Genomic DNA, 49,244 nt, shown 5'->3' with positions numbered 1-49,244 from the left:
TTCTTTCGTTGTGGTCTGCTCGCACACCCACCCGCCTCCGGCCGCTCCGGCGGGTTGGCGCGCTCCGCCGCCCGCCTGCCCCCCCCTCCCCGGCCCCGACCCCCCCCCGCGCGCCCCGCCCCCCCCCCGCCCCCCCCGCCGCCCCCCCGCCCCGGCCGGGGGGGGGGGGGGGGGGCGGGGGGCGGGGGGGGGGGGGGGGGGGGGGGGGGGGGGGGGGGGGGGGGGGGGGGGGGGCTTCTCGGGCGGCTGGGCTTGCAGATCGCACTCCGCTGACTAGGTCTGTCAGCATGACTGATTGGATGGACAACCCCTGGTTCCTCGGGATTTGGGTCGCCCTGGCCTTGCCCAGCCTCGCTCTTGTCGCCTGGGATCTGCACCGAAACAACGCGCACCTGATATCTCTGATGAAGGTGGTCTGGCTGCTGACCGTCGCCTATTCCGGCCCGATCGGCCTGTTGATCTACTGGCGTACCGGCCGCAAGGAGATCCCGGACGATTCCATCTGGCGACGATCCTTCCGCTCGGTGGCACATTGCTATTCCGGCTGCGGGCTGGGCGAGATCGTCGGCGTCACCATCGCCGTGGGGATCTTCGCGATGGGCAACACCGGCACGGCGCTGCTGACCTTCACGCTGGCCTACATGACCGGGTTCGGCCTGACGCTGGGGCCGCTGATGTAGGATGGCGTGCCGTACCGCACCGCGCTGCGCGAGACGTTCATCGCCGAGACGCCGTCGATCTTCGTGATGGAGGTGGTGGCGATCGGCGCCGACCTGCTGCTTGCCGGCGATGCCACCATGGGCGACGTGCGGTTCTGGAGTTCGATCGTCGTGTCCCTGACCCTGGGCCTTCTGGCCGCCTACCCGGTCAACTGGCTGTTGATCCGCAACGGGATCAAGGAAGGCATGATGGATCCGCGCCACACGATGTAGGGCCTTGGACTGGCAAGAAAAAAGGCGCCCCGACGGGGCCCCTTCTCCTGTGTGGCAATCCGAAGGCCGATCAGGCTTGGCCGACCTTGGCGACCTCGGCCGCGAAGTCTTCCTTCTCGACGGCGATGCCTTCGCCGACCTCGAGCCGGGCGAAGCCGGTGATGGTCACGCCGGCCTCTTCGGCGGCCTTGCCGACGGTCAGGTCGGGGTTCACCACGAAGGCCTGGTTCAGCAGAGTCACTTCGGCCATGTATTTCTTCATCCGGCCGACGATCATCTTCTCGATCACGGCGTCGGGCTTGCCGCTTTCGCGGGCGATGTCCATCTGGACCTGCCGCTCCTTCTCGACGAGCGCCGGGTCGAGATCGTCCTCGGAAAGCGACGCCGGGTTCACGGCGGCGATGTGCATGGCGACCTGGCGGCCGAAGGCTGCGTCATCCCCCGACAGCGCGACGAGCACGCCGATCTTGCCCATGCCGTCCGCGGCGGCGTTGTGAACGTAGGTCACGACCGTGTCGCCCGACAGCGTGGCCATGCGGCGCACGGACATGTTCTCGCCGATGGTGGCGACTTTTTCTGTCACGACGTCCTTGACCGGCTTGCCGCCGACCTCTGCCGCCAGCAGCGCGTCCAGATCGTCGACCTTCAGGGCCGCGCTGGCGATGGAGCCGACCATCGCCTGGAAATCGGCGTTCTTGGCGACGAAATCGGTCTCGGAGTTGACCTCGACGGCCACGCCCTTGCCGCCCTCGACGGCAACGGCGACGAGGCCCTCGGCCGCGGTCCGGCCGGATTTCTTGGCGGCCTTCGCGAGGCCCTTGGTGCGCAGCCAGTCAACGGCGGCATCCATGTCACCGTCATTCTCGGTCAGCGCCTTCTTGGCGTCCATCATGCCCGCGCCGGTGCTTTCGCGGAGCTCTTTTACCATCGCAGCGGTAATCGCCATCGTTCTTCTCCTTGGAATGGGATACCGGGCGGGGCCAGCCCCACCCGGTGAAAGTCTCGTGACAGCCGTCAGGCCGGGCGTCAGGCGCTTTCCGACGCGTCGGCCGCGGCTTTCTGCTCGGCGGCCGCTTCGACCTTTTCCTCGGCCAGCTGCTCTTCGGCCAGGGCTTCCATCGCGCCGAGATCGACGCCGGCGGCGCCCATCTGTGCGCTCATTCCCTCGAGGGCGGCACGGCTGGCCAGATCGCAATAGAGCGAGATGGCGCGGGCCGCGTCGTCGTTGCCGGGGATGACGTAATCGACGCCGGCGGGCGAGCAGTTGGTGTCGACCACGGCCACGACCGGGATGCCCAGCTTGCGGGCTTCGGCGATGGCGAGGTCTTCCTTGTTTACGTCGATGACGAACAGCAGGTCCGGCACGCCGCCCATTTCGCGGATGCCGCCGAGGGACGCGGTCAGCTTGGTCTGCTCGCGCTCCATGCCAAGACGCTCTTTCTTGGTCAGGCCTTCAAAGCCGTGATCGGCGGCCTCGTCGATGGCGCGCAGGCGGCTGATCGACTGCGACACGGTCTGCCAGTTGGTCAGCGTGCCCCCCAGCCAGCGGTGGTTCATGTAATACTGGGCGCAGCGCTCTGCCGCGTCGGCGACGGGCTTCTGCGCCTGGCGCTTGGTGCCGACGAACAGCACGCGGCCGCCACGGGCGACGGTGTCGCGGATCGCCTGCAGCGCCTGGTCCAGCAGCGGGACCGTCTGCGTCAGGTCCATGATGTGGATGCCGTTGCGGGCGCCGTAGATGTAGGGGGCCATCTTCGGGTTCCAGCGCTGGGTCTGGTGACCGAAGTGAACGCCAGCTTCAAGCAGCTGACGCATGGTGAACTCTGGAAGAGCCATGTCGCTATCCTTTTCCGGTTTCATGCCTCGGCGGAGGATCAGCCTGTTGGCCAACCGGTGGACCCGTGGGGATGTCTCCCCCACACGCCCGCCCCCGCCTGCGGGATTAAGTGCGCGGGCATTACGCCAGCAGGCCGGGGATTGCAAGCAGAGTCAGCCAGTGGGGTCTCGGGTGCAGGTTGCCCCGGCGACGGCACACAAGACACGGCCTCAGAGATAGTCCGTCACGTCAGAGTCCCTGACCCAGTGAAAGAAATCATCAATATCCCCGTAGTCGCGAAGGCGATAGGGTTCGTCCCACTCCACGTCATGAAGGATGATCTGGTTCCTGGCGGAGTCTTTGAATCCGATGTAGATGTCCGCCATCTCGCGGCTTTCGTCGACATCCATCCACACCGTGACGATATCTTCAAGAATCTCTTTGCGCACGTCATCGTCACTCTCGTCGGGGTCGCGCTGTTCTTCGGCGCGGCTCGTGCGTTTGCCACCCAATCTGATTTCATAGTTTCCAGTGAAGTAGATCTCGTCAGCGCGAAGATCGACCCCGTAAAGATGGACAGTTTCCCTGTCGACCGTTTCCCGTTCTATGATCACCTCTTCGCGCGTACCAGGCCCCCCCAGGTAGAGCCTGTCTGCTACGCCGCCGCCGCCGTAATAGGTGTTGTTGCCATCCCCGCCGTAAAGCCTGTCATTTCCGGATCCGCCATAGAGCGTGTCGGCATGATTGCCGCCGTAGATCGTGTCGTTGCCTGATCCGCCAAAAAGGGTGTCGGCGCCGTCGTCTCCGCTGATCGAGTCGTCGCCCTCTTCGCCCTCGATCTTGTCCCTGCCCGTCCAGCCCCGCAGCTTGTCGTTGCCCGCGCCGCCAAAGAGAAAATCGTCGCCGGTGCTGCCCGAAAACGAGTCGTTGCCCGCGCCGCCGTAGATCGTGTCGACCCCCGCGAGGCCGAGGCCCGTGTCATCGCCGTTGCCGCCAAAGATCGTGTCGTTGCCCGACCCGCCCAGGAACCGGTCATTCCCGTCGTCGCCGATCATCGTGTTGTTGCCGTTCTTGGCGAGGATGTAGTCGTTCCCGGTCCAGCCGCGCAGTTCGTCGTCGCCCGTATAACCCCCGATCCGGTCGTCTCCGCCGCCGCCATAGACGGAATCGTCGCCGTTGCCGCCGTTCAGGTCGTCATTGCCGCCGAGGCCAAAGACCGTGTCGTTGTGGTTGCCGCCATAGGCGTTGTCTTTGCCGGACCCGCCAAGCAGGTGATCGTTGCCGTCATCGCCCCTCAGCGTGTTGGTGCCGTTCTTGACAAGGATCCGGTCGTCGCCCGTCCAGCCGCGCAGATTGTCGTTGCCGGTATAGCCGGTGACTCGGTCGTTGCCCGCACCGCCAGAGGCACTGTCGTTGCCTGATCCGCCCTCGACCGTGTCGTTGCCGTCTCCGCCAAGCAGCGAGTCGTGGCCCGGTCCGCCATAGATCTTGTCGTTGCCCTTCCAGCCGACGATCTGATCGTTGCCCTCATCCCCTTTGCCGTTGTCGTCACCCCAGCCCAGAAAATCTTGTCGTTGCCCTTCCAGCCACGGGCCGTGTCGTTGCCGCTACCGGTCCAGATCGTGTCGTTGCCATCCCCTCCGGATGCGCTGTCGTTGCCCTTGCCCAACGTCATCCGATCGTGGTCCGACCCGCCATACATGGTGTCGGGGCCGGGGGTTCCGGACATGTGATCGTTTCCATCGCCGCCATAGGCGACGATGTTGTTGGACCAGGTGACGCCCCGGATCGGCCGATCGGTGTGCGAGATGTGAAGAAGGAATTCTTCGTCGCCGTCGAACCATCCATTGTTGCCGATGACCACATAGTAGGTGCCGGTCGCGGGCGCCGTATAGCTGAGGAAGGAATCCGTGACGCCGGTCCCGGGCCAGTCCGGCTCGCTTGGATCGCCGGACGTCCCATCGTCGTTGTAGGCAACCCTGGTTGCGAAGGACGGGTCATAGATCATGAGCTCGGTGTCGAGCCCGGCCTTGTTGTCGCTCAGCGAGTCGGTATCGAGGGTGATCGTCTCGCCGGCCTTGATGTGGATCTTGTAGTACATGAACCCGGCCTGGGCGGGCTGAAAGAGGAAGCTCAGGTGCGGCACCGACGTCGCCTTCAGGATGTTGTCGGAGTCCTGCAGCAACCAGGCATTGACGTTGTCAATGTCGACCGAGGTTCCGGGCGATGCCCCCGGCGTCACTTTCCAGAGCGTGGGCGCGTTCCAGACCCTGTCATTGCCGCCACCGCCATAGATCGTAAAATCGCCGGGTCCGTTGACCAGAAAGAAATCGTCCTGCGACGTTCCTGATGCCGACCTTGTTTTCACGACCTGGATGGGCATTTCGTTCCCCTCAAGCGCCTCGACGCGACCAGAGAGAGCACCGCTGGCTTCGTAGCCGGTCCCCAAATATCACCCGCCAGGATTTCCCCAATCCTGCCGTTCAAGATGGTCTTTCCGCACCGCCGAGCGGGCGCTCGATCGCAGCTCGCAGCACCGTGCCGGTCAGCCGGGTCGCACATCACGGGCGGACAGGGAACGGCCCCGGCAGCCCGTGATGTACAAGTGGCGGCCCGAAGGCCGCCGCCGTGTCGGCAGGCTAGAAGATGTTCGCGTCGTTGATCTCCCGCACGGTCAGATCCTCAAGAAGCAAGGTATATCCGTCCTTGCTGAGTTCGACGCCATCCGACGTATCCCTGATCGCGATATTCGTGACGTTGGAGATGCCGGTGACCCTGAGTTCATCGTGGGTCCCCCGCGGTCCGGAGACGTTGAAATCGGTGACCGTGTCGTAATCGCCCCTGCGGAAGTTGAGCACGAAGGTGTCGGCATCCCCGCCGCCGGTATAGGTGTCGTTCCCGAAGCCCCCGGTCAGCCTGTCAATGCCATTGCCGCCGTACATGGAATCGTTGCCGTCGTCGCCACGCAGCCCATCGTTGCCGTTGCCGCCGTAAAGCTCGTCGTTCCCCTTCCAGCCGCGGATGTCGTCATCGCCGGTGTAGCCGTCGACGTAATCGTTGTCGTTGCCGCCGGACATGGTGTCGTTGCCATTGCCGCCGTACATGACATCGTCGCCGTTGTTGCCGAACATGTCGTCGTCCCAGTTGCCGCCCCACATCTCGTCGACCTGGGATCCTCCGTACATGAGGTCTTTGCCATCCTCGCCATACATGGAGTTGTGGCCGTTCTTGGCACGGATCAGGTCGTCGCCCTTCCAGCCATAGAGGATATCGTCCCCGGTCCAGCCGCCGATCGTGTCGTTGCCGGTCGCGCCGGAAATACTGTCGTTGCCCGACCCGCCCTCCAGCCAGTCGTCGCCGCCAAGGCCCTTGATGGTGTCGTTGTGCGCGTTGCCCTGGACCGTGTCCTCGCCCGAGCCGCCGAGGATGGAATCGTTGCCCTCGTCGCCCAGCATCGTGTTGTCGCCGTTCTTGACCAGCAGGTCGTCGTCACCCTTCCAGCCGCGCAGCCAGTCGTCGCCGGTGTAGCCGGTCACCCGGTCGTCGCCGCCCGACCCGGTGACGCTGTCGTTGCCCGCGCCGCCCTCCACGGTGTCGTTGCCGGTGCTGCCGTTGATGCTGTCGTTTCCGGAATTGCCCTGCAGGATGTCGTTGCCGGAGCTGGCCAACAGCGAGTCGTTGCCGTCATTGCCCTTGGCGGTGTTGTTGCCGCCGGACATGTAGATGTAATCGTTGCCCTTCCAGCCGATCATGTCGTCGTCGCCCGACCCGCCCTTCAGCGTGTCGTTGCCGGTGCCGCCCGAGGCGCTGTCGTTGCCGGAACCGCCTTCGATGTAATCGTTGTCGCTGCCGCCAAAGAGCGTGTCGTTGCCGGAACCGCCTTCGATGTAATCGTTGTCGCTGCCGCCAAAGAGCGTGTCATTGCCGCCGTGGCCATACATCGTGTCGTTGCCGTCACCGCCATAGATCAGGTCGTTGTTCGTCCTGATCCCGTCGTTGTTGCTTCCGCCCCTGCCGTTCACGGCCTGACCGGTCAACGAGAAATGCATCAGGTAGGATTCACCGCCGTCAAAGCGGCTGAGGTCATTCTCGGAGATCCGCACGTAGTAGGAGCCATCCGACCCGAAGGTATGTGAGAAAAAGGAATCCTTGTTCTCGCCATCAACAAGGACCGAGCCGCGCGGATCGATCGGGTCGGCGATCGTTTGGGCCCGGATCAGGTCGTTTTCGCTTTGACCGTTGTACAGCCAGATCTTGGAATCGAACGCCGAGTTGTTGCCGTCACGCATGAAGTTGTCGGCGTAGTCGACATCCACGGTCAGGGTCTGGCCGGCGTCTACGTCGAACCGGAAATAGTGATCGTTGTACTGGCCGCTGACGCTCTCGACCCGCACCGTTGTATGGGGGATCGTCGTCGAGTTCTCGATGTCGGGGTTCTCGTGCAGGGTCCAGACGGTTCTCGTCGGAATGTTGGACGTGTTGGAAAATTTGTCCGCGCTTGCGTCGAGCGCCGGCGTCGAGTCGCCGTAGATCACGTCGTCGCCGTCACGGCCGTACATCGTCGAGAATCCGGTCCTCGTGCCGACCAGATCATCGTTCTCGTTGTCGGTCTTGTCCTCGATCCCGGGGTACCGGATGTCCCAGATGATGTCGTTGCCGGAAGAGCCCGCAAAAGTCGAGCTTGCGTTCTTATAGTAATAGGGCATCTGGAAGGTTCCTTGAAATACGGCGGCAGGATGGAAGAAACCGGGGCGGAACATCAGCCTGTTCCCGCACCGAAATTCGAGTCCGATGATCATTAACCTTTTCCGGCAAAAACACAATCTTTTTACGTAGAGTAACGTCGTATTTTGATCCAACCGAACCGGCGGAACTGGACCCGAAGTCGGTTTTTTTGCCGCAACGCCCCCTTTGGCAGCCTGTCGACCCCCACGGCGGACCCATGCACAGGGCAGACATCGCCAGCCCAATGTGTTATGGATGAAGCCCAGTTGCCCGCCCGGCACGTCAGCACAAGGCGGGGCACGTCTGCTATTTATCAAGGACGCGGAGTATACCGATGCCGTATTTTGAAAGCGACAGCCCAACCCAGTTCGGATCTGCCGGCAACGATATTCTTTGGGATTACAATTCGTTGTCAATGACGACCATTTTCGCCGGCTCCGGCGACGATGTCGTCTACGGGGACCAGACCAACAGGTTGGTCAAGTTCGGCACAAGCACTTTCTTGGCTCGGTCCCTCAACGGCGACATTTTATGGTCGACGTTGGAAAACCCCGACATCGAAAACTCGACGACGGTTCCGCATGCGGAGCTGAGGCCAAACAATATTCCGGGTTCGCAGAAACTCTATTACCAGATCCCGCTCGAGGCCGGGGATACGATCACCGTCGATGTCGATTATGGCGACGACCACCAGCCGATCGACACCGATGTCGCGCTGCGCATCCTTTCGCCCGCCGGCATCTCGGTGGCGCAGAACAACACCAACCCAGACACCGACCCTCGCGGGTCGGTCAACACGGCCGGCGGCTTCCTCGGTCAGACAGACCCGTACCTCAGCTTTACCGCCACTGTCGCCGGCACCCATTACATCAAGATTTCGGAGAGTTTCAAAACCTTCGAGGGTGGAGAAAGATTTGTCGCCTACGTCAGCATGCCGGGGCGCGACGCTTCTAACGAAACCTACGTCAACAACGATGTGATCTACGGCGGCGACGGAGATGACACGCTCTATGGCCAGGCCTTCAATGACACGATCTATGGCGGGTCCGAGGTCGATTACATCGACGGCGGATCGGGCAACGACAGCGCCTCGGGCGGGTCGGGCAACGACAGCGTGCTGGGCGGGTCGGGCGACGATTCCCTGCGCGGCTGGACCGGCGACGATGTGATCCTGACCGGCACCGGGAACGATTATGCCGCGGGCGACAACGGCAACGACACCCTCTATGGCCATAACCAGAGCGATACGCTGTTCGGCAACGCGGGCGACGATTCCATCAACGGCTATTCCGGCAACGACACGGTCGAGGGCGGCTCGGGCAACGACAACGTGACCGGCGGCAACGGGGACGACCGGGTGACCGGCTACACCGGCGACGACTATCTGCGCGGCTGGAAGGGCGACGACGAGATGATCGCCAAGAACGGCACCAACACCTTTCTGGGCGACGACGGCAACGATTATGTCTTCGCCGGGTCGCAGACCGACATCATCTATGGCGGCAATGACGACGACCTGCTTTTCGGCAATGTCGGAAATGACACGGTCGAGGGCGGCAACGGCAACGACACCGTCTATGGCAATCTGGGCGATGACCGGGTGACCGGCTACACCGGCGACGACTACCTGCGCGGCTGGAAGGGCGACGACGACCTGCTGGTCAAGAACGGCAACAACACGATGCTGGGCGATTTCGGCGAGGATTCGATCCGCGGCGGGTCGGGCAACGACACGATCTATGGCGGCGACGACAACGACAGCATCCTGGCTCTTGGCGGCAACGACGTGATCTACGGCGGCGATGGCGTGGACAGCATCTCGGGCAGCAACGGCTTCGACACGATCTACGGCGGCGACGGCGACGACGAGATCCGGGGCTGGACCGAAGGCGACAAGATCTACGGCGACGATGGCGTCGACAGCATCATTGGCGAACAGGGCCGCGACAGCCTGTTTGGCGGTGACGGCAATGACCGCCTCGCCGGCGGCGATGACGACGACAGGCTCTATGGCGGCAAGGACGACGACAAGCTCTATGGCGGCGACGAGGCGGACAGGCTTTACGGTCAGAGCGGAAACGATTCCCTTTACGGCGGCGACGGGAATGACACGCTCAACGGCGGTGTCGGCGAGGATACGTTCATATTCGAGGATCTGACCGCCGGCGAGCGCGATACCATCCAGGGGTTCTCGTCCGTCGATGACGTGATCCGCATGGACATCGACCTGTCCGATGGCGATGTGGCCGTCGATATCCGGAACGTGGGCAACGGCGCACTGCTTACGGTGCTGGGGCATGAGGTCCTGTTGCAGGACCTGACCAGCAACCAGATTGATCTGGATGCGGATGTGAAGTTGTTCTGACCCCCCTCCCCGGCCGCCGATCACATTCGGCGGCCGGGGCTTTGGCCATGTGGCCTTTGACCCCGTCAGGTCAGGTCTGGTCTGGTCCAAGGACGGGTCAGAGGAACACCCGCTCCACCACCCACCAGGAGCCGACCAGCGCGATCAGCACCGAGGCTGGCATCGCCAGCCCAATGTGTTATGGATGAAGCCCAGTTGCCCGCCCGGCACGTCAGCACAAGGCGGGGCACGTCTGCTATTTATCAAGGACGCGGAGTATACCGATGCCGTATTTTGAAAGCGCCAGCCCAACCCAGTTCGGATCTGCCGGCAACGATATTCTTTTCGATTACAATTCGTTGTCAATGACGACCATTTTCGCCGGCTCCGGCGACGATGTCGTCTACGGGGACCAGACCAACAGGTTGGTCAAGTTCGGCACAAACACTTTCTCGGCTCGGTCCCTCAACTACGACATTTTATGGTCGACGTTGGAAAACCCCGACATCGAAAACTCGACGACGGTTCCGCATGCGGAGCTGAGGCCAAACAATATTCCGGGTCCGAGTTTGAAGAAACTCTATTACAAGATCGCGCTCGAGGCCGGGGATACGATCACCGTCGATGTCGATTATGGCGACGACCACCAGCCGATCGACACCGATGTCGCGCTGCGCATCCTTTCGCCCGCCGGCATCTCGGTGGCGCAGAACAACACCAACCCAGACACCGACCCTCGCGGGTCGGTCAACACGGCCGGCGGCTTCCTCGGTCAGACAGACCCGTACCTCAGCTTTACCGCCACTGTCGCCGGCACCCATTACATCAAGATTTCGGAGAGTTTCAAAACCTTCGAGGGTGGAGAAAGATTTGTCGCCTACGTCAGCATGCCGGGGCGCGACGCTTCTAACGAAACCTACGTCAACAACGATGTGATCTACGGCGGCGACGGAGATGACACGCTCTATGGCCAGGCCTTCAATGACACGATCTATGGCGGGTCCGAGGTCGATTACATCGACGGCGGATCGGGCAACGACAGCGCCTCGGGCGGGTCGGGCAACGACAGCGTGCTGGGCGGGTCGGGCGACGATTCCCTGCGCGGCTGGACCGGCGACGATGTGATCCTGACCGGCACCGGGAACGATTATGCCGCGGGCGACAACGGCAACGACACCCTCTATGGCCATAACCAGAGCGATACGCTGTTCGGCAACGCGGGCGACGATTCCATCAACGGCTATTCCGGCAACGACACGGTCGAGGGCGGCTCGGGCAACGACAACGTGACCGGCGGCAACGGGGACGACCGGGTGACCGGCTACACCGGCGACGACTATCTGCGCGGCTGGAAGGGCGACGACGAGATGATCGCCAAGAACGGCACCAACACCTTTCTGGGCGACGACGGCAACGATTATGTCTTCGCCGGGTCGCAGACCGACATCATCTATGGCGGCAATGACGACGACCTGCTTTTCGGCAATGTCGGAAATGACACGGTCGAGGGCGGCAACGGCAACGACACCGTCTATGGCAATCTGGGCGATGACCGGGTGACCGGCTACACCGGCGACGACTACCTGCGCGGCTGGAAGGGCGACGACGACCTGCTGGTCAAGAACGGCAACAACACGATGCTGGGCGATTTCGGCGAGGATTCGATCCGCGGCGGGGCGGGCAACGACACGATCTATGGCGGCGACGCCAACGACAGGATCCTGGCCCTTGGCGGCAACGACGGGATCTACGGCGGCGATGGCGTGGACAGCATCTCGGGCAGCAACGGCTTCGACACGATCTACGGCGGCGACGGCGACGACGAGATCCGGGGCTGGACCGAAGGCGACAAGATCTACGGCGACGATGGCGTCGACAGCATCATTGGCGAACAGGGCCGCGACAGCCTGTTTGGCGGTGACGGCAATGACCGCCTCGCCGGCGGCGATGACGACGACAGGCTCTATGGCGGCAAGGACGACGACAAGCTCTATGGCGGCGACGAGGCGGACAGGCTTTACGGTCAGAGCGGAAACGATTCCCTTTACGGCGGCGACGGGAATGACACGCTCAACGGCGGTGTCGGCGAGGATACGTTCATATTCGAGGATCTGACCGCCGGCGAGCGCGATACCATCCAGGGGTTCTCGTCCGTCGATGACTTGATCCGCATGGACATCGACCTGTCCGATGGCGATGTGGCCGTCGATATCCGGAACGTGGGCAACGGCGCACTGCTTACGGTGCTGGGGCATGAGGTCCTGTTGCAGGACCTGACCAGCAACCAGATTGATCTGGATGCGGATGTGAAGTTGTTCTGACCCCCCTCCCCGGCCGCCGATCACATTCGGCGGCCGGGGCTTTGGCCATGTGGCCTTTGACCCCGTCAGGTCAGGTCTGGTCTGGTCCAAGGACGGGTCAGAGGAACACCCGCTCCACCACCCACCAGGAGCCGACCAGCGCGATCAGCACCGAGGCTGGCATCGCCACGATGCGGGGATATGTATCCTGGCCCTCGGCATTGACCGCCGCGGCGGAGAACCCCAGCATGATCGCACCGGCCACCAGCAGCGGCGCCAGCCCCTCGATCAGGTCGGGGCCAAGCTGCGACACCGGGATGGCCAGCGCCGGGACGGCGATCACCGCCAGCCCGAGATAGATCGCGCCCATCCCCTTGTCCGCCGAGCCCCGCGCACTGGAGCGCATGGCCGCGACGACGATCAGGAAGGCCACCGAGATCACCATGAGCTGGCCGATCTCCACCCCGATGTTGAAGCCGATGAGCGCCGGGATGAAGGCGTTGTCGGGCAGGCCGAATTCGGCCAGCACGCTGGCAAAGCCCAGCCCGTGCAGCAGGCCGAAACAGAAGATCACCGCCGGACGCCAGGGCGACAGCGCCCCGGACCGCCAGATGTTCTCGACCGCGACATAGACGATCGAGGCGGCGATCAGCGGCTCGACGATATAGCCCGGCACGTTGACGAGCCCCAGCGCGGCGAGCGCGAGGCTGATGGTATGGGCCAGCGTGAAGGCCGAAACCTGCCACAGCAGCGGCGCCAGGCGCGGCGCGAGGAAGAACAGCCCCAGAACGAAGAGGATATGGTCGAGGCCAAGCGGCACGATATGGTCGATGCCGACGGGGATGTAGCCGAAGAACGTCTCCCACGGGGTGGCCTGGTTGCCGCCGCCGAGGGCGATGGGCTCGGAAATGGCACCGTTGTCCAGATAGCCGTCATAGGGCGCCTCGACCCCCTGCTGGCGCAGGACGAGCACGCCGAGGTGGGCGTCCCAGCCCATCTCGACGGTCTGCGCCCCCTCGGGCAGGTAGGAGGTGAAGACGAAGGTCGAGGTCCGGATCACGTCCACGTCGCCCGTCTCGGGCACCGAGACCGACTGCAGCGAGACATCCGTGTCGCCGCCGTCCACGCGCAGCGTGATCTGCTCTTTCATCTGCGGCCAGAAGCTGCGGAACCGTTCCTCCAGCGCGGCGGGCCCCAGGGCCCGGAGCTGGTCGTAGGTCTCGGCATTCTCGGCGGCGTTGGTGTCCTCGAGACCTTCCAGGTCGATGCCCGCAACGAAGCTTTCGATATTGGCCTCGATGGTGAAGGTCAGCTGACCGTCGGTCTGCTCCATGTCTCCGATCGAGGGCAGCACCTCGTGCGCCGCGGCCGGGGTCACGATCGCGAGCATCAGCGCCAGTGCGGTTGACAGCACCGCTGCGAGGCGCACCTTTGCCGTGGAAAAGAAGGAAAGTCTCATGCGCATCCTCACCGCTTGTCTTGCTTTGATCGGAACCCTGGCCAGCCCGGTCATGGCCCATGAATTCTGGTTGGAACCGTCGGACTACACGGTCGAACCGGACGGTAGGTTGCAGGCCGAACTTGTCAACGGTCAGTTTTTCGAGGGCACGATGTTCGCCTACCTGCCCCAGCGCTTCGTCCGTTTCGACGCCTATGCCGATGGCGATAGCGCGCCAGTCGAGGGCCGGATCGGCAACCGGCCCGCGCTGGATATCGATCCGCTGGCCGAGGGGCTGAACGTGGTGGTCTACGAATCCACGGTTTCGGTAGTGCGCTACGACGATTTCGAGGCTTTCCTGCGGTTCGCCGAGCACAAGGCCTTTGACGATGTCGAGGCCCGGCACCGGGAGGCTGGGTATCCGACCGATGCCTTTGGCGAGGCCTATACCCGCTACATCAAGACCTTGATCGGCGTGGGCGACGCCGAAGGGGCCGACCTGCGCACCGGGCTCGAGACCGAGATCGTGGCGCTCGACAATCCCTATACCGACGATCTGGCCGAGGGGATGCGGGTGCAGGTCTTCTACGGCGACGCGGTGCGCCCCGGCGCCCAGGTGGAATTGTTCGCCAAGGCGCCGGACGGCAGCGTCGAGATCACCAGGCACGTGGCCGATGCCGAGGGCGTGGCCACCCTGCCCGTCACGCCGGGCTACAGCTACCTGGCCGATTCCGTGGTGCTGCGCGAGCCCTCGGCCGATCTCGCAGCCGAGCGGCGGGTGGTGTGGGAGACCCTCTGGGCCGCGCTGACCTTTGCCGTGCCTGCCTGACAGGGGCTCTGGGCGCCGCTGGGCCGGGCCCGATGCCCGCGCCCGGCCGGACAGGCGCGATACCCCGGTCCGGCAATGGCGGGCAAACGGAGCGCGGGGGGCTGTCTGCCCCCCATTTGGCCGGGGCCAAATTCCCCCCGAGGATATGACCGAGGCAATGAAGAACGATTGACGCCGCCCGGGTGGCGGGCCAAGAGACGCCATGGTTGATCGTCCCGACATCCTGTGCATCGGTTCCGTCCTGTGGGACATGATCGGACGGTCCGCGTCGACGATGCGGCTGGGGTCCGACGTGCCCGGCCGGATCATCCGGATCCCCGGCGGGGTCGCCATGAACATTGCGATGACCCTTGTGCGGTTCGGGCTGCGGCCCGCGCTTCTGACCTCGCTCGGTCGGGACAGGGATGGCGACGCGTTGATCGCCGAGGCGGAGGACATGGGCATGGAAACCGTCTTTGCCTATCGTTCGGACGATCTGCCGACGGACAGCTACATGGCGATCGAGGGCGCCAACGGGTTGATCGCCGCCATCGCCGACGCCCATTCGCTGGAACGCGCCGGCGCCAAGATCCTGCGACCGCTGGAGGACGGGCGGCTGGGGAATGCGGCCGCCCCCTGGGCGGGTCCGGTGGCGCTGGACGGCAACCTGACCGCCGAGTTGCTGCGCGAGATCGCGGGCTCTCCCCTGTTCGCGGCGGCCGATATCCGGCTGGCGCCCGCCTCGCCCTCCAAGGCGCTCCGGCTGCAGGCGCTGATGGGGCATCCGCGCACGACCTTCTACGTCAATCTCGAAGAGGCGGGGCTGTTGTGCAACACGGTCTTCGACAGCTCCGGTGCGGCGGCGCGGGCGCTGGTGGCGCGCGGGGCCGCGCGGGCGCTGGTCACGGACGGGGGCCGCGAGACGACCGAGGCCGCCGGGGACCGGGTCCTCGGCCGCAGGCCACCGGAGGTGCTGGTGACCCGCGTGACCGGCGCCGGCGACACCTTCATGGCGGCGCATATCGCCGCCGAATTGCGCGGGTCCGCGCCCGAGGCCGCCCTCGAGGCCGCGCTCGACGCGGCCGCCACCTATGTTTCCGGAGATACCCCCCAATGATCCAGATGGCAGAAAGCCTCGAAGTCACCGAGGCCCGCATCGACGGCCGCCCCATCGTCGCGCTGGAAAGCACGATCATCACCCACGGCATGCCCTGGCCGCAGAACATCGAGACCGCCCGCGCCGTAGAGGCCGCGATCCGCGAGGAGGGCGCCGTGCCCGCGACCATGGCGGTCATCGATGGCCGGCTGCGGGTCGGGCTGGACGCCGCCGCGCTCGAGAGTTTTGCCAGGACGGACGGGGTGGCGAAGCTCTCTCGCGCGGACCTGGCCGCCTGCATCGCGACCGGCGGCACCGGGGCAACCACGGTGGCCGCGACCATGATCGCCGCGCGGATGGCGGGGATCGAGGTCTTTGCCACCGGCGGCATCGGCGGTGTGCACCGGGGGGCCGAGAGCAGTTTCGACATTTCGGCCGACCTGCAGGAGCTGTCGCAGACGCCCGTGACGGTGGTGGCCGCCGGGGCCAAGGCGATCCTGGACCTGCCCAAGACCTACGAGGTGCTGGAGACGCTGGGCGTGCCGGTGATCGCCTATGGATCCGATTGGATGCCCGCCTTCTGGTCGCGGAGCTCGCAGATCCCGGCACCGCTGCGGATGGACGACGCCGCGGCCATCGCGCGGGCCCATGCCACGCGCGGCGCGCTCGGCCTGTCCGGAGGGCAGCTGGTCGCGAACCCGATCCCGGAGGATGCCGAGATCAGCGCCGAGGACCTCGCCCCGGTCATTGCCCAGGCGCTGGCCGAAGCAGAGGCGCGGGGGATCGTGGCCAAGGCCGTCACGCCGTTCCTGCTGGACCGGGTCTTTACCCTGACCGAGGGGCGTTCGCTGATGGCCAACATCCGGCTGGTGCTGAACAATGCGCGACTGGCCGCGGCCATTGCCCGTGAATTAAGCGCGATCAGGTCGGTTGCCGCCTAATGCGGCGCATGGCCGTTGTGCCTGGCCCGGCCGCGCCCTAGATAGGACTTAACGCCCCTTATCGAGTGCGCACCCACCGTGACGACGCCCTTGCCCGACGACACCCACAAATCCGGCCGTCTGAGGCTGTTCGCAGGCTTGCGCAATTCGTTCCTGACAGGGATCGTCGTGATCGCCCCCGTGGGTCTGACGGTCTGGCTGATCTGGACGGTCGTGGGCTGGGTCGATGGTTTTGTCTGGCCCTTCGTGCCCGATTCCTACCAGCCCAATGCGCTGATCAACCGGTTCCTCGGGCTCGAGGGCGCCGAGCGGATCGAGATCAACGTGCGCGGCATCGGCGTTATCGTCTTTTTCGTCTTCACCATCATGGTGGGCTGGATCGCCAAGGGGATCATCGGACGGTCATTCATTTCCTGGGGCGAGGGGCTGGTCGGCCGCCTGCCTGTGGTCCGGTCGATCTACAACGGGGCCAAGCAGCTGGCCGAGACGGTGTTCGCCCAATCCGAGACCAGTTTCGAGAAGGCCTGCCTGATCCAGTATCCGCGCGAAGGGATCTGGGCCATCGGCTTCATCTCGACCGAGACCCGGGGCGAGGTGCCGATCAAGGCCCAGACCGAAGATATGCTGTCGGTCTTCGTGCCAACCACGCCAAACCCCACCTCGGGGTTTCTGCTGTTCTTTCCCAGGTCGGACGTGGTCGAGCTGGACATGACCATCGAAGAGGCGGCGAAGCTCGTGATCTCGGCGGGGCTGGTCTATCCCGGCTCGCGCGATGAACCCCTGCCCGAGGTCCTGGAGCACGAGGCGGAGCGCCTCTCCCAGAAGGCCCGAGAGGCACGGGAGCGGGAAAGGCAGAGCGCCTGAGCCCCGGTTTCCGACCGTTTTCGTCCCGACCCGCGTCGCCCGGTCAGCTGAACATCTTCTCAAGATCGACCGTGCTGCGGTCGCCGATGTCGTCGAAATGCTCGGCCAGGAAGGTGTTCGCGGACTCCCGCCCCGCCGCCTTCAGACGCGCCATGACCACCGCGTTGGGCACCATCTTGGTCGCCACCGACAGGTCGTTCATCAACCCGTCGTCGGCGATCATGTGGACCAGGACCTTTTTCATCGAGCCTTTCGGCACCCGGCCCTCGGCCAGCAGCCGCGCGACGAAATTGATCGCCCGCAGCTCTCGCAGCAGCGAGGAGTTGAAGCTGATCTCGTTGATCCGGTTCTGGATGGATTGCGGGTCCGTGGGCAGCGCCGCGCGGTAGATCGGGTTGATGTTGACCACCATGATGTCGTCGGGAAGGTGCCCCAGGAACAGCGGGAACAGCGCCGGGTTGCCGGTATAGCCGCCGTCCCAATAGGCCTCGCCGTCGATCTGGACCGCGCGGAACACCGTGGGCAGGCAGGCCGAGGCGAGGATCGCGTCGACGGAGATCTCCTCTCCTGTGAAGACCCGGATCTTGCCGGTGCGGACGTTGGTGGCGCAGATGTGGACCTCGGGCCCGGTGCCGTAGCAGACCGCGTCGTAGTCGAACCCCGCCACGATCCGGCGCAGCGGGTTCTCGAAGATGTCGCCGAAGGTGTAGGGCGAGACCATCCGCGAGGTCATGTCGAAGGCGGCGAAGAAGGGGGAATATTCCATCGCCTTCGCCAGGATCGGCGCCGAAGGGGCCAGCGCGGCCAGCCAGTCCGACAGCCGGTCGTCGTTGATCGCCCCGACCTCGGCCCAGAGCGTGTCGAGCTGCGCCTTCGCCCCGCTGCGTCCGTCCTGGACCATCCCGGCCTTGTATGCGGCAGCATTGAGCGCCCCCGCCGAAGTGCCGGAGATGGCCGCGATCTCGATCCGCTCGTCCTCCAGCAGCCGGTCGAGCACGCCCCAGGTGAAGGCGCCATGCGCGCCCCCGCCCTGCAGCGCGAGGTTGATGCGCTTGACGCTCACCGGGCGGTCCAGCCGCCGTCCATGGACTGGGTCGTGCCGGTGATCTGCGCCGCGTGATCGGAACACAGGAACACCGCGAGACCGCCCAGCTGTTCGAGCGTGGCGAATTCCTTGGACGGCTGCCGGGCAAGGATCACCTCGCGGATCGCGGTTTCACGGTCCATGTCGTATTGCTTCATCGTGTCGGGGATCTGCGCCTCGACCAGCGGGGTCAGCACGTAGCCGGGGCAGATCGCGTTCGCGGTGATCGGGTCTTCGGCGGTCTCGAGCGCGACCACCTTGGTCAGCCCCACCACCCCGTGCTTGGCCGCCACGTAGGCCGACTTGTAGGGCGAGGCGCGCAGCCCGTGGGCGGACGAGATGTTGAGGATCCGGCCCCAGCCCGCCTTGCGCATCATCGGCACGGCCATCGCCGTGGTGTGGAAGGCCGAGGACAGCATGATCGCGATGATCGCGTCCCACTTGGCGACCGGAAACTCCTCGATCGGCGCGACCTGCTGGATGCCCGCGTTGTTCACCAGGATGTCGCAGGCGCCGGCGGTCTCGATCAGGGCCCGGGCCTCGTCGCCCTTCGACAGGTCCGCCTTGATGTAGCGCGCCGTCACCCCGAATTCGGTGGCGATCTGGTCGGCCAGCGCGTGATCCTCGTCGTTGTCGGTGTAGGAGTTCAGCACCACGTCTGCGCCCGCCCCCGCCAGCGCCTTGGCCAGGCCCAGCCCGATGCCTGAATTCGATCCGGTGATGACGGCGGTTTTTCCTGCCAGCGACATGGCGCTCTCCTTGCTTCGTTGCAAAGGCATAATGCTGCGGCTGCGAAAGAGTTCAACCCGCCTGCGCCCCGCCGGATCACACTCGCGCGACAGGGTCCGCGGCGGGGGAGTCGCACCGCGATTCGAGGGGTGGTGGAACGCGGGGCGAGACTGCCGATCGGCCAGAAAAAAACGCCCGCACAAGGCGGGCGTTGAGTTATTGAGGCAGGTTTCATACAGGCAAGAAACCTATCGAGCAGTGCCCTCCTTATAAGCAATTCCGACGGCGACGCCAACCTATAAGTTTGAAAACGTTGGGCCGGGCCTCTAGGCTTGGCTTCAACAGACAAGAGCAGCAGGGGGATTGTCGCCAAAATGGATCCGCAGTTTTTCTCATCATTGCGCAATGCCGCCGCGGCGCTCGCGGCGCTGATGATCGCGGGCACGGCAAGCGCCGAGCCCTCTCATGGCATAGCTATGTATGGCGACCCGGCCATGCCACCGGATTTTGTGGCCCTGCCCTATGTTAACCCCGACGCGCCCGTCGGCGGCCGCATCGTCGAGGGCAATGTCGGCAGCTTCGATTCGCTCAATCCCTTCATCCGGAAGGGCAATGTTCCGTGGCAGATCCGTTTCCACGTCGGTGAGACTTTGATGGGACGGTCGCTGGACGAACCCTTCACCCTCTACGGGCTACTGGCCGAATCGATCGAGACCGGGCCGAATCGCGAATGGGTGGAATTCACCCTGCGCCCCGAGGCGCGATTCTCCGACGGCTCGCCCGTCACCGTCGAGGACGTGATCTGGAGCTACGAGACCCTCGGGACCGAGGGCCACCCCCGCTATGCCGGCTTCTGGGCCGCCGTCGAGAGCCTGGAGCAGGTGGGCGAGCGGACCATCCGCTTCACCTTCAACACCGACAACCGCGAGCTGGCGCTTCTGGCCGGCATGCGCCCGATCCTGCAGAAGGCGCAGTTCGAGGGGCTCGATTTCGCCGAGGAGGGCGATCAGGTCGTGCCGATCTCGTCCTCGCCCTACATCATCGACAATTTCGAGCCCGGCCGCTTCGTCAGCCTGCGCCGCAACCCTGATTACTGGGGCTGGGGCATCGTGCCGTTCCGGACCGGCACCTACAACCTAGACGAATACCGGCTGGAGTTCTTCGGCGACGAGACCGCCGCCTTCGAGGCGTTCAAGACCGGGATCGTCACCACCAACCGCGAGTTCAACGTGGCCCGCTGGGAAAGCCAGTACGATTTCCCCAAGATGACCGACGGCGACTACACTCGGTCCGTCCTGCCCCATTCGCGGCCCTCCGGCATGACCGGCTTCGTGATGAACACCCGCAATCCGCTGTTCGACGACTGGCGGGTGCGCGACGCGATGATCCACGTCTTCAACTTCGAGTTCATCAACGAGGCGATGACAGGCTCCGCCCAGCCGCGCATCACCTCGTATTTCTCCAACTCTCCGCTGGGCATGGCCCACGGCCCGGCCGAGGGGCGGGTGCTGGAGTTCCTGGAACCCTATGCCGGCGACCTGCCGCCCGGCGCGATAGAGGGCTATTCCCTGCCCGAGGGCGACGGGTCAGAGCGCAACCGCGCCAATATCGGCGCCGCGCTCGACATGTTCGAGGCCGCCGGCTGGACCGTCCAGGAGGGCGAGCTGAAAAACGCCGACGGCGCACCCTTCGGCTTCGAGATCCTGCTCGAACAGGGCTCCTCCGAGAATGCGGCGATCATCGACATGTACGTCCAGTCGCTGGAGCGGGTCGGCATCTTTCCCACCGTGACGACCGTGGACAGCGCCCAGTACAAGGAGCGCACGGATTCCTACGATTTCGACATGACCTACTTCCGTCGGGGCCTGTCGCTGTCGCCGGGGACCGAGCAATACCTCTACTGGGGCTCCGAAGGCGTCGACACGCCCGGCGGGCGCAACCTGATGGGGGTGGAAAGCCCGGCGATCGACGCGATGATCGACGCCCTGCTGACCTCTGCCGAAACCGAGGATTTCTATGCCGCGGCGAAGGCGCTGGACCGGGTGCTGACCGCGGGGCGCTATGTGATCCCGATCTACCAGTGGAACATCAGCCGGATCGCGCATGACGCGAACCTGCACTATCCCGAGACCATGCCGATCTTCGGCGACTGGCCGGGCTGGCAGCCCGACGTCTGGTGGTACGAGGAATGACCGCCTGACGGCGCGGCGGGGCGGCCCCGGTTCGCCCTGCCCCTCCCGGCCCGCCGTCCGGTCTGGTTGATTTACGGCGGCTTAAGACTCATGTGCTGAACTGGATGGATCGTTCAACACGAGAGGATGCCATGAGTTGGAGCATTGTCACGGTCGACTGGCCTGTCTGGGCCGCCTGTCTGGCCGAGGATTTCGAATGTCTCGACCAGCCGACGCTGGAGGGTTTTCGCGGCGACAGGGCCAAGGTGGTCGACTGCCTCGCCGCGGCCCATGACCTCACCCAAGCCGAGGCCTTCGACACGCTGGAGGTCTGGCTTGGCCGGCGCAGCCGCCACATGGCAGAGGCCCGCGTCGCCGCCTGAGCCTTCTTTCGGGCTGTCGCTGCCCGCTGAGCCTGCTTCGAAGCTGCTGATGCCGGGTCGTTTTCGTCTGCGGTCGTCGCCGGCGACCGGTGGCCGGGCGCTCGGCAGGTGCGCCAGCCCGGATCAGCCATCGACGAAGGCCATGCCAGCCCGGATCAACCCAGCGACGTCACCCAGAGGATCGTCGCATCCTCAGGGCTGATAGAGATCACGTTGTGTCCCATGGCCGCGTCGTAATAGGCGCTGTCTCCGCGCTTCATCTCCACCGGTTCATAGAACTCGGTATAAAGGCGGATCTGGCCGGTCAGGACATAGAGGAACTCTTCGCCGTCGTGCCGGACCCAGCCTTCGAATTCTTCGAAAGCGCGGGCATGGATGCGGGCGCGGTAGGGCAACATCTTCTTCTGGATCAGGGTCTCGGCCAGAAGCTCGTGATCGTAGGTCACGGTCACATGACCCTCGCCCTCGCCCGAGCGTGTCATCGCCATCCGCCCGTTCACCTGGTTCTGTGACGGTGGCGTGAAAAGCTGCGGGATCGAGATGCCGAGCCCGGTGACAAGCTTCTTGAGCGCATCATAGGTCGGCGACATCTGGCCGTTCTCGATCTTCGACAGGGTCGACCGGGCGAGCCCGGCCTTCCCGGCGGCCTGTTCCAGCGTCCAGTCCCTTTCCTTGCGCAATTGGCGCACCCGCTGGCCGAGGTCGACCGGCAAGACATCCTCCGCGACGCCGCTTTCGCGGGCGATGCGGATCAGGGATCGGGGGTCGCGCTCGCTCATGGCGAAAGATCTAGGGCGCGACCGGCAAGCTTGCAACTCTGCGGGTCCGGGGGTAGCCCGATCCGCGATGCTGCCGCCTTGTCCCGCTCCGTTCAACCTCGCCCGATACGTGCTGGCCGCAGGTGCCGCCACGCCCGACAAGATCGCGCTGGCCGTGCTCGGCCCGTCCCGGGCGGAACGCTGGAGCTATGGGCGCCTGACCGGCGCGGTGCGCGGCGTGGCGGCGGGCCTGCTGGCAGAGGGGCTGGCCCCCGGGGACAGGGTGCTGCTGCGGCTCGGCGATACCGCCGACTTTCCGCTGACCTTCCTCGGCGCCATCGCGGCGGGGCTGGTGCCCGTGCCGACCTCTGCACAGCTGACCGGCCCCGAGATGACGCGGCTCGCCGAGGCCCTCCAACCCGCGCTGACCATCGCCGCGCCGGACATCGCGCGGCCCGGCGGCGGCCCGGTCCTGCCGGTCAGGGCTCTCAGGGAAATGCACGCGCTCGACCCGGCGCCCTGGCACATGGGTGACCCGAACCGGCCCGGCTATATCGTCTTCACCTCCGGCACCTCTGGCGTGGCGCGGGGGGTGGTCCATGCGCACCGGGCGATCTGGGCCCGGCGCAGCATGTGGCAGGGTTGGTAAGGGATGACGGCCGAGGATCGGATGATGCACGCGGGGGCGTTCAACTGGACCTTCACGCTGGGCACCGGGCTGCTTGATCCATGGACGATCGGGGCGACCGCGCTGATCCCCGCGCCAGGCACCGGGGTGGCGGCCCTGCCGCTTTTGATGAAGCGCCATGACGCCAGCATTTTCGCTGCGGCACCCGGTATTTACCGCCAACTCCTCAAGTCTCCCCTGCCGGCGCTGCCGAAACTGCGCCACGGCCTCGCGGCCGGCGAGAAGATGCCCGAAACCCTGCGCCAAAGCTGGAGAGAGGCGACCGGAACCGAGGTGCACGAGGCGTTCGGCATGTCCGAATGCTCCACCTTCATCTCGGGCAGCCCGGCGCACCCGGCCCCGCCCCATGCCATCGGCTATCCGCAGGAAGGACGCCGGGTGAGCCTGCGCCTTGACGGGCCGGTCTGCCCCGCGGAGGCGCCCGGCGTCATCGCCGTGCACCGGGACGATCCCGGCCTGATGCTGGGCTATCTCGACGCCCCCGAGGAAACCGCAGCCCGCTTCGACGGTGACTGGTTCCTGACCGGCGACATGGGCCGACTGGCGCCCGACGGCGCGATCCTCTACGACGGGCGCAACGACGACATGATGAACGCCGGCGGCTTTCGCGTCTCGCCGCTCGAGGTCGAGGCCGCGATGCAGACGCATCCCGCCATCGCCGAAGCCGCGGCCTGTGAGCTGCGCGTGAAGGCCGACGCCAGCGTCATCGCTCTGTTCTACACCGGGATGCCGGCCGCCGACGCGGCGCTGGCGGACCATGCCGCGGCGCATCTTGCGCGCTACAAGGCGCCCCGGCTCTTTGTCCACGTGGGCGCCCTGCCCCGTGGCGCCAACAACAAGCTGTTGCGCCGCAAGCTGCGCACCGAATGGGAGGCCGACCATGGTCAAACTTGATATCATTTCGGACCCGGTCTGCCCGTGGTGCTACATCGGCAAGACCTATCTCGACCGGGCGCTGGAGACCGCCGGCAACCCGTTCGAGATCGAGTGGCACCCGTTCCAGCTCAACCCCGAGATGCCGCCCGCCGGCATGGACCGCCGCGCCTACCTGGAGGCGAAATTCGGCGGGCCCGCTGGCGTCGACGAGGTTTACGGCCGGATCTCGGAGGCCGCGCGCGAGGCCGGCCTCGACATCGACTTCGCCAGGATCACCCGGACGCCCTCGACCGTCGACGCGCACCGGCTGATCCACTGGGCGGGGATCGAGGGCCGGCAGAGCTTCGTGGTCCAGCGCCTGTTCGAGGCCTATTTCCGCGAGGGCCGCGATATCGGCGATGCCGAGGTCCTGGCCGATGTCGCCGACGGTGCCGGCATGGACGCGGGCGTGGTGCTGCGGCTGCTGGCCACCGAGTCCGATACCGACGACATCCTGCGCCGCGACGCGCACAGCCGCGAGATGGGGGTGACCGGTGTGCCGACCTTCATCGTGGCCAACCAGCACGCGGTGCCGGGTGCGCAGCCTCCCGACCTCTGGGCCAAGGTCATCACCGAGATCATGGCGCAGGACACCTCTGCGACATGACCGAAATCCCCCCCACGCTGGCGACGCCGTCCCCGGCCCCGAAACGGCTTGCCGAACCCGAGTTCATCGCGCTGGTGGCGATGCTGGCGGCGACGGTGGCCTTCTCGATCGACGCGATGCTGCCCGCCCTGCCCAAGATCGGCGAAGAACTGAGCCCGGATTTCGTCAACCGCGCCCAGCTGATCCTCACCAGCTTCGTGCTGGGCATGGGCGCGGGCACCCTGTTTACCGGGCCGCTGTCGGACCGGTTCGGCCGCAAGCCGGTGCTGCTGGGCGGGGTCGCGCTCTATGTGGCGGGGGCGTTGCTGGCCTGGGCCGCGCCGACGCTGGAGCTGATGCTCGCCGCCCGGGTGATCCAGGGCCTCGGCGCCGCCGGGCCGCGGGTGGTGTCCATGGCGCTGATCCGCGACCTCTACAGCGGGCGGCAGATGGCGCGGACCATGTCCTTCGTGATGATGGTCTTCACGCTCGTCCCCGCGCTCGCGCCGACCATGGGCTACGTGGTGATCAGCGCCTTCGGCTGGCGCAGCATCTTCGGGGCGTTCATCCTGTTCGCCGTCATCGCGGCGATCTGGCTCGGCCTGCGCCAGCCCGAGACGCTGCTGCCCGAGCGTCGGCGCACGCTCAGCCCGCGCGACCTGGCCCATGCGGTGCGCGAGGTCTGGGCCCACCCGACGTCGCGGCTGTCGACGCTGGTCCAGACGCTGGTCTTCGGGATGCTGTTCGGGATGCTGTCCTCGACCCAGCAGATCTTCGACGAGACCTATGGCCGCGGCGACACGTTCCACCTGTGGTTCGGCGGGATCGCGGTCCTCGCGGCGTCGTCCAACGTGGTCAATGCGCGGCTCGTGGTGCGGTTGGGTATGCGGGCCATGGTGAAGGGCATGTTCACGGCGCAGATGATCCTTTCGCTGATCATGGTGGCGGTCCTGCTGTTTCACCTGCCGCCGACCCTGGAGTTTGCGCTGTTCCTGATCTGGACGACGAGCCTGTTCTTCCAGGCCGGCATGTGCATCGGCAACCTGAACGCCCTGGCGCTGGAGCCGATGGGCCATATCGCCGGCCTCGCGGCCTCGGTGGTCACCGCGACGGCGACCGTGGGCGCGGTGATGCTGGCGGTGCCCGTGGGCCTGCTGTTCAACGGCACGGCGATCCCGCTGGCCGGCGGCACGTTCCTGATGTCGACCACGGCCCTGCTGATCACCATGCAGATCCGCCGCGACAGCGACCCCGACTGAGGGGCCGGGTCAGCCCTCGATATGGGCGACCCGGGCGCCGGCCTTGTTCGAGGTGACCACGCCAAGCGACTTCAGCTTGCGGTGCAGGGCGGAGCGTTCCATCCCGACGAAAGCCGCGGTGCGGCTGATGTTGCCGCCGAAGCGGTTGATCTGGGTCAGCAGGTATTCACGCTCGAACAGCTCGCGGGCCTCGCGCAGCGGCAGGGTGGCAAGCCCGCCAGACAGGACGACGCGGTCTTCCTCGGCGCCCATGCGCTCTTCGGTGGAGGGCAGCTCTCGCGCGGAAATCTCGCCGCTGCCTTCGCCGAGGATCAGCACCCGCTCGATCACGTTGCGCAGCTGGCGGACATTGCCCGGCCAGACCATGGTCTGCAGCAAAGCGCGGGCGTCATCCGCCAGCATCCGCAGCGGCAGGCCCTGGGTGCGGTTGAACATCCGCAGGAAATGCTCGGCCAGCAGGGGAATATCCTCGCGCCGTTCTTCCAGCGACGGCACCGAGATCGGCACCACGTTCAGCCGGAGAAACAGCTCCTGCCGGAATCGACCGGCCTGAATTTCGGCCTGCAAGTCCCTGTTCGTGCTTGAAATAACCCGAATGTCCACTTGGACCTTCTCGTTTCCACCGACCCGCTGGAACCGCTGATCGACCAGCACGCGCAGGATCTTGGACTGGGTGCCCGGCGGCATGTCGGCCACCTCGTCGAAATAGAGAACGCCACCGCTCGCCTCTTCAAGCATGCCGCGTTCGATGCCCCGCTCGGCGCTTTCGCGCCCGAAGAGCACCTCTTCCATCCGCTCCGGCTCGATCGAGGCGGAGTTGACGCTGACGAAGGGCCCCTGTGCGCGGGCCGACTTGGCGTGGATGTAGCGCGCGGCAACCTCCTTGCCCGCGCCCGCCGGCCCGGTCAGCATCACCCGGCCTTTCGATTTCGTGACCTTGTCGAGCTGCGACTTCAGCGCCCGGAACGAGGCGCTGTCGCCGAGCAGTTCCGTGGTGCCCTGCTCGCCGCGTTTCAGCTCGAGGTTTTCGCGACGCAGGCGCGAGGTTTCCATCGCGCGCCGGATCACCACCATCAACTGGTCGATATTGAACGGTTTCTCTATGAAGTCATAGGCGCCCTGCTTGATCGCCGCGACCGCGATCTCGATGTTGCCATGCCCCGAGATGATCACGATCGGGATGTCGGGATGGTCGCGCTTGACATTGGTCAGGATGTTGATCCCGTCCATGTTGCCGTCCTTCAACCAGATATCGAGGATCATAAGGGAGGGCGGTTCCTTGGCGATTTCGGCCATGCACTGGTCGGTGGTGCCGGCCAGACGGGTCGAATACCCCTCGTCGTGCAGGATCTCCGCGATCAGTTCACGGATGTCGCGTTCGTCGTCGGTGATCAGAATGTCGCCCATTACGTACCTCTTCAAACTGCTTCTTTTGTCGCCGCGAGCACCGCAGCCGGTGCCGTCGGCAAGGTAATCACGGCCATGGCCCCGCGATGACCGGTGTCATCGAACGGGTCCGCATCGGTGAGCGCGAGCTTGCCGCCGTGCTCTTCGATGATCTTCTTCACGATCGGCAGGCCCAGCCCGGTGCCCTTCTCTCGGGTGGTCACATAGGGCTCGAACAGCCGCGCGCGATCTTCGGGCAGGCCGATCCCGTTATCGGCGATCGTGATCTGCGCCTCGTTGTCCGACCAGGTCATCGCGACCCGGATTTCGGGGACCAAATCTGCGCCGGTTTCGATATAGGTTTCAATGGCCTCTCCCGCGTTCTTGATGAGGTTGGTCAGGGCCTGGCTGATCATCGTCGCATCCACCTGGGCGATGATCGCCGCATCGGGCAGGTCGCTGACCAGGGTCAGGTCGGGCAGGCCCGCTTCCTGCAAGGTCACCGCATCGCGCACCAGGCCGGTCAGATCGGCATGGGTGCGCTGGGGCTCGGGCATCCGAGCGAACTTCGAGAACTCGTCAACAATGCGCTTCAAGTCATTGGTCTGGCGGACGATCACGTCCGTCATCTGTGCCAGATCATCGGCCTCGTCCGGCAGCTTGGGACCGAACTTGCGCTTGATCCGCTCCGCCGAGAGCTTGATCGGGGTCAGCGGGTTCTTGATCTCGTGCGCGATCCGGCGGGCGACATCGCCCCAGGCGGCCATCCGCTGGGCGCTGACCAGGTCGGTCACGTCGTCGAAGGCCACCACATAGCCCTCGACCTTACCGGTGTCCCCGCGCCGTGGCGACATGCGCACAAGCAGGCTCTCCTGCTTGCCGCCGCGCACCAGGTTCACCTGTTCCTGTACAAGGGTGCGGGGGGCGCGGCGCAAGCGGTCGTAAAGAGTGGCAAATTCCGGAATGGCGACCGAGATCGCGGCATCTTCCGTGGTCTCGTCCACGTCCAGAAGCCGCTTGGCCGACGGATTGACGAAGGTCACCCGGCCCTTCGCGTTGAGCCCGACCACACCGGAGGTGATCGAGGTCAGCACGGAATCGAACAGGCGGCGGCGCAGCTCGATCTGGTGGGTGCGCTTCAGCAGCTCTTCACGCTGTGCCTTAAGTTCGGCTGTCATCCGGTTGAAATGGCGCCCCAAAAGCGCGATCTCGTCATCGCCCTTCTCTTCGCGGACGCGGACATCCAGGTCGCCGGCCCCGACACGTTGCGAGGCGCCGACGAGCCGTCCGACCGGGCGCGACAGACGCTCGGCGAACCACAGGCCCAGCCAGATCGCCGCAAGGATCAGGATCACCGCGAAGCCGAGGTAGATCAGCCCGAACTCGAACAGCAACCGCCCGCGGTCCTGCTCCAGCTGCTGATAGAGGGCGACGGTCTCTTGCGTCTCGTCCAGCAGCGACAGGATCGAGCCGTCGACCTCGCGGCTGACATAGAGAAACCGGTCGACGAAGGCCTCCAGCGGGATCAGGGCGCGAAACTCGTTGGAATCCCAGTCCTCGATTATGGCGATGCCCTCGGCCACTGCCTCTTCGATCGCCGCCGGCGAGGGCTGTTCGTAGTCGAAGAGATAGGATCGCGCACCGCGGGCCACGATCGCGGCCTCGCTGTCGATCACGAAGGCTTCGGTCAGGCCGCGTTCGATCTGCGGCTGCACCCGCCCCAGCGCCTGCCGGATTTCGCCCGGCGACATGAAGAAGGTCTGTTGCCGTTCGTTGTTGAGATACCGCGCCAGGGCCTGGCCGTCGCGGGACAATTCCTGCCGGTGCTCCTCTTCATAGGCCTGGGCCGCGGCCAGCGACGAGCCGACCACGTTGCGGACCCGGTCGGAAAACCAGCCCTCCAGCCCGATGTTCAGGGTCAGGATGGCAAAGACCGCCACCAGCACCGTCGGGATCAGCGCCAGCAGGGCGAAGACCCCGGTCAGCCGCAGGTGAAGCCGCGAGCCCGCGGATTTCGCCCGCCGCGCGGCGACCATGCCCAGAACGCGCTGTGCCACCAGCGAGGCAACGACGAGGACATAGACCAGGTCGGCCGTCAGGATCAGCCGCAGGGCCGGCGCCGAGGCGGATTGCTCCAGCGGTCCGACGATGGACACCGTGGCGAGCGCCAGCACCGGCCCCAGCACCACCAGCCCCAGGGTCGCCGCGTTGCGCACGCGGCGCCTGCGGCGCCATCGGCTCAGCCGACCGAGTTTGAGATCCATGAGGGATCGTCGCACGTGCCTGTCCCGTCAAACGGGGCAAACCTGTTGCCCCACCGCCATTGCCCGTGGTCTTATTGTGACATGTCACAACCGCCACGGTTCTGTGGCCGTTTTACATCAACTTGCGGCGGCGAGTCACGCGGATATCGAGGTCCGTGATCTTTTTTCTCAAGGTATTGCGGTTGATGCCGAGCAAGTCGGCACATTTGGCCTGATTTCCGCCGGTTGCGTCCAGCGCGATTTCGATCAGGGGCAGCTCGACCTCCTTCAGAATGCGCCGATAGAGCCCCGGCGGCGGCAAAACCCCGCCGTGCAGGTCGAAATATCGGCGCAGGTGCTTGGCGACCGAGGCGGAGAGCTTCTCGCCCTCGCCGACGCCGCGCAGGGGCTCCATCGCGGGCTGGTTGCCGAGCACATGCTCGACCTCCGACCGGGTGACCTCGTCCTCGGTCGCGGTGAAGACCAGCCGCCGGATCGCATTTTCCAGCTGCCGCACGTTGCCGGGCCAGGAATAGGTGCGCACAAGCTCCAGTGCCTGCCCGTTGAGCCGGCGGACAGGGGCGCCCTCGCGCTCGGACCGGGTCAGGAAATGCTCGGCCAGCAGCGGGATGTCGTCCACCCGTTCACGCAGCGACGGCACGGTCAGGGTCACGCCGCCGAGGCGGTAATAGAGGTCCTCGCGGAATTCGCCCCCCTCCATCCGGCCCATCAGGTCGACCTGGCTGGTCGACATGATGCGGGGCCCCTGCTCGCCCAGGGCGTCGAGCATCCGCACGATCCGCGCCTGGGAGGCATCGGGGAAATCGCCGACCTCGTCGAACACCAGGCTGCCGCCCTTGGCCCGCGACAACAGCGCGGCGGGGCCGTCCGCCCCGTCGAGATCGGCCGCATTGGCCACCACGAACGGCAAGGTCCGGCGGTCGGAGAAATCGTGGATCGCCCGCGCGATCAGGGATTTTCCGGTCCCGCTCTCGCCCGAGATCAGCACCGGAAGCTGGGTGTTCATCACCCGCGCCACCAGCCGGTAGAGCGCCTGCATCGCGGGGGTGCGCCCCACCAGCGGCAGGTCGCCCTCCTGCCCGTCGGCCGATTGGGCGCGGGGCGGCAGGGCACGGCGCTTGACCTCGAGCGCGCGGCCCGCGCGTTTCATCAGGTCCGGCAGATCGAAGGGCTTCGGCAGGTAGTCATAGGCCTCGGCCTCGGCCGCCTGGATCGCGGTCATGATCGTGTTCTGCGCTGAGATCACGATGACCGGCAGGCCGGGTCGTTTCTCGGAAATGAGCGGCAGCTGATCCAGCCCGTTGCCGTCGGGCATGATCACATCCGAGATCACCAGGTCCCCCTTGCCCTCGTCCACCCAGCGCATCAGCGTCACGAGGGAGGATGTGGCATGCACCTTGCAGCCCGCGCGCGTCAGCGCCTGGGTCAGCACGGTCCGGATGGTGCGGTCGTCGTCCGCGACGAGAACTGTTCCGTCCATAGTCAGTCTTCTCCGGTGTCTTGGGCATCCTTGGGCACGAGCGGCAAGGACAGCCTGAAAACGGTGCGGCCGGGAATGCTGTCGACCGAAATCCAGCCTCCGTTGGCCGCGATGATCTTTGAGACGAGCGCCAGCCCCAGCCCGGTGCCGTTCTCGCGGCCCGACACGAAGGGCTCGAAGATCTCGGCCGCGATGTCGGCGGGCAAGCCCGGGCCGTCGTCGATGATTTCGACCTGCAGCGGCAGGCGCACCTGCTCGCCCAGCTTGTTGCGCACCCGCAAGGAGGGCTCGTAGAAGGTGTGCAGGCGGATGATGCCGCCGTCCTTGCCCGCCTCGCTGGCGTTCTTGAGCAGGTTCAGCAGGACCTGAAGCAGCTGGTCCGCATCCGCCCATGTGGGCGGCAGCGAGGGGTCGTAATCCTCCAGGTAGGTCATGTGTGCGCCGAAGCCGATGCTCGCCGACTGGCGGGCGCGGTCCAGAAGGTCGTGCAGGTTGACCGATTTCGACTGCGGCGGGCGCAGGTTGCCGAATTGCTCGACCTGTTCGAGCAACTGGACGATGCGGCGGCTCTCGGCGACGATCAGATCGGTCAGCTCCAGATCTCCGTTCGACAGGCCCATGGACAGAAGCTGGGCCGCGCCGGTGATGCCGGCGAGCGGGTTCTTGATCTCGTGGGCCAGCATCTCGGACATGCCGATCGCGGCGCGGGCGGCCTTGCCGGAGGCGGCGTTCAGCGTGACCCGGCTGGCCAGTTCGCGCGGAGAGATCATCATCAGCATGTGACCGTCGACGCCTTCGAGCGGGGCGAACTGGATGTTGCATTGCATCGGCGGGCGCTCGCCGCTGCCGACGTCCACGTCGTTGACGAAAAGCGACGTGTGCCGCGCCCTGGCCCTGGCGTAGGGTTCCTCGATGGCGGCGTCGATCATCACCTTGTCCCAGATCGGCGCACCGGCGATGGTCTTGGCCGAGAGGTTCAGGAACAGCTCCGCCGCCGGATTGCTGTCGACGATGGTGTCGTCGGGGCCCAGCAGCAGCGCGGGCACCGGCAGGGAATTCCACAAGTTCGGGTCGACGATGCTCATGCGGCGACGGCCTTCCGTTCGAGGGCGGCGCGAAGCAGGCGCAGCACTTCGGCCGGTGACCCGGACCGCAGGATCTGTTGGCGGACCGGCCGCTCTGTCCCCGCGTGATCCATGTACCAGCCCAGGTGCTTGCGGGCGACGCGCAAGCCCAGTTCGCGGCCGTAGAAGGCGAGCATCGCCTCATAATGTCCTGAAATCATGTCCTGCAACGCTCCGCCCATCGGAATGGCAGGGGCCGGGGCGCCGTGGATGGCATGGGCGATCTCGGCGATCCGCCAGGGGCGGCCCTGCGCGGCGCGGCCGACCATGACGCCGCGGGCCCCCGACAGGCGCAGCGCCTCCGCCGCGCTGGCGGCGCTGTGGATGTCGCCATTGGCGATGACCGGGATCGACACCGCCCGGGTGACGGCCCGGATCGCGGCCCAATCGGCCCGGCCCTTGTAGAACTGGCACCGTGTGCGCCCGTGGATCGTCACCATGCGGACCCCGGCCGCTTCGGCCCGCCGGGCGATCATGGCTGCATTCAGCGAGCTGTCGTCCCAGCCCAGCCGGGTCTTGAGCGTCACCGGCACCGACACCGCGCCTACCACGGCCTCGATCAGCGACAGGGCGTGATCGGGCTCGCGCATCAGCGCCGATCCGGAATAGCCGCTGGTGACCTTCTTGGCCGGGCAGCCCATGTTGATGTCGATGATCTGCGCCCCCCGGGCTTCGGCGATCCGGGCCGCCTCGGCCATCCAATGCGCCTCGCGCCCGGCGATCTGGACCGCGGTGCGGGCCTCGCCGAAGCCGAGCTCGGCCTTGGCGCGGATGCCAAGGTGGCCCTGTACCATCTCCTGGCTCGCAACCATTTCCGACACGACCCAGCCCGCGCCGAACCCCGCGACCAGCCTGCGGAACGGCAGGTCGGTGATCCCCGCCAGCGGTGCGAGCGCCACCGGCGGGCTCAGCGTCAGGCTGCCCAGGGTGATCGCGTGGGGGGATGCTGAGTTGTCGGTCATGTGCCAAAACATTGTGCGTTGACCTCAATTGCTAACGGGCGTTGGGTGCGACCACAACGCTTGCCGACCGGAATGAGCTGCAACAGAACATTGTGCCTAAAAATTGTGCGATTAGCGCGACGACATGGCGGGAATTGCACGGTGGCGCGGCGGGGCCTATGAGGTTTGCATGACAACAGCTGCTCTTATCGTGGCCGCGGGCCGAGGGGTTCGGGCCGGAGGCGCCCTGCCGAAACAATGGCGTCCGCTGGCCGGGGCCCGGGTGATAGACCACACGATCGCCGCCTTTCGCGCCGCCGGGCTGGACCGGATTGTCGTTGTGGTGCAGGCGGATGACCAAAATCCCCTTGCAGGGGTCGTGACCGTGGCCGGCGGCGCCACGCGGCAGGCCAGCGTCCGCGCCGGGCTGGAGGCGCTGGCGGACGATCCGCCGGATCTCGTGCTGATCCACGATGCGGCGCGGCCGCTGGTCAGCCCCGCCCTCGTCAGCCGAATCTGCGCGGCCCTGGAAAGCAGCGACGGGGCAGCCCCGGCCCTCGCGGTGACAGACGCGCTCTGGACCGGCGCCGAGGGCCGGGTCACCGGCACAAGGGCCCGCGAGGGGCTGTTCCGGGCGCAGACGCCCCAGGGCTTCCGCTTCGCGCCGATCCTCGCCGCCCACCGGACCGCGGCCGAGGGCGCGGCGGATGACGTGGAGGTGGCCCGTGCGGCGGGGCTGGACGTCGCCATCGTTCCGGGCGACGAAGACAACTTCAAGATCACCGGCCCCGAGGATTTCGCCCGGGCCGAGCGACGACTGGGAGGCGCCATGGATATCCGGACCGGCAACGGGTTCGACGTGCATCGATTCGGGGATGGCGACCACGTGATGCTCTGCGGGGTCGCCCTGCCCCATTCGCGCGGGCTTCAGGGCCATTCCGACGCGGACGTGGGGCTGCACGCGGTCACCGACGCGGTCTACGGCGCACTTGGCGCTGGCGACATCGGCCGGCATTTCCCGCCCACCGATCCGCAATGGAAGGGCGCGGAGAGCCATATCTTCCTGAGCCATGCCGTGGGCCTCGCCGCCGGGCGGGGCTACGCGATCTCGAACGTAGACCTGACGCTGATCTGCGAGCGGCCCAAGATCGGCCCCCACGCGCCGGGGATGATCGCCAGCCTCGCCGGGATCATGGGGCTTGCCCCCGACCGCGTCAGCGTCAAGGCCACCACGTCCGAGCGGTTGGGCTTTGCCGGCCGCGAAGAGGGGATCGCGGCGCTTGCCACCGTGACGCTGGTGGCGCCATGAGCCATCTGATCGCCACCTTCTTCTACGTGGGCCACCTGAAACCGGCCCCGGGCACCTGGGGATCGCTCGCCGCCCTGCCGCTGGCGCTCGTGCTCTCCCTGCTGGGCGGGCCGTTCCTCGTTCTGCTGGCCGTAGTGCTGGCCTTCGGCGCCGGGCTCTGGGCCACGCGGGAGGAGACGCGCGACAGCCCTGACAGCGACCCTGGCCATATCGTCATCGACGAGGTCGCGGGTCAGTTGACCGCGCTCCTGCCCGTCGTCTTCGGCGCCTGGTCCGTGGGGGCGAGCGTCACCGCGCTCTGGCCCGGCTGGCTGGCGGCCTTCGCGCTGTTTCGGCTGTTCGACATCTGGAAGCCCTGGCTCGTGGGCCGCGCGGACCGGATGCACGGGCCCATGGGGGTGATGCTGGACGACATGATCGCGGGGGCCTTCGCCGCACTCGGTGTGGTCGTGGTGGCCGCGATCGCGCATCTGCCGGTGATCCTGTGAGCGCACTGCTGGCGGCCGCCTCCCGCCGCGCCGTGCTGATCGCGACGGCAGAGAGCTGCACCGGCGGGCTGATCGCGGGCCGGATCACCGACGAGGCGGGTTCTTCGGCGATCTTCGACCGGGGGTTCGTGACCTATTCCAACGCGGCCAAGACGGCGATGCTGGGGGTGCGGGCCGAGACCCTCGAAGCCCATGGCGCCGTGTCCGAGGCGGTCGCCCGCGAGATGGCCGGCGGCGCTCTGGAACGCTCGGACGCGGCGGTCGCCGTCTCGGTCACCGGCATCGCGGGTCCCGGCGGCAGCGAGCACAAGCCCGAGGGACGGGTCTGTTTCGGCCTGGCCACGGCTGCGGGGACGATCTGCGAAACCGTCGAGTTCGGCCCGCTGGGCCGGGCCGCCGTGCGCGGCCGGACCGTGGATCACGCGCTGGCGATGGTGCTGCGGGCCGTCGAGGCGATGCCCCTGCCCTAGCTGGGCCCGGGCCCCGGTCCCGTTTCCGCCCCTTCGACGGCCCGCACGACCGCGTCATCGGCGGCGTGGCGCAGGCGCTTGCGGTCATGCTCGAAGTCCATGACGGAGCGCGACCGCGCATAGGCCAGCGCCGCCTGGGCCCGGGCCGCGCGGGCGAGGCTGTCGTCGGGGTGCGTCATCAGCCCGCGCAGCACTTTCTGCAGCCGTTCCTGCACTTCGATCAGCCCCGCCCCGTCGCGTGCCATCGCGTTATAGCCGTCCTCCAGCAGGTCGGCGGGCGAGAGCGGCGGCAGGTAGAGGTTGCGGTAGATCGGCTCGGACGTCGAGCCGTCGCCCAGTTCGGTGCGCCATTCGCCCAGGATCCGGGCGAGCCGCGCGATCATGTCGATCGCCGTGCCGGGGTCGTTCACCCCCGGCGACAGCGCCTTGGAGCCGATCTCGCCCAGCACGATCAGGCCGAGCCGCGGGTCCTGATCGTAGATCCGCACGTCGCCGAAGTCGATGTTGCGGCGCACGGCGTCCTCCATCGCCTCGTCCCCGCCCCGGACCCGGGCCAGCGGCTCTCCGAGGTGGACGAAGGTGCCGGGCGGGGCGATCAGCCAGACCTCGGCGCCCGCCTCCTCGGCGGCGGCGTCCAGCGCCTCGGGGTGCAGGGTGCAGACATATCCGCTCTGCTTGGACGCCACGGCGCGGGCCTCATCGGGCGGCGCCTCGTGCAGCGCCCGCGCGCCCATGCAGGGCTGGCGCAGCCGCGCTGCCAGCTTCTGGGTCGTGATCTGTTCCACCTGGTGGGCGGTGTCGGTGAGACTGCCGTAGGTCGTCAGGTGCAGGGTCCAGCGGATCAGCATGAACACCACCAGCACCATCACCGCGACCGTCAGCGAGAACAGGACCAGCCCGCCCTGGTCCGAGAACAGGCCCACCTCCTGCAGCACTATCGCCGTCAGCGCATAGACATAGGCACCGATGAAGGTGGCCAGCGTGTTCAGCGTGGTGGGGTCGTTCATGATCAGCCGGTGCACGCGCGGCGTCCATTGCGACGCGGCCGACCGGTTCACGCTGACCATGACGGTCAGGGAAAAGATCGTCGCCGCCAGCATCGCGTTGGCCATGATCACCAGCAGCCGGTCCGCCGAGGCGACGCTGACGCGGTCGCGCACCTCGGTCGGCAGCAACGGCTCGACCACCTGTGTCAGGGCCAGCGCCAGCAGCGCCAGCGCCCCCATCATGCAGACCCGCACGGCGAGCGTCCGCCACAGCATCAGGGCCTTGCGCCACAGCGGGACAAGCCGGGAAATCAACGGCATCGGGTCCTTTCCGGGTGCCGCGCCGGGCGCCCCATGATGTTGCCCATCACATTGACAGGTCGTCTTCGGGGGGGTTGCATGTCGCGAACGGCATGACCGGGCCGGCCGACATGTTCCAATGTGACAGCGTAATCCGGAGCAGGGAGCGAATTCAATGCAATCCACCACCCGCGTCGCGGTCATCGGGGGCGGCGTCGTCGGCGCCTCGGTGCTTTATCACCTGACGCGGCTGGGCTGGTCCGACGTGATGCTGATCGAGCGGTCGGAGCTGACCTCGGGCTCCACCTGGCACGCGGCGGGGGGCTTTCACACGCTGAACGGCGACACCAACATGGCCGCGCTTCAGGGCTACACGATCCGGCTTTACCGCGAGCTGGAGGAGCTGACGGGGCTGTCCTGCGGGCTGCACCACGTGGGCGGGCTGACGCTCGCGGACAATCGCGACCGCTTCGACATGCTCGTGGCCGAGCGCGCCAAGCATCGCTACATGGGCCTGGAGACAGAGATCGTCGGCCCCGAGGAGATCGCCAAAATTGCGCCGATCGTCAATCTGGAGGGCATCCAGGGCGCGCTCTACGATCCGCTGGACGGGCATCTCGATCCCTCCGGCACCACCCAGGCCTATGCGAAGGCCGCGCGGATGGGCGGGGCCGGGATCGTGCTGCACACCAGGGTGGAGGCGCTGCGCCCCCGCCGCGACGGCACCTGGGACGTGATCACCGACAAGGGCGAAATTCACGCCGAACACGTGGTCAACGCCGCCGGGCTCTGGGCCCGCGAGGTGGCCGCGATGGCCGGAGTCTATGCCCCGCTCCACCCAATGGAGCATCAATACCTGGTGACCGAACCCATCCCCGAGATCTATCAGCGCGACAGCGAGCATCCCCACGTCATGGACCCCGGCGGCGAAAGCTACCTGCGGCAGGAGGGGCGCGGGCTCTGCATCGGGTTCTACGAGCAGAAGGCCCGGCCCTGGGCGGTGGACGGCACGCCTTGGGATTTCGGACACGAGCTGCTGCCCGACGATTTCGACAAGATCGAGGAGTCCATCGAGTTCGCCTATCGCCGCTTTCCGGTGCTGGAGCGTGCCGGGATCAAATCGGTGATCCACGGCCCCTTCACCTTCGCCCCTGACGGCAACCCGCTGGTCGGCCCGGTGCCCGGCGTGCCCGGCTTCTGGTCGGCCTGCGGCGTCATGGCCGGGTTCAGCCAGGGCGGCGGCGTGGGGCTGGTGCTGGCGCAATGGATGATCGAGGGCGAGCCGGAGCGCGATGTCTCCGGCCTCGACGTGGCGCGCTACGGGCCGTGGATCAACGCCGGCTACACCCGGCCCAAGGTCATAGAGAATTACCAGCGCCGCTTTTCCGTCACCTACCCCAACGAGGAGCTGCCCGCCGCCCGGCCCAACCGCACGACGCCGATGTATGACATCTTCGACGGCATGGGCGCGGTCTGGGGGCATCAATACGGGCTCGAGGTGCCGAACTACTTCGCCAAGGGCGACGCGCCGCGGTTCGAGGCGCCGTCCTTCCGCCGCTCCAACGCCTGGGACGCCACCGCCCGCGAGGTACGCGGCGTGCGCGAGGGCGTCGGCATCAACGAGGTGCACAACTTCGGCAAGTTCCGGGTGACGGGGGGCGGTGCGCGGGCCTGGCTCGACCGGATCATGGCCGGGCGCATCCCGCAGCCGGGGCGGTTGTCGCTGACGCCGATGCTGGCGCCGTCGGGGCGGCTGATGGGCGATTTCACCGTCTCCTGCCTGACGGAGACCGAATTCTACCTGACCGCGTCCTACGGCGCGCAGGACATCCACCGCCGCTGGTTCGAGCATCACCCGGGCCCGGACTGCAAGGTCGAAAACGTCTCGGACAGCCGCACCGGCTTTCAGATCGCAGGCCCCCGGGCGCGCGATTTGCTGTCGGCCTGCACCCGCGACCCGGTCGATCTGCGGTTTCTTGACGTCCGCCCCATGACCATCGGCCAGACCGCCTGCCTGGTGCAGCGTGTCAGCTATACCGGCGACCTGGGGTTCGAGATCTACTGCGACCCGATGGACCAGCGCACCCTGTGGAAAACCCTGTGGAAAGCCGGTGCGCCGACAGGGATCGTGCCGTTCGGCATGCGGGCGATGATGTCGCTGCGGCTGGACCGGTTCTTCGGCGCCTGGCTGCGCGAATTCTCGCCCGATTACACTGCCGCCGAGACCGGGATGGATCGCTTCATCGCGTGGAAGAAGAACGTCGATTTCATCGGGCGCACCGCGGCAGAGGCCGAACGGGCGGCCCCACCGCCCCGCGTCCTCGCCGCCTTCGAGGTCGCCGCGGAGGATGCCGATGTCGTCGCCTACGAGCCGATCTTTCTGGATGGCCGCGTGGCCGGCTTCTGCACCTCGGGCGGCTATTCGCACTGGGCCGGGAAATCCATCGCGCAAGGGTTCGTGCCACGGGACCGGGCGCGGGAGGGGCTGGAGGTCGAGATAGAGATCCTGGGCGCCCGCCGCCCTGCCCGGCTGATCACCACGCCGCTCTTCGATCCCGACGGCGCGCGGATGCGGGGCTAGATGCGCACGCTGATCCTGATCCCGGCCGCCGGGGCCGCCCGCCGGATGGAGGGGCGCGACAAGCTGATGCTGGAGATCGACGGCACCCCGATGCTGGTCCGTCAGACCCGGACCGCGCTGGCCACCGGGGCGGAGGTGCTCGTGACGCTGCCCCCCGACCGGCCCGCCCGGATCTCGGCACTGGCGGCCCTCGCCAGCCCCGCGCTGCAGACCCGGATCATCCCCGAGGCGCGGGCGGGGATGTCGGGCTCGCTGCGCCACGGGGCCGAGGTCGCCCGGGCCAGCGGGCGCGATCTGCTGGTCCTGTTGCCGGACATGCCCGATATCGAGGCCGCGGATATCGAGCGCATCCTCGCGGCCAAGCGCCCCGATACCCCGATCCTGCGCGGCGCGACCGAGGCCGGCGTGCCGGGCCACCCGGTGCTCTTCGATGCGCGGCTGTTGCCGGAATTCGCAACCCTGGTCGGCGACGTCGGCGCCGCCCCCGTCATCAAGGCGCACCAGGGGGCGGTGACGCTGGTCCCCCTGAAAGGCCAACGGGCGTGCCGGGATATCGACACGCCCGCTGACTGGGCTGCATATTCCGGAATTTCAACGCCCTAGAGGCGCGGCCTGACAACGGGCCGGGCCGAGACGGCGGGCCCGCCGATTTCGGCCAGCGCGGGAAAGAGTGCGGCCAACCCCTCGCCCGCGTCCTGCGGGGCGGGCTGCAGGCTTTCGGTCCAGGCGCCGTTCGACAGGATTACCTCGTGCCGGGCGAAAAGGACCTGGTGATAGGTCATGGTGGCGGCCGGGAGTCGCGCGATCCCGGGCAGGAAGGTCAGGTTCGCGGCGGTCACGAAGGCCTCGGAGCAGCCGAACATCTCTTGCGCGATGGCCCCGAAGACCAGCACCCGGTGAGCCGGCGCGACGATCAGGTCGCTTTGGGGCAGGCCCGCGCCCAGGGCGCCGGCGCGAATACGCACGGGGGTATCCTCGGCGCGGGTCAGGGCGACCTCGACGGTCCCGACCCAGAGCACCTTCTGCAGGCCATTGTCGCGGGTCAGCACCCGCTGGCCGACCGTCAGCGCCTCGATCGCGATCTCGCCGCGGGTGGTGGCGATATAGGTGCCCGCGGCAAAGCTCATCTCGCCGCAGCCCCGGGCAGGGTCCGCGTCGATCGCGACAGGCTTCGTGAAATGTGCGGTCATGGCAGGTTCCTTCGACGTTCGGGACCGGCCGGAACCGGTGAGCGACAGGAACGATATGTCTCAATTTCGCCCGATTTGCCAAGTTTTGCCCCATTCCGGCGCCGTCCCGGCACCAGTTCCCGGGGGGCGGCAAGGATTGTCGCCGGGGCGTCAGGGTATTGGGGGCGCGGCGCGGCAGAAACGTGGCGGAGCCCGTGCAAACCGAATCGATTTTCGCCAAGCCCCCGCGAAACCGCCCCGACATCCTGGTGGGCAAGCCCTGCAGGGTCGCGCCCCCCAGCGGGTCGGGCGCAAAACGCAACGGGCCCGCACACAATGTGGCGGGCCCGGCCCCTGTCGGGGAGATTGCAGGGGGCCGGCCGGCGCGCGGGGCGCACCGGCCGGACAATGCGGCCTACTCGGTCAGCAGGCGGGCTTCGTGGCGCTTCAGCGACTTCCGCGCCGCAGTGTAGCTGTCGAGGCCCTCGCGATCACGCAGTTCGGGGAAGAGCGTGAAGATCTCCTGCCGCTGGCTGTTGTCGATCCCCTTCAGCGTCCAGTCGCCGGGCTGGAAGCTTTCGGTCCAGGCGCCGTTGGACAGGACCACCTCGTGCTGGTCGAACATGAAGTGGATGTAGGTCGTCGACATCACGTCCACCTGATGGATCCCAGGTGCGCCGACCAGGTGCTTTGCCGAAGCCAGGACCTCGCTCTCGTCGAAGAAGAGCTGGGTCTTGTCGTTGGCCACCAGTAGGCGGTGGTTCGGGCTGACGAGCATGTCCCGCTCGGGAAGACCGCCGCCGAGGCTGCCGGCCTTGATCAGCACCGGCTTCAGATGCGCGTTCTTCACCAGATCGGTGCCGCGCATGACCTTCTGGCCCAGCCAACGGATTTCCTGCAGGCCGTTGTCGCGGGTGACGATCCGGTCACCGACGCGCAGGTCCTCCACCAACACCTCGCCCCGCGGGGTGGCGATGGTGGTGCCGGGGGTAAAGCAGGGGATGACGCGCTCGATCTCCTCGAAGGTCATCGTCGTGCCGTCGAGGAAGTAGACCCGGCCCGATTCGGCATCGCCCGCGCCGCCGCCGACACCGGCGTCGTCGTAGTCGATGTAGTCCACGTCAGACCCGGTCAGGTCGAGCACGTCCATGTCCTTGTCGTCCGGATCCTCGCCGCCGATCACCTGGTCGCCGGTCTGGCCGCCGTTGAACACGTCGTCGCCGAAGCCACCATCGAGCATGTCCGCGCCCTGGCCGTTGACGAATTCGTCGTTGCCGTCGCCGCCATAGACCTCGTCGTCGTCGAAGCCGTCGGCCAGCTTGTCGTCGCCTTCGCCACCGTAGAGCGTGTCGGTGCCGCTGCCGCCGCGCAAGTCGTCATCGCCGTCATCGCCGTGGATGACGTCATTGCCGCCCTCGCCCGCCGCGATGTCATCGCCGTCGCCGCCATAGAGCGTGTCGTCGTCGAATCCGGTGTAGATCTTGTCGTTGCCGGCGCCGCCGTAATACTCGTCATCGCCCGGGTTGTCGGCCTTGGTGCCGGCTTCGTCATCCATGATGTCGTCGCCGTCGCCGCCATAGGCAAGGTCGTTGCCCTCGCCGCCGATGATCCGGTCGTTGCCCTGGCCGCCCTCGATCGTGTCGTCGCCGTCGCCGCCGTCGAGGTAATCCTCGTCGATGCCGCCGTCGAGGAAATCGTCGCCGGTGCCGCCGTAGATCTCGTCGTCGTCGTCGCGGCCATAAAGGCTGTCGTTGCCGGCGCCGCCGTAGATCGTGTCGGTGTTGTTGTCGGGCAGCGGATCGTCGAGCGCCGGGTTGCCGGTGTCGTCGATCAGGTCGAGCGTGTCGTTGTCGAGCCCGCCATAGACCAGGTCGTCGCCGTCGCCCGCGGTCAGGATGTCTTCACCCTCTCCGCCGATGATGGTGTCGTCGCCCTCGCCGCCGTCGACGATGTCGTCGTCGATGCCCGCGTCGATGAAGTCGTTGCCGGTGCCGCCGAGGATGCTGTCGTTGTCGTCGCCGGTGCTGATGATGTCATCGCCGGCGCCGCCATCGACGGTGTCGAGGTCGTTGGTCGGATCGGCATCCGGTGCCACGGGCGGGAACCCGAGGTAGGACGGGAAGCCCGTGTCCAGCGCCGGATCGACGTGGTTGCCCGCGTTGATGACGTCGTTGCCCTCGCCGCCGAGGACGGAGTCGCTGCCCTCACCGCCGACGATGCTGTCGTCGTCGTCGCCGCCGTCGAGCAGGTCGTCGCCCGCGCCGCCCTGCAGCGTGTCGTCGCCGGTGCCGCCGCGGACGTAATCGTCGCCCAGGCCGCCGTCGACGGTGTCGTTTCCGGCATCGCCATGGACCAGGTCGTTGTCGTCGCCGCCGAAGACCTTGTCATCGCCGTCGCCGCCATAGACCGCATCCTCGCCGTCGCCGCCGCGCGCCTCGTCATTGCCGTCGCCGGCATAGATCTCGTCGTCGCCGCCGAAGCCCAGGATCAGGTCGTCGTTGCCGGTGTCGTCGGGCAGGATGGCGTCGTTGCCGTCGACGACGTCGCCGTCCGGATCGCCGAAATACCCGCCGTCGATCTCGTCGTCGCCAGCGGTGCCCTCGACCGTGCCGTCACGCACGGTCACGGTGACGGTCGCGCTGTCGGTGCCGCCGTCGCCGTCCGAAATCGTGTAGCTGATCTCGGCCGGCCCCTCGACGCCCGGGTTGGGGGTGAAGGTGATGGTCTTGCCGTCGTTGATCTCGACCGTGCCGTCGGGCGAGCTCGCCTCGATGACCGTCAGCGGGTCGCCGTCGGGGTCGGAATCGTTGTCCAGGACCGGGATCGTGACAGAGCCGTTGAAGGCGACATTGGCCGTGTCATCCACCGCGTCGGGGTCGTCGTTGTCGGCGACCCGATCGCCGAGGATCTTCTCGATCTCGGTGAATTTCAGGCTGGTGCCGTCGGGCTCTCCCTTGTTGTCCAGGAACAGGACCGTGCCGGAGGTGGAATCGCCGTCCGCGTCGACGGTCTCGTCCACGACCTTGAACGGGCCGCGGTCGGTCAGGTCGAGGATGTCGTTGTCCACGCCGTCGGTGCCGCCGTCGACCACGTCGCCGTCATTGCCGCCGATGAAGGTGTCCTGGTCGGCACCGCCCTCGAGGTAGTCGGGGCCGACTCCGCCCTCGATCTCGTCGTCGCCGGCGCCGCCGTAGATGCTGTCGCTGTCGAGGCCGCCATTCAGCCGGTCATTGCCCGCGCCGCCGTACATCTCGTCGTCGCCGGTGCCGCCGCGCAGGGTGTCGTCGCCGTCGTCGCCGTAGATTTCGTCGTTGCCGCCCTCGCCCGCCACGATGTCGTTGCCGGCGCCGCCATAGGCGGTGTCGTCCTCGAAGCCGGTGTAGATCTTGTCGTCGCCGTCGCCGCCGTAATACTCGTCGTTGCCGGGGTTATCGAGGGCGGTGCCCGCCTCGTCGTCGAGGATGTCGTTGCCGTCGCCGCCATAGGCGGTGTCGTCGCCCTTGCCGCCGATGATGCGGTCGTCGCCGCCCTCGCCGTACATGACGTCGTCGCCGTCGCCACCGTCGATCGTGTCATTGCCCATGCCGTCGACCGGGGCCACGTCGGTGACCGCGTCGAAGTAGACATCGGTGATCCAGACGCCGGAGTTGTAATGGCCCTCGCTGTGCTCGATCACGATCTTGGAGACCGGACCGTCGACCTGCACCAGGACCGAGAACTCCTCGGCGTCTTCCTCGGCGTACTGGCCGAAATGGGCGGTCTGCACGGTGTTGCTGTCGATCGCCTTGAGGCCGGCGCCCTTGGTCAGGTCGACATCGACCTCGTTGCCGTCGGCGTCGAAGGCGGTGACCTTGATCGTGCCCGACCCGTCGATGTCGTTGATCCGGAAGTCGACGTTGTGGACCTCCTCGTCGAACTTCAGGTCATAGGTCGCGCGGCCGTCCTTCACATCGCTGAAATCGGAGCTGAAGCCGCTGGTGGCGGTGATCGTCTCGGGGCCGTCGTCGATGTCCGAGACGTCTTGCTCTTCGGTCGCGAATTCGTTGTCCGTGCCGTGTGTCGCATAGACCTTGTCGAAGGTGACGTTCACGGTGCCGGTGTTCTGGGTCGCATGGGTGATCCGGTCGCCATCGTCTATGGCAGAGCCGTCACCGCTGGGGTCGGGCAGCTTGTCCCACTCGAAGCTCTCGCGGACCTTGCCGCTGGAGCCGAGATCCTTGTCGCCGTAGATCGTGTCGTTGCCATCGCCGCCCTTCAGGTCGTCGTTGCCTTCGCCGCCGTAGACCACGTCGTCCGCGGCACCGGCGACAACGGTGTCGTCGCCCTTGCCGGCCACGATCAGATCCTCGTCGCCGCCTGCGGGCAGCGCGTCGTCGTTGTCGACCTTGTCGCATTCGGGGTCGCCATCGTAGGCGGCGTCGATGACGTCGTCGCCATCGGTGCCCTCGACGGTGCCATCATAGGTGCAGTCGTCGGCCGGCTCGGGGATGGTGTACTTGACGTTGTCCAGCGCACCGGAGCCGCTGAACACCACATCCATCCGCGCGACGTTCTCGGTGTCGCCCAGGTCGACGACCTTCTGGCCGTTGTTCAAGGTGGAGACATGCACGGAATTGAGCAGGTTGCCGTCCTCGTCGTACATGTTCACCCGGGCCCCTTCCTCGACATCGAGGAGGGTGATGCAATCCATGGCGACCGGCTCGTCGAAGTCGAACCGGAGGGTCCCGCCGCAGGCCTCGTCGTCGGGATCGTGGCTGTCGCCGTCCTCGGACACGATCAGGACCTTGCCGAGGTTCGGTGTCTTCAGATCCCAGTCGCCGCCGGTGGGCTGGCTGGAGTCGAACACCATCGCCGGACTGTGGGAATCGTTCACCTTGCCGTCGACGATGGAGGAAATGTGGACGCCCTTGTCCGCATATTCATCGTCGATGACAGTTCCCCTGGCGAACCCTTCGAAATTCAGCGTGACATCCGTCATTTCAAGTCTCCGTTTTCCGGCGCGTGGCCCGGCAAGTGCGTCGTTCCAAATCCAAGGCGGCCTCATGGACGCCAGGCAAAAATCTCCGGGCCGCGGCCCGGCGGTCACCGACCCGACATTTCGATCGGACCGGTTTCGGATGTGCGGCGGATTCAGTCACCACGCAGACACCATATGATGAGCCTTCACGCTTCAGTGCCGGCTCGGCCGCCCCCCGCGGCCACATGCCCCCCAGTCGGGCACCGTTCTTGTAGGCCCTTGTGATGACGGCTCAAAGAAATAGATCGCGCCCGGCGCCGGTTCCGGCCCGCCGAGCGCTGCATTTCAGCTGCATTCGGGCGGCCGGGCCTGCACCGATCCCTGAACAATGGTTGACGGGCCTTAACCACCAATCTTCGAATTTGATGGGATTTGTCGGATAAATCGTCGGGAAATTGCGGGAAAAGCGCCTCGGGCCCCGGGGCTTGCGGTGCTTTCCCCGGGGGCACCCCCCTCTTTGTTTCCAGACCAGGGACAGTGCGACCAGAGGTGGCTGGGTCCAGAACGGGCCCGGGCCGCCCTGCACTATGATTAAGAAGTGTTGAAGATTTGGCGTCAATTATGGCGACCGCGGCGGTATTGGCGACGAATCGCGTGGCGGTGCGCGAATCATTGCCGACCGCGTGGCGGGGATTTTCGCGCCGATGGCGTCCGATTTCGCCGACCGGGCGGGTCGATCGCGGCCCATTCGCGAAGCCGCGGCAGGCCCCGCCGGCACCCGGGCCCGCACACCTGTCGTGCGCCCCCCGGGCGCCGTCCGGGGAGCCAATCCTAGATCTCCGACCCTCTGAAACGGACATGACAGCCCCTGTTCGTTGCGTTCGTCGCCGGCGCCGGACCGGTCGCGGAGCGGGCTACCGGATCGGCGCGGCAATGCATTCAGACACCCGGACAAGGTCCCGGCCGCGTGCGCCTCGGACCATAGGGGCCGAACGTTACCAACTGACTGTAAAAGCGCCGCATTTGAACGACTTCGTTTGCCGGGTCGCTGGCGCCGGACCGGTGCGGTCCCCGGACACGGGCGCAGCTGGCACCTGCGTGCCCGGCGCATGGCCAGGATGGATCGGGAAACACTGACCTCGATCAAGTCGCCCTGACCGGTTGGGGTGTATCATTGCATTACCCCCGCCGCGGACGCGTATCCGGCGCCGGGGGCGTCACCCAGAACCCATCACCACAGCAAGGAGATCGTCATGAACCGGAACATGGGACCACTCGACCGGGGTGCGCGGATCGTCGTCGCGCTCATCCTGCTCTACGTCGCATTCGGCACCGGGTTCGGGGCGGCCGGGGTCGTGCATTGGCTGGCGCTGCTGATCGCCGCGATCTTCGCGGTGACCTCTGTGGTGGGGATGTGTCCGCTCTACCGGGTGTTCGGCGTCAACACCGGCAAAGGCTAAGCCCGCGCCGCCTAGCGGGCCGGTCGGGGTATCATCGCCCGACCGGCCGCCGCGACGGCCAGGACGCAGAGGACGACCTTGGAGATCGGCTCCATCGTGCCCTCGATCAGCAACGCGTGGACCACGGTGCCCGCGACGATCACGGCGGCCAGCAAACGATGCGCCCGGCGCCAGAGCCTCGGGCGCAGGCGCAGCTGCCGCCGCAGGGCGGCCAGCAGCGCCGAGGCGAGCACCGCCCACATGGCGATGACACCCCAGGCCGAGAACGGCGTGGGCGAGGCGAAGAGCAGCGCGTCGATCACATCCGGCGGGCTGGTCAGCCACAGCCCCGCCACATGAACGACCACGGCGCAGACCAGCAGGGCGCCCAGCCCCCGATGCAGCCGCCGCTGTCCGAAAGCGGAGATGCCGGGCAGACGGCCGCCCGCCAGAAGGGGTTGCACCAGAAGCAGGGCGAGCCCGACGATCCCGGCGAGCCCCGCCGCCACGTAGACCGGATCGCGCCAGGCAAGCAGCGGGCTCCGCAAGGCCAGGCCAACCGGCAGAAGGAGTGCGGTGGCGAGGGCCGCCCAGATCAGGATCATGCGCGGTCGGGGCATGGTCCGGCGCGGCCCGCCCTCAGACCGGCTGCAGGATGAAGTCGGCGCTCAGGCTGGTATCGCTCGAGCGCGCCATGACGGGGCGCAGGAATACCGTCTCGAACGCGCCGCCGTCATAGGCCAGGTGGCCATGGGCCTGGCCGAAGGCGGGCACGATCTGCGGCATCTCGAGGCGAAAGATCCCGTCGGCATCGGTCAGCGTGGCGCCGTGGCTGTGCGGGTCGCGCTCGTGGCCTTCGGTCGTGTGCGCCCAGATCTGGATGCGCTGGCCTTCGAGCGGGGCGCCGTCGCCGGCCCGCCGCACGGTGCCCGACATCCAGAAACCGCCGCCGCCGATGCGGGGCACGATCGGCGCACCGGGACGGTAGTTGTTCGCCCCGCCCCGCATCGAGGCGGTCGGCGCAAGCCCCGCGGCCCGTGCCGGCACCCTCAGGCCCGACAGGCCGGTCGCCACAAACGCGGTGCCTGCGGCCAGAAAGCCGCGGCGCGTGGTCTGGGTCAGGATCATGTCGGTCTCTCCTCTCGCCGGCGGGGCGTCGCAGTTGGGTGACGGAGAAAGCCTAGCACCGATCGGGCCGGACGTGGCCCCCGTGACGCTCTACAATTGCGTGAGGTCGCGCGGGCGAGCCGATCGGGGAAAACCGACGCGCCCCCCGGACCGCAAACGGGCGATCCTGTCCTGCGCTGGTACCGGTGGTCGGACTCGAACCGACACGATGTCACCATCGGGGGATTTTGAATCCCCTGCGTCTACCATTCCGCCACACCGGCACGCGATCTCCGCTTTATTGCCTTGGACAGGGGGCGTCAACGCCTGCCGAAGGGCTCAGGGACTGCGGGCCGAGAATGTGTCGCAAGCCGTCAGATCACCGCTTTCATAGCCCCTTCGGAACCAGCTCTGGCGCTGGGCGCCGGTGCCGTGGGTAAAGCTGTCGGGCCGCACCGCCTGCCCCGCCCCGCGCTGCAATGCGTCGTCGCCGATCCGGGCGGCGGCGTTCAGCGCCTCTGCGATGTCGCCGGGCTCCAGGCTGCCGAAGCGGGCCTGGGCCCCGCGCGCCCAGATGCCGGAATAGCAATCGGCCTGAAGCTCGATCCGGACCGAGATCGCGTTGCTCTCGGCCTCGCTCACCTGTGCGCGGAGGCGGTTGGCCTCGCCGAGGATGCCAAGCTCGTTCTGGACGTGATGCGCCACCTCGTGGGCCACCACGTAGGCCGCCGCGAAATCGCCGCCCGCGCCCAGCCGTCGCTCCAACGTGGTGAAAAAGGCGGTGTCCAGATAGGCCTTGCGATCCGCCGGGCAGTAGAACGGCCCGGTGGCCGCGCTCGCCCCGCCGCAGGGGCTGCGGGTGGTGCCCTTGAAGAGGACCAGCGTGGGCGGCGCATAGCGCGTCGACGCCTGCGCGGCCAGGACCGCCGTCCAGACCTCTTCGGTGTCGGCCAGCGTGACCGAGACGAACTGGCCTGCCCGCTCGTCCGCCGGCGTGACCTCGGCGGAGGGGGCGCCCTGTGCGCCCGGCCCGACCTCGTCGAGCAGCGGCGTCACGTCGATCCCGAGAAAGTAGCCCACCACGAGCACGACCAGCAGCCCGGCCCCGCCGAGCCCCGCGGCCCCGCGCCCGGGCCCACCCGCGCGGCGGCGCCGATCCTCGATGTTGCGGCTGCCCCGCCTGCCTTGCCATTTCATCCTGCACCTCCGCGATGGGCCCCGTCTAGCACCGCCCGCGCGGCGCTGTCACGGCCTCCCGAGCGGGGCCGCGCGGGGCCGCGAGGGCCATTGCCGGACCGCGCCCGACCCGCGTTGCGACCGGACATGGGCACGCTGATCGAAATGTGACGGCCGCGCATGGTTGACCCCGTCCGCGGTGCATGGCCTAAGGACGCAAGTATCAGGAC

35 protein-coding genes, 1 tRNA gene and 3 pseudogenes are annotated in these 49,244 nt (G+C 66.8%); 18 read left to right on the top strand and 21 right to left on the bottom strand.

Annotated features, from left to right (window positions below; translation table 11 throughout):
- The first annotated feature begins 287 nt into the window (after window positions 1–287).
- A pseudogene (locus ROA7023_RS13845) lies at window positions 288–932 on the top strand (DUF4396 domain-containing protein).
- A 70-nt stretch (window positions 933–1,002) separates the two neighbouring features.
- On the opposite strand, the gene tsf reads toward ROA7023_RS13845, so the two are convergent.
- The 5 genes and pseudogenes from tsf to ROA7023_RS25555 all read right to left on the bottom strand — a co-directional run bounded on the left by tsf (window position 1,003) and on the right by ROA7023_RS25555 (window position 7,454).
- Window positions 1,003–1,878, bottom strand: coding sequence for a translation elongation factor Ts (tsf, locus tag ROA7023_RS13840; protein WP_085879629.1), 876 nt, complete (start codon window positions 1,876–1,878; stop codon window positions 1,003–1,005).
- 80 nt (window positions 1,879–1,958) lie between these two features.
- Window positions 1,959–2,768, bottom strand: a complete 810-nt coding sequence (rpsB, locus tag ROA7023_RS13835) for a 30S ribosomal protein S2 (protein WP_085879628.1) — start codon at window positions 2,766–2,768, stop codon at window positions 1,959–1,961.
- A 210-nt stretch (window positions 2,769–2,978) separates the two neighbouring features.
- Entirely contained in the window at window positions 2,979–4,262 is a 1,284-nt protein-coding gene (locus ROA7023_RS13830; RefSeq protein ID WP_370739229.1) for a hypothetical protein, read from the bottom strand.
- A gap of 62 nt (window positions 4,263–4,324) precedes the next feature.
- Window positions 4,325–4,849 (bottom strand): annotated as a pseudogene (locus ROA7023_RS25680) (calcium-binding protein); the annotation flags it as partial.
- Between the two features lie 538 nt (window positions 4,850–5,387).
- Complete coding sequence (locus ROA7023_RS25555; RefSeq protein ID WP_159458514.1) at window positions 5,388–7,454, bottom strand: calcium-binding protein; 2,067 nt, start codon at window positions 7,452–7,454, stop codon at window positions 5,388–5,390.
- A 434-nt stretch (window positions 7,455–7,888) separates the two neighbouring features.
- Between ROA7023_RS25555 and ROA7023_RS13815 the strand changes: the two genes are divergently transcribed.
- Window positions 7,889–9,838, top strand: a complete 1,950-nt coding sequence (locus ROA7023_RS13815) for a calcium-binding protein (protein WP_159458513.1) — start codon at window positions 7,889–7,891, stop codon at window positions 9,836–9,838.
- 344 nt (window positions 9,839–10,182) lie between these two features.
- On the top strand, window positions 10,183–12,138 hold the full coding sequence (locus ROA7023_RS13810; protein ID WP_159458512.1) for a calcium-binding protein: 1,956 nt from the start codon (window positions 10,183–10,185) through the stop codon (window positions 12,136–12,138).
- 97 nt (window positions 12,139–12,235) lie between these two features.
- Here ROA7023_RS13810 and ROA7023_RS13805 read toward each other — a convergent pair whose 3' ends face one another.
- On the bottom strand, window positions 12,236–13,576 hold the full coding sequence (locus ROA7023_RS13805; protein WP_143535562.1) for a HupE/UreJ family protein: 1,341 nt from the start codon (window positions 13,574–13,576) through the stop codon (window positions 12,236–12,238).
- Between ROA7023_RS13805 and ROA7023_RS13800 the strand changes: the two genes are divergently transcribed.
- From ROA7023_RS13800 to ROA7023_RS13785, 4 genes are all read left to right on the top strand, one after another.
- Window positions 13,575–14,384, top strand: a complete 810-nt coding sequence (locus ROA7023_RS13800) for a DUF4198 domain-containing protein (protein ID WP_085879635.1) — start codon at window positions 13,575–13,577, stop codon at window positions 14,382–14,384. The genes ROA7023_RS13805 and ROA7023_RS13800 overlap by 2 nt on opposite strands.
- A 202-nt stretch (window positions 14,385–14,586) precedes the next feature.
- Entirely contained in the window at window positions 14,587–15,480 is an 894-nt protein-coding gene (locus ROA7023_RS13795) for a PfkB family carbohydrate kinase (RefSeq protein ID WP_085879621.1), read from the top strand.
- A complete protein-coding gene (locus tag ROA7023_RS13790; protein ID WP_085879620.1) occupies window positions 15,477–16,400 on the top strand; it encodes a pseudouridine-5'-phosphate glycosidase in 924 nt (307 codons plus the stop codon). The genes ROA7023_RS13795 and ROA7023_RS13790 overlap by 4 nt, the downstream gene beginning before the upstream one ends.
- Before the next feature lie 78 nt (window positions 16,401–16,478).
- The gene (locus tag ROA7023_RS13785) at window positions 16,479–17,264 is read left to right on the top strand and encodes a DUF502 domain-containing protein (RefSeq protein ID WP_085879619.1); all 786 of its coding nucleotides are present in this window, start codon (window positions 16,479–16,481) and stop codon (window positions 17,262–17,264) included.
- Window positions 17,265–17,307: 43 nt separating this feature from the next.
- Here the strand turns inward: ROA7023_RS13785 and ROA7023_RS13780 are convergent, their stop codons facing one another.
- Window positions 17,308–18,327: a patatin-like phospholipase family protein gene (locus tag ROA7023_RS13780; protein ID WP_085879618.1), complete on the bottom strand. Its 1,020-nt coding sequence runs from the start codon at window positions 18,325–18,327 to the stop codon at window positions 17,308–17,310.
- Window positions 18,324–19,097 carry a 3-hydroxybutyrate dehydrogenase gene (locus ROA7023_RS13775; RefSeq protein ID WP_085879617.1) on the bottom strand — a complete coding sequence of 258 codons (774 nt, stop codon included), beginning with the start codon at window positions 19,095–19,097 and terminating at the stop codon, window positions 18,324–18,326. The genes ROA7023_RS13780 and ROA7023_RS13775 overlap by 4 nt, the downstream gene beginning before the upstream one ends.
- A gap of 354 nt (window positions 19,098–19,451) precedes the next feature.
- Between ROA7023_RS13775 and ROA7023_RS13770 the strand changes: the two genes are divergently transcribed.
- Window positions 19,452–21,269, top strand: coding sequence for an extracellular solute-binding protein (locus tag ROA7023_RS13770; RefSeq protein WP_085879616.1), 1,818 nt, complete (start codon window positions 19,452–19,454; stop codon window positions 21,267–21,269).
- 131 nt (window positions 21,270–21,400) lie between these two features.
- Complete coding sequence (locus ROA7023_RS13765) at window positions 21,401–21,631, top strand: hypothetical protein (protein ID WP_085879615.1); 231 nt, start codon at window positions 21,401–21,403, stop codon at window positions 21,629–21,631.
- Between the two features lie 155 nt (window positions 21,632–21,786).
- Here the strand turns inward: ROA7023_RS13765 and ROA7023_RS13760 are convergent, their stop codons facing one another.
- Window positions 21,787–22,410 (bottom strand): helix-turn-helix domain-containing protein, encoded by a 624-nt coding sequence (locus ROA7023_RS13760; RefSeq protein WP_085879614.1) that lies wholly within the window; start codon window positions 22,408–22,410, stop codon window positions 21,787–21,789.
- 67 nt (window positions 22,411–22,477) lie between these two features.
- On the opposite strand from ROA7023_RS13760, the pseudogene ROA7023_RS13755 reads away from it, so the two are divergent.
- The 3 genes and pseudogenes from ROA7023_RS13755 (at window position 22,478) to ROA7023_RS13745 (ending at window position 25,837) form a co-directional block, all read left to right on the top strand.
- Window positions 22,478–23,971, top strand: a pseudogene (locus tag ROA7023_RS13755) (class I adenylate-forming enzyme family protein).
- Complete coding sequence (locus tag ROA7023_RS13750) at window positions 23,958–24,599, top strand: DsbA family oxidoreductase (RefSeq protein WP_085879613.1); 642 nt, start codon at window positions 23,958–23,960, stop codon at window positions 24,597–24,599. The pseudogene ROA7023_RS13755 and the gene ROA7023_RS13750 overlap by 14 nt, the downstream one beginning before the upstream one ends.
- Window positions 24,596–25,837, top strand: coding sequence for a multidrug effflux MFS transporter (locus tag ROA7023_RS13745; protein ID WP_085879612.1), 1,242 nt, complete (start codon window positions 24,596–24,598; stop codon window positions 25,835–25,837). The genes ROA7023_RS13750 and ROA7023_RS13745 overlap by 4 nt, the downstream gene beginning before the upstream one ends.
- Window positions 25,838–25,846: 9 nt before the next feature.
- Here ROA7023_RS13745 and ntrX read toward each other — a convergent pair whose 3' ends face one another.
- From ntrX to dusB, 5 genes are all read right to left on the bottom strand, one after another.
- Window positions 25,847–27,244: a nitrogen assimilation response regulator NtrX gene (ntrX, locus tag ROA7023_RS13740; RefSeq protein WP_085879611.1), complete on the bottom strand. Its 1,398-nt coding sequence runs from the start codon at window positions 27,242–27,244 to the stop codon at window positions 25,847–25,849.
- Between the two features lie 11 nt (window positions 27,245–27,255).
- Complete coding sequence (locus tag ROA7023_RS13735; RefSeq protein WP_085879610.1) at window positions 27,256–29,487, bottom strand: sensor histidine kinase NtrY-like; 2,232 nt, start codon at window positions 29,485–29,487, stop codon at window positions 27,256–27,258.
- Window positions 29,488–29,599: 112 nt separating this feature from the next.
- Entirely contained in the window at window positions 29,600–30,967 is a 1,368-nt protein-coding gene (locus ROA7023_RS13730; RefSeq protein ID WP_085879609.1) for a response regulator, read from the bottom strand.
- 2 nt (window positions 30,968–30,969) lie between these two features.
- Entirely contained in the window at window positions 30,970–32,052 is a 1,083-nt protein-coding gene (locus ROA7023_RS13725; RefSeq protein ID WP_085879608.1) for a two-component system sensor histidine kinase NtrB, read from the bottom strand.
- Window positions 32,049–33,053, bottom strand: a complete 1,005-nt coding sequence (gene dusB, locus ROA7023_RS13720) for a tRNA dihydrouridine synthase DusB (RefSeq protein ID WP_085879634.1) — start codon at window positions 33,051–33,053, stop codon at window positions 32,049–32,051. The genes ROA7023_RS13725 and dusB overlap by 4 nt, the downstream gene beginning before the upstream one ends.
- 169 nt (window positions 33,054–33,222) lie before the next feature.
- On the opposite strand from dusB, the gene ROA7023_RS13715 reads away from it, so the two are divergent.
- The 3 genes from ROA7023_RS13715 to ROA7023_RS13705 are packed head-to-tail and all read left to right on the top strand — an operon-like array spanning window position 33,223 to window position 35,299.
- On the top strand, window positions 33,223–34,341 hold the full coding sequence (locus tag ROA7023_RS13715) for a bifunctional 2-C-methyl-D-erythritol 4-phosphate cytidylyltransferase/2-C-methyl-D-erythritol 2,4-cyclodiphosphate synthase (protein ID WP_085879607.1): 1,119 nt from the start codon (window positions 33,223–33,225) through the stop codon (window positions 34,339–34,341).
- Window positions 34,338–34,829, top strand: a complete 492-nt coding sequence (locus ROA7023_RS13710; RefSeq protein ID WP_085879606.1) for a phosphatidylglycerophosphatase A family protein — start codon at window positions 34,338–34,340, stop codon at window positions 34,827–34,829. Before ROA7023_RS13715 ends, ROA7023_RS13710 begins: the two co-directional genes overlap by 4 nt.
- Entirely contained in the window at window positions 34,826–35,299 is a 474-nt protein-coding gene (locus ROA7023_RS13705; RefSeq protein WP_085879605.1) for a CinA family protein, read from the top strand. Before ROA7023_RS13710 ends, ROA7023_RS13705 begins: the two co-directional genes overlap by 4 nt.
- Here ROA7023_RS13705 and ROA7023_RS13700 read toward each other — a convergent pair.
- Window positions 35,296–36,606, bottom strand: a complete 1,311-nt coding sequence (locus tag ROA7023_RS13700) for a DUF2254 domain-containing protein (RefSeq protein WP_085879604.1) — start codon at window positions 36,604–36,606, stop codon at window positions 35,296–35,298. The genes ROA7023_RS13705 and ROA7023_RS13700 overlap by 4 nt on opposite strands.
- Window positions 36,607–36,760: 154 nt before the next feature.
- Between ROA7023_RS13700 and ROA7023_RS13695 the strand changes: the two genes are divergently transcribed.
- A complete protein-coding gene (locus ROA7023_RS13695; RefSeq protein ID WP_085879603.1) occupies window positions 36,761–39,166 on the top strand; it encodes a GcvT family protein in 2,406 nt (801 codons plus the stop codon).
- Window positions 39,167–39,769, top strand: a complete 603-nt coding sequence (locus tag ROA7023_RS13690; protein ID WP_085879602.1) for a nucleotidyltransferase family protein — start codon at window positions 39,167–39,169, stop codon at window positions 39,767–39,769.
- On the opposite strand, the gene ROA7023_RS13685 is transcribed toward ROA7023_RS13690, so the two are convergent.
- Both ROA7023_RS13685 and ROA7023_RS25485 read right to left on the bottom strand, forming a co-directional pair.
- Window positions 39,766–40,356: a Hint domain-containing protein gene (locus ROA7023_RS13685; RefSeq protein ID WP_085879601.1), complete on the bottom strand. Its 591-nt coding sequence runs from the start codon at window positions 40,354–40,356 to the stop codon at window positions 39,766–39,768. The genes ROA7023_RS13690 and ROA7023_RS13685 overlap by 4 nt on opposite strands.
- Window positions 40,357–40,750: 394 nt before the next feature.
- Window positions 40,751–45,313 carry a Hint domain-containing protein gene (locus ROA7023_RS25485; RefSeq protein WP_159458511.1) on the bottom strand — a complete coding sequence of 1,521 codons (4,563 nt, stop codon included), beginning with the start codon at window positions 45,311–45,313 and terminating at the stop codon, window positions 40,751–40,753.
- Window positions 45,314–46,545: 1,232 nt separating this feature from the next.
- On the opposite strand from ROA7023_RS25485, the gene ROA7023_RS13675 reads away from it, so the two are divergent.
- Window positions 46,546–46,752 (top strand): YgaP family membrane protein, encoded by a 207-nt coding sequence (locus tag ROA7023_RS13675; protein ID WP_085879600.1) that lies wholly within the window; start codon window positions 46,546–46,548, stop codon window positions 46,750–46,752.
- A gap of 11 nt (window positions 46,753–46,763) precedes the next feature.
- Here ROA7023_RS13675 and ROA7023_RS13670 read toward each other — a convergent pair whose 3' ends face one another.
- The 4 genes from ROA7023_RS13670 to ypfJ form a co-directional block, all read right to left on the bottom strand.
- Window positions 46,764–47,336 carry a ferric reductase-like transmembrane domain-containing protein gene (locus tag ROA7023_RS13670; RefSeq protein WP_234992218.1) on the bottom strand — a complete coding sequence of 191 codons (573 nt, stop codon included), beginning with the start codon at window positions 47,334–47,336 and terminating at the stop codon, window positions 46,764–46,766.
- 34 nt (window positions 47,337–47,370) lie between these two features.
- Window positions 47,371–47,859, bottom strand: coding sequence for a peptidase associated/transthyretin-like domain-containing protein (locus ROA7023_RS13665; protein WP_085879598.1), 489 nt, complete (start codon window positions 47,857–47,859; stop codon window positions 47,371–47,373).
- Between the two features lie 177 nt (window positions 47,860–48,036).
- Window positions 48,037–48,122: transfer RNA gene (locus ROA7023_RS13660), tRNA-Leu, on the bottom strand.
- Between the two features lie 55 nt (window positions 48,123–48,177).
- Window positions 48,178–49,035 carry a KPN_02809 family neutral zinc metallopeptidase gene (gene ypfJ / locus ROA7023_RS13655; RefSeq protein WP_085879597.1) on the bottom strand — a complete coding sequence of 286 codons (858 nt, stop codon included), beginning with the start codon at window positions 49,033–49,035 and terminating at the stop codon, window positions 48,178–48,180.
- Between the last annotated feature and the right edge of the window lie 209 nt (window positions 49,036–49,244).

Source organism: Roseisalinus antarcticus, from assembly GCF_900172355.1.
GTDB classification, from domain to species: Bacteria; Pseudomonadota; Alphaproteobacteria; order Rhodobacterales; family Rhodobacteraceae; genus Oceanicola; species Oceanicola antarcticus_A.
The sequence above is the reverse complement of the archived record's forward strand: the minus strand, read 5'-3'. Positions and strand labels throughout refer to the sequence as shown.

Bases quoted from the DNA above. Each gene is read 5' to 3' on its own strand.
- tsf (WP_085879629.1), bottom strand. From the start codon at position 1,878: ATGGCGATTACCGCTGCGATGGTAAAAGAGCTCCGCGAAAGCACCGGC.
- rpsB (WP_085879628.1), bottom strand. From the start codon at position 2,768: ATGGCTCTTCCAGAGTTCACCATGCGTCAGCTGCTTGAAGCTGGCGTT.
- ROA7023_RS25555 (WP_159458514.1), bottom strand. From the start codon at position 7,454: ATGCCCTATTACTATAAGAACGCAAGCTCGACTTTTGCGGGCTCTTCC.
- ROA7023_RS13815 (WP_159458513.1), top strand. From the start codon at position 7,889: ATGACGACCATTTTCGCCGGCTCCGGCGACGATGTCGTCTACGGGGAC.
- ROA7023_RS13810 (WP_159458512.1), top strand. From the start codon at position 10,183: ATGACGACCATTTTCGCCGGCTCCGGCGACGATGTCGTCTACGGGGAC.
- ROA7023_RS13800 (WP_085879635.1), top strand. From the start codon at position 13,575: ATGCGCATCCTCACCGCTTGTCTTGCTTTGATCGGAACCCTGGCCAGC.
- ROA7023_RS13805 (WP_143535562.1), bottom strand. From the start codon at position 13,576: ATGAGACTTTCCTTCTTTTCCACGGCAAAGGTGCGCCTCGCAGCGGTG.
- ROA7023_RS13795 (WP_085879621.1), top strand. From the start codon at position 14,587: ATGGTTGATCGTCCCGACATCCTGTGCATCGGTTCCGTCCTGTGGGAC.
- ROA7023_RS13790 (WP_085879620.1), top strand. From the start codon at position 15,477: ATGATCCAGATGGCAGAAAGCCTCGAAGTCACCGAGGCCCGCATCGAC.
- ROA7023_RS13775 (WP_085879617.1), bottom strand. From the start codon at position 19,097: ATGTCGCTGGCAGGAAAAACCGCCGTCATCACCGGATCGAATTCAGGC.
- ROA7023_RS13770 (WP_085879616.1), top strand. From the start codon at position 19,452: ATGGATCCGCAGTTTTTCTCATCATTGCGCAATGCCGCCGCGGCGCTC.
- ROA7023_RS13765 (WP_085879615.1), top strand. From the start codon at position 21,401: ATGAGTTGGAGCATTGTCACGGTCGACTGGCCTGTCTGGGCCGCCTGT.
- ROA7023_RS13760 (WP_085879614.1), bottom strand. From the start codon at position 22,410: ATGAGCGAGCGCGACCCCCGATCCCTGATCCGCATCGCCCGCGAAAGC.
- ROA7023_RS13750 (WP_085879613.1), top strand. From the start codon at position 23,958: ATGGTCAAACTTGATATCATTTCGGACCCGGTCTGCCCGTGGTGCTAC.
- ROA7023_RS13745 (WP_085879612.1), top strand. From the start codon at position 24,596: ATGACCGAAATCCCCCCCACGCTGGCGACGCCGTCCCCGGCCCCGAAA.
- ntrX (WP_085879611.1), bottom strand. From the start codon at position 27,244: ATGGGCGACATTCTGATCACCGACGACGAACGCGACATCCGTGAACTG.
- ROA7023_RS13735 (WP_085879610.1), bottom strand. From the start codon at position 29,487: ATGGATCTCAAACTCGGTCGGCTGAGCCGATGGCGCCGCAGGCGCCGC.
- ROA7023_RS13730 (WP_085879609.1), bottom strand. From the start codon at position 30,967: ATGGACGGAACAGTTCTCGTCGCGGACGACGACCGCACCATCCGGACC.
- ROA7023_RS13725 (WP_085879608.1), bottom strand. From the start codon at position 32,052: ATGAGCATCGTCGACCCGAACTTGTGGAATTCCCTGCCGGTGCCCGCG.
- dusB (WP_085879634.1), bottom strand. From the start codon at position 33,053: ATGACCGACAACTCAGCATCCCCCCACGCGATCACCCTGGGCAGCCTG.
- ROA7023_RS13715 (WP_085879607.1), top strand. From the start codon at position 33,223: ATGACAACAGCTGCTCTTATCGTGGCCGCGGGCCGAGGGGTTCGGGCC.
- ROA7023_RS13710 (WP_085879606.1), top strand. From the start codon at position 34,338: ATGAGCCATCTGATCGCCACCTTCTTCTACGTGGGCCACCTGAAACCG.
- ROA7023_RS13700 (WP_085879604.1), bottom strand. From the start codon at position 36,606: ATGCCGTTGATTTCCCGGCTTGTCCCGCTGTGGCGCAAGGCCCTGATG.
- ROA7023_RS13695 (WP_085879603.1), top strand. From the start codon at position 36,761: ATGCAATCCACCACCCGCGTCGCGGTCATCGGGGGCGGCGTCGTCGGC.
- ROA7023_RS13690 (WP_085879602.1), top strand. From the start codon at position 39,167: ATGCGCACGCTGATCCTGATCCCGGCCGCCGGGGCCGCCCGCCGGATG.
- ROA7023_RS13685 (WP_085879601.1), bottom strand. From the start codon at position 40,356: ATGACCGCACATTTCACGAAGCCTGTCGCGATCGACGCGGACCCTGCC.
- ROA7023_RS25485 (WP_159458511.1), bottom strand. From the start codon at position 45,313: ATGACGGATGTCACGCTGAATTTCGAAGGGTTCGCCAGGGGAACTGTC.
- ROA7023_RS13675 (WP_085879600.1), top strand. From the start codon at position 46,546: ATGAACCGGAACATGGGACCACTCGACCGGGGTGCGCGGATCGTCGTC.
- ROA7023_RS13670 (WP_234992218.1), bottom strand. From the start codon at position 47,336: ATGATCCTGATCTGGGCGGCCCTCGCCACCGCACTCCTTCTGCCGGTT.
- ROA7023_RS13665 (WP_085879598.1), bottom strand. From the start codon at position 47,859: ATGATCCTGACCCAGACCACGCGCCGCGGCTTTCTGGCCGCAGGCACC.
- ypfJ (WP_085879597.1), bottom strand. From the start codon at position 49,035: ATGAAATGGCAAGGCAGGCGGGGCAGCCGCAACATCGAGGATCGGCGC.